Genomic DNA, 57,671 nt, shown 5'->3' on the forward strand with positions numbered 1-57,671 from the left:
TTTCCATTTTTATCACTCTTTATCTAATTTTATCTTTAACCAAAGTTTACCATGCAAAGACAAAATAAAAAAACCAATTTCATATCTATCGCAATTTCCTACATATTAAAGTATTATAAAGTTGTACTGTAACTGAAGTTATATAGGAGGACTTTATATGAGTACCAAAAAAATGATTTTGGACCTTGATACTGGAATCGATGACTCAATGGCACTAACCTACGCGGTTGGCAATTCTGAGATTGATTTAATCGGGGTCATTGCTTCGTTTGGCAACATCGAAGCCGAACGGGCAGCCGTTAATACCCTTAAAATTTTAGATTTACTTGGTGCTTCAGACGTTCCGGTCTTTATTGGTGAAACTCATCCATTAAGCGAAGATTATGTCAGAATGCAAGTCAGCGCTGACATTCACGGTGAAAATGGGATTGGCGACGTTGACCTTCCCGAACCAAGCGGGGCGGTCCAAAGTAAAAACGGGGTCGACTTCATGATTGAATCCGCTAAAAAGTACGGTAACGATCTAACGATTGTGCCAACTGGTCCTCTTACTAACTTAGCCCAAGCAATCAAACAAGCTCCAAAAGCCATGGAGCAGGTTGGCAATGTGACTTTAATGGGTGGTGCTTTAACCGTTCCGGGTAATGTCACCCCCGTCGCCGAGGCCAACATCAACCAAGATGCCATTTCAGCAAACGAAGTTTTTACCAGTAACCTCCATATCAACATGGTCGGCCTTGACGTTACATTACGAACCCTTTTGACCAAGCAAGAAACCCAAAAGTGGCGTGAATCTGGGACAATGGCTGGAAAGAAAATGGCTGACATCGTGGACTTCTACATCAACATCTACGCTGATATGTATCCTGAACTTGGCGGCTGTTCCTTACACGACCCACTCGCCGTTGGTGTAGCGGTCGACCCCAGTTTCGTAAAATTCATTGATATGAATATGATCGTTACCACCAAACCCGACGCATACTATGCTAGAACAATCGGTGATAAGAATCGATTAGATGATCCTAACACCAACGTTAAGGTGGCTGTAGCGGTTGACTCCAAACGCTACTTAAAAGAATTTATGAAAAATATGAATAATGCGTTTGAGACCATGTAAAAACCAAATAAAAATGAGCTAAACAATTATGTTTAGCTCATTTTTATTTGGTTGTGTTTATATTTATTGATCCGCTTTAAAATACCGCTTTAAAAAAACTGCCACGCCATCATCGTCATTCGATTTGGTCACATCCGTCGCAATTTTCTTGATTGGTTCCTGCGCATTCGCCATCGCAACTCCAACCTTGGCCTTCTTAATCATTCCGGCATCGTTTTCAGCATCACCAAATGCCATTAGATTAGAAAAATCATCACCATAGTGACTAAGCAATGCTCCTAATCCATAAGCTTTATCAACACTGGGTGCCAAGAATTCTAGGATTTTGGGTTGAGAACGAACAATGTGATACTGCTTTTTCACATCTTCGGGCATGTCACTAACAGCTTTATCAAGAACGTCTGGTTCGGCTGCAATAACCGCCTTAGAGTAGCTTTCGTCTGGCATCTCAGAAAATTTAGTTGGTACAAACTGCATGTCAGCATTCAACATTTGTTGATAAATCGATGATTTTAAATCGGAGATTGGATAGACCTGGGTAAAATCAAGAATATCTAACGGGAGGCCGTTTCTTTGAGCGTATTCATAGAGTAATTTGAACGCATCTCGATTCATCCCACGCTTAAATAATTCATACTTATCGGCATTTCGAACCACGAGCCCACCATTAAATGTGATGGTATAATCATCTGGCTCATCAAGGTCTAGTTGCTTAATGTACTTCCAAATGGCATTGATTGGTCGTCCAGTACAGAGCACCACTTTGATACCCTGTCGGTGTAACTTTTTTAACTCGTCTTCGTTTACTTTACTGATCTTCTTATCACCTGTAAGCAGTGTGTTGTCAAGATCGAGTGCGATCATTTTAATCATATTAATTCCTCATCATTTAAATTATTCATAAAAAAACGCCCATACCGGGCGTTTTCATATCTTAAGAAGTTAACTTCGACTCTAATTGTCTCAATTCTGCTTCACGAACATCTCGCGGTAAGAACCGTCTAATTTCTTCTTCGTTGTAGCCAACTTCAAGACGTTTGTCATCAAAAATGATCGGACGCTTGATTAGGTCAGGGTACTTTACTAATAGGTCAACTAACTCTGTTAAAGATAAGTCATCTAAGTTCAAGTGCAGTTTCTTAAAAACATTTGATCTTGTTGAAATAATATCCTCACTGCCATTTTCGGTTAAACGAAGAATTTGTTTTACTTCGTCAGCGTTAAGTGGATTTGAATTGATGTTTCGTTCCTTAAATGGAATATTATGGTCTTTCAACCAAGCACGGGCTTTACGACTTGATGCGCTGCTTGGTGCAACATATAAATTCAACATGTAATAACCTCCTCATGTCTAACATTTAACATGACTTGTTTAAATTAGTACGAATGTACTTATTAAACAACTAAATTGTATCATATATTATTACTTCGTCAACGTTATTTTAAACTTAAATAAAGCCTGATTTCTAGCTTTTATTTACACTTTCCTTAATAAATATTATAATTTGTACTATATAAGAGGGAGAGGCCAAACTATGAAACTCAAAATACTATGTACGAGCGATATTCACGGTTATTTAGCGCCAACAAATTACGTTAAACCAAATGAAAACATGCCCTTTGGTTTAGAAAAGGCAGCAACCACAATTAAGCACGAACAGGAAGGCTTCGACCACACCTTAATTTTAGATAATGGTGATTTTTTAGAGGGGTCTCCTCTTGCCTACTACACGGCCGAAGTTTTAAAACTTCCGAGTGCTAAGGCGATTAATAAAGCATACGATACGATTGACTATGACTTTGGATCACTCGGTAATCACGAATTTAACTACGGACAAAGCTACTTAAAAAATACCATCAAAAACACCAAGCGCCAGTTTATCTGCGCCAACATCCTAAACGAAAAAGATGAGCCAGCCTTTGGGTCGGCCTATGCCATTAAAGACTTTGGGGATCTAAAGGTGGGAGTATTAGGTCTTACCACTCAGGCCATTAACCAGTGGGAGAATAAGGCCAACGTTAAAGGGCTTAAGTTTAAATCTGGCTTAGAAACGGCCAAAAAATATGTCCCAATTCTTCGCCAAAAAGCTGACGTGGTGGTTATTTTGTATCACGGGGGGTTTGAAAGAGACAAAGTAGGTAAACTTAGTGAAAAATTCACTGGTGAAAACGAAAGTTATCAAATTTTAAAAGAAGTTCCCGGAATTGACGCTTTAGTGACGGGTCACCAGCACCGAAAGCTCGCTAACCATCTCTTTGGCGTTCCGTACGTTCAACCCGGACATCGTGGTGATTACGTAGGCCAAATTACCCTTGATATTAATGATAACGATAAAACGGTGGTCAACAGTAACGCCAAACTAATCTCAACGGCTCAAAATAGGCCATTTCAACCGACCAAAAACGTCGTTGATCCAGTCGACCAAGATGTTGAAAAATGGCTCTCAAAACCACTCTCAAAGATTAAAGGTAATCTCAAATATAAAGATCCCTTCGAAGTTCGAACCCATGGATCGGCCTTTATCAATTTTATTCAAAGGGTCCAAATGGAAACAATGGGAGTTGATATTTCGGCAACCGCGCTCTTTACCGACGAAGCCCATGGATTCGAAAATCCAATCACCATGAGAAACATCATCACCAACTACGTCTATCCAAACACGTTAGCAGTCTTAAACATTACTGGAGCGGACTTAAAAGCTGCCCTTGAAAAAACTGCTGATTATTTTGCCTTAAAGGATAATAAAATCATCGTCAATCCAGTATATACTTATCCGAAACACCGGGACTATAACTATGACATGTACGCGGGCATTGATTACACTATTGACGTCTCCCGGCCGATTGGTTCCAGAATCGTTAACTTAACCTATCACGGTCGCCCAGTTCTGGACCATCAACCCTTGAAGATCGTCTTAAACGCGTACCGTGCCGTTGGTGGTGGCCACTACCCCATGTACGACGAAAGTAAAATTATTTCCTATAACACCATTACCATGAGTAATTTGATTGCGAAGTACCTTCAAGATCATCCCGTAGTTGACGCTAACAACCAACAAAACTTCAAAGTCATTAAATAAAAAAGTTCCTCACCACGTAAATGCCAATGGTGAAGAACTTTTTTTATCCAGCTTTTTTCTTTTTATTGTTTTTCGGTTTACCGCCCACGTACTGAACGGCTTGCAACTGTCGAATTGTAGTAACCTTAATTTTACCAGGATAGGTCAATTCGTTTTCAATTTGGTCCTTTACTTCATTGGTTAACTCACTACTTTGCGTATCGTTAACCTTCTTTGGATCAACCATGATTCGAATCTCACGACCTGCCTGAATGGCGTAACTATCCTTAACACCGGGATGTTCATTCGCAATTTTTTCCAAACCCTTTAATCGATTGATGTACTCTTCGACCGATTCGCTTCTGGCACCTGGTCGAGCTCCTGACATTCCGTCTGCCACTGCGACCAAAATAGCGTATGGGTTATCTGGTTCAACGTCCCCATGATGAGACGCAATTGAGTTTATGACAATTGGATCTTCACCATAAGCCTCAGCTAACTTCACTCCCAGTTCAACGTGTGTTCCGGAAACTTCTCTGTCAATCGCCTTCCCGATATCATGGAATAATCCAGTCCGTTTAGCCATCCGAACATCTAAACCAAGTTCAGCAGCCATCACAGCTGATAGTTCGGCAACTTCAATGGAATGCTCTAAGACGTTTTGACCATACGACGTTCGAAACTTTAAGCGTCCCACCGTCTTCATTAGGTCCGGATGAACCCAACCAAGGTGCAAGTGACTAACGGTCATCTCACCAGTCTTTCTTAATTCATCCAAAACTTCCTGTTGGGTTTGATTGATTTCATTTTCAATTACACCATTATTAACCTGCTTAATGGCCAACAGATCGTTAATGGAATTGCGCGCAATCTCTCTTCTAACCGGATCACTGGTACTAATGATTAACGTTTCCGGGTGTTCTGGATCAAAAATTAAATCAACTCCGGTAAGGGTCTCAATCAATCGTAATCGTTGGTCATCTTTGCCAGCAATCTTGGCGCGCATTCCAGCATCCGGAATAATCACTGAGCGCTCAATGTGGTCACGAGGAACATCAACTGGCCCATCTTGAACTGCCTCAATCATAAGATTACGGGCCTGTTTGGCAGCATTAAATGCCATTAAGTCATTATTTTCCTTAACGGTAGTATCAAAGTCACGTTTTAAATCAGCTTCAAGAGTGGCCAAAACGAGCTGTTTGGCTTGACCTTCAGTTAATTCACCCCGATCGTGGATGATTTGTTTTCTTTGCTTCTCAAGTTCTAAGACGTCATTACGAGCCTTTTTGAGGTTTTCAACTAGAAGGTGATTACTGTTCCTTTTAATTGTCAGAGCGGCCTCTGACTTGTCCAAGCGGGCAACGGAAGTCTCCAAGCTTTTTTCTCTATGATCAATTCGCAGTTTGCGGCTCTCGTTTTCTTGAACTTGGGCATCGAGTTCAATTTCTTCTTCTTTACGATAATTTTCAGCTGCTGTTTTACTTTTATCTTCAAGTTTTCTTTTAGTATCATTAATCTTAACTTGGTTATTATCTTTAATCTTACTAGCAGCAGTCCTGGCGGCTGTCAGTCCCTTGTCGACGTGGTTTTTTCGTAAGTAGTAGCCACATGCTGCTCCAAGTAAAAGTGCAATAATAATTGCAATGGAAGCTATCAATTTGACACTTCCTTTCTTTTCAATTCATTTTAATCTATTTAAATAATAACATTTAAATCTTTATTTTAAAATAAGTCACTCGTGCTTTTTGATGATATCATGAAGTATAATGGTATTAAGGAGTGATTCTATGTTTCCTGAAAGACTCAGAGCTTTACGAACCGGTCAGAAAATCACATTGACTGACCTTGCAAACGGATTAAACACAATGTTTCCCACTGACAAAGAGCATGAGAATACCGCCTCACAGATCGGCAATTGGGAACGTGGAATCCGTAATCCTTCTTACATTGAAGTCAAAAAATTAGCTGAATTTTTTGGGGTGTCAATGGACTATTTGAGTGGCCGAGTTGACCATGAAGAATCCGATCTTTCCAAGTTATTTATCTCTGGAAAGCAACTCTTCTTCAACGGCGAAGCCATTAATAACAACGATCGGTACGAGATTTTTCAACTTATCAACGGCTACCTTCACGGTAAACAAAACAGAGACGATGACCACAAAAATCACCAAGAATCGCTTGATTTACACTACTAAGGACACCAAATGGATAAACGTAAACTCAGAAAAAAACTCAAAAAACGTCATCAGTTGAAACGGGCAACTCCGCCTTACATTCATCAAATGAAACAATATCGTGACGAGTATCGGGAGTATCCTGAGATTAAATACTTAATTAACAACGTCTTAGCAGCCAATCAATTACTTACGGCTGGTAAACTTCCGCAGGATTTGCCCAAGCTGATTCTTCCTGATGACATTCAGGACCAGATTTATCAAAAAATCAATTCCAAGTACGCCATGAATGATCGTAGCGGTGATTCCGAATGGAACCGGCTTTCAGGCGATCTTTCTGACCTTGACAAGCACTTGCGTGACTTTCGTGATTATCTCGAAAATCAATACGGGATGTGGGCATACATCTCCTCATCGTTTACCTACCATCTTGCAAAATACTTAGATGGTAATGCTGCCCTTGAAGTAATGGCGGGTAACGGCTACATCTCAAAGGGACTCCGTGATAACCACGCAAACGTCATCGCAACTGACAGTTTAGATTGGCAAAACGAGAACGAAACTGGCAGACATCCCGTCACTAACGTGGAAAAGTTATCAGCTCTCGAAGCATTTCACAAGTATCAAGACCAGATTGACTACGTAATTATGTCGTGGTCTCCAGATGGCATTCCAATCGATAATGAACTTCTTGAAGCAATCAGAAAGTCAAATCGTGATATCAAATTAATCGTCATTGGTGAGAAAAACGGGGCCACCGACTCCAAAGAGTTCTGGCAAAACGCACAACTTTACGATGACAAAGGCATTAAGAACCTGAATCAACATTATTCAAACTTCGATTTAATCCAAGATCACGTTTATTTAGCAAAATAAAAGAGCTTCCAACAAAAGTTGGAAGCTCTTTTTGGCATCTGAACAAGTCAGACGGACTAACGAGGTGTTCACATCACCTGCTAATCAAACCATCTGCAATCCGGCAGATAAACATGGTTCCCACAATCAGACTAAAAAGTCTGCTCGGCTCGTCGCATATTATTATTGTATCATAATTAGCAATTAAAAGCTATTTGGAACTTGCATCATCCTGTTCATTAGCCGCAATCTGATCTAATTTATCCTGAGTCCAGTCAACGAACTGCGCCAAATAAGTTCCATCGGGCTCCTTTTCAAAACTAGTTGAATCCGCCAACTCATCAATTCGCATTTTAGAACGGTTGACGTTGGGAGAAGCAATGATCATGTACACATTGACTGATTTTATCCCGTCTCCCACCGTTATTTTAGCAATGTTTTTAGCGTAGTCTAGCGGTAAATTAATGACCGAGGTCTGCAGTTTCAGCTGAATGTCATGATCAGAAACGGTGATTTCCGCGCTGGCAATCCTGTCTTCTTTCAGATTACTTGCGATAAAATCAGTCATCTTCTTCAAGTTTCCCTTTAAGTCAGATTGCAACTTTTTAAGGGACATTTCCGACACCTGTTTCTGAAAATCATCATTTCCAGCTGCTTCAACAAACTCTTTTTCATCAATTTTCATTTCATTCACCTAACTTTATTTTCTAAACTTCATATAATGAGCCACACGTTCTTTCGTCGTTGCCTTTCGGACCTGATAATCAATCGTGAACCAGTAAATATTTACACCAATGGAACCAATTACCAGCACAATGACGGCAATTCGAAGTGGCCATGTTGTATGACTAATGGTGATCATCGCAATAATCGCTGCGATTAACCCAATCGTGTAAATAACCTGAACGGCTGCCAACAAATAATATCCTAAACGACTTTTAAACGCAACCAGAATCATCGGAATCAAATACATAATGGCTGCAATGGCTGACGTGCGAACTAGGCCACTGACACTCGACTTGACCGTTAATTTCATGATTGGCATCGTCATAACAATGTTTACAATCCAGAACAATATCAGTGAAATAAACGCCCACGTTAACGTCTGTTTTCTTTTCATTTTACTCATCCTTTTAGCTTCAGTATAACGAACTTCTCAATTTGATACCAACAATTTTTGTTTTAGCTAAATTCGTTACGTAAATTCTTAAAACATGGTATAGTTAGTGTATAAGAAAACAAATGAGGTGAGCTAAATGGCCAAGAATTACAAGAGGATTTTAGCACCGGTGGATGGTGCTGAAGATACAATGCCTGTTATGAGTCGTGCAATCACAATGGCTAAACAAAATGACAGTCACTTAGATATTTTAAATGTAATTGAAGTTAACCAATTCAACCGTAGTTACGGGGATGCAATTACCGCCGACGCTGTTTACCAGTTAACTGACAAGACAAAGAAGATTCTTGAAACTTTGAAACAACAAGCAATTGACGCTGGGGTAACCGACGTATCAATTCATATGCGTTTTGGTAATCCCAAGAAAGTCATTGCCAAGGAATTTCCAAGCGATCACCATGATGACCTGATCATCATCGGTGCTACTGGTCTTTCAGCCGTTGAACGTTTGATGGTTGGCTCGGTCACTAGCTACGTCACACGTGCTGCTACTCAAGACGTCTTAGTAGTCAAATAGTCACAAAATCTCTACCCACTTATTGAGTGGGTTTTTTATTTTGAGGAATTTTATGAAGAAATGGAAATATGAATTAACCGTCCCCAAATCATTTGATCAACAAACCGTTCGGGAGTATCTGCACGAATATCTTTTAATTCCCAAGCATTTGATTTTCTCACTAAGAAAAAATCATCGCGTGTTAATTAACGGTCAGTACCTGCCCATGAACTTTCTGGTTAAGCAAAATGATCGAGTCACACTCGAGTTTATTGCTACCGATTTTAAAGTCCCGTTCCCACACGTTCCATCAGATTCATCGAAACCACTAAACGTTGTCTACGAAAACTCTGACTTTTTAATTGTTAACAAGAATCGCGGCGACAAGACTCATGCCAATCAACCTCACGAAATGGGATCCACCCTTAATTTTGCTGCCAACTACCTTCAACCCCAAAACGACGCTTACATGGTTCATCGCTTAGATCAGCAAACCAGTGGTGCACTTATCATCGGCAAGAATCCAGCCGTGGTCCCCATCTTAGTCAAAATGATTGAAGCTAAAGCGGTCAAGCGAACCTACTTGGCCTGGGTTCATGGTTATTTTAAAAATCAATTGGGAGTAATCAATCAACCAATTGGTTTTGATCCTTACGACCAGCGCAAACGCAAAATTAACGGACCAAATTCTAAATCAGCGATCACAAATTACAAGGTCATAAAAACGGATCCAGACAAAACCCTCGTGGCCCTTCAACTTCAGACCGGTCGAACCCATCAAATCAGGGTGCACTTGGCTTCCATTGGTCATCCGATTATTGACGATCCCTTGTACGACCCGAACGGTTATCCTAATCATCCCATGCTGCTTCATTCTTGGCGGGTCCAAATGATGACACCGTTCTACCATCAACCACTTGAAGTTATTGCCCCACTACCGCCTGAATTCAATATGTAAACAAAAAGAGTGAACTCATATGAGTTCACTCTTTTCTAATTAATTAGTTACATTAATTATTTCTTAGCTGGTTTTTTAAGTGGTTCCCATTTCCAATTTTCAACTTCTGGCAAGTCAGTACCATACTCTCTAATGTAGTGGTCGTGCTTGTCGAGCATGTTGTTCATTTCTTGGATAAATCCAGTACCCTTAAGGGCGTATTCTGGAATATCAGAAACAACTTCCTTAGACAAATTGAATCGGTCTAATTGGTTCAAGACACGCATGTCAAATGGTGTAGTAATGTCACCATTTTCACGATATCCATGAACGTGAACGTTCTTATTGTGACGATCAAAGAAGATGGTTCTGATAATATCTTCGAAACCGTGGAATGCGAATACAACCGGTTTGTCCTTAGTAAAGAGTTGATCGAATTCCTTGTCACTAATACCACGAGGGTCTAGTTCTGGGTTACGTAACTTAAGCAAATCAACAACGTTGATGTATCTAATCTTCATTTCAGGGAAACGCTTGTGCAAGATTGAAATTGCGGCAAGGGTTTCAAGAGTTGATTCAACACCAGCAGATGCCATAACAACGTCAGGTTCTTCACCATTGTCAGTTGAAGCCCAGTCAATGTAGCCGAGACCGTTCTTAACAAGGTTTGAAGCTTCGTCAATGTTAAACCATTGTGGACGTGGGTGCTTTGAAGTAGTAATCAAGTTAATTCTTTCGTAACTATCAAATGCTTCGTTACCTACAGCCAATAATGTGTTTGCATCAGCTGGGAAGTATTCACGGATAAACTCAGGTTTCTTTTCAGACAAGTGGGTAATCATACCTGGATCTTGGTGAGTGTAACCATTGTGATCTTGTTGGAATACAGTTGATGAATCGATGAAGTTCAATGCAGGATACTTGTTTCTCCATTCGAGTTCAGAAGCTTTTCTCAACCACTTGAAGTATTGAGTAAGCATTGAATCTACAACTCGACCGAAGGCTTCGTAAGTTGCGAAGAATCCATGACGACCAGTAAGGGTGTATCCTTCAAGCCAACCTTCGTCTTGGTGTTCTGATAGTTGTGAATCAATCAAACGACCATAGTGAGCCATGTACTCATCATATGGTGGGTTGATATTTGGCAACCATTGACGACGAGTAACATCGAATAAGTGCCATAATCTGTTAGACCATGTTTCATCAGGGCCGAATCCACGGAAGTTATTAGGATTTCTCTTAGTAACGTCACGTAGCCATTCGGACCAAACAACCATGTCTTCGTTTTCAGTAGCACCTGGAGTCTTGATATCAAGAGCGTAATCACGGTAGTCAGGTAAGTCTAATGGCTTAGGATCGATACCACCGTTAGTGATTGGGTTCGTTGACATCCGTTTGTCACCCTTAGGAGCTAATTCTCTAAGGTATGGCTTTAAAGTACCATTTTCATCAAATGATTCTTCAGGTTTGTAACTCTTCATCCATTCTACGAATTCATCAGCAGTACCCATGTCATCTGCTGATAGTGGAATTGGAACTTGGTGAGCTCTAAATGATCCTTCAATTGGAAGACCTTCAGCGTTCTTCTTAGGGCCAGTCCAACCCTTAGGTGAACGGAAGATGATCATTGGCCATTTTGGTTCTGTAGCAGTTTCTGCAGTTTGGTTCTCACGAGCGTTCTTTTGAATGGCTTTAATTTCTTCAATTGAAGCATCCATAACTTTAGCAAGCTTTTCGTGAGTTTCCATTTGGTCGGTACCGTAAGGCATGTTGGTTTCAACGAAACGAGGCTTCCAGCCCATACCTTCAAAGTACTTAGTAATGTCTTCGTCAGTCATACGAGCTAAGACAGTTGGGTTAGCAATTTTGTATCCGTTTAAGTTAATGATTGGTAAAACAGCACCATCAGTAACAGGGTTGATGAACTTACTTGACATCCATGAACCAGCCAAAGGACCAGTTTCTGATTCACCGTCACCGATTTCAACGGCAGCAATAACGTCAGGATTATCAAAGATTGCACCAACACCATGTGAAAGTGAATAACCTAATTCTCCACCTTCATGAATTGAACCTGGAGTTTCAGGTGCAGCATGTGATGCAATTCCACCAGGGAATGAAAATTGCTTGAACAGGCGAGCCATTCCGGCTTCATCTTGAGAAATCTTAGGATAGATTTCTGAGTAGCTTCCATCCATGTAAGAATTTGAAACCATAACTTGGCCACCGTGACCTGAACCTTCAATATAGAACATATTAAGGTCATACTTGTTGATGACACGGTTCAAATGGGTGTAAACAAAGTTTTGTGAGGCAATTGTTCCCCAATGTCCAATTGGCTTAACCTTTACATCTTCAGAAGTCAAAGGCTTCTTAAGCAAAGGATTAGCACGTAAAAATAGCTGACCTACTGACAAGTAATTCGCAGTATTCCAGTATTGTTGCATTTTTTCAAAATATGATTTGGAATCATAATCTACTGCCATGCTATAACACTCCTTTTAAATAATCGGCAGCTCGTTTTCGAGCTGGATCTAATCTGTTTTTGAAAGCGCCAAACTTATTGGCTTACCTACAACAACTATGATAAAGATTTTTGGTGAAATGTCAACCATTTCGACAATTGATACGAACCAATTTTAAGCCCTTAAAAACCCTAATTTCAAGCAATTTTAAGCACTAAAAAAGTCTCCAATTTTTCAATTGGAGACTTAAAATATTTTATTCAATTCCACGAAGTGCTTTATTAATTAATGCACTGATAACTGACGGTGAAAATAGTCCCATAATCTGCGCAACTTGGGGAGCAGATGTGTCACCAGTAAAGATGACGTTTAGTGGGAAATAAAGCTGTTTACCTTTCATCCCCGTCTCTTTGCCAACCTCATTAACAATTGGACCATAATCAAGTCCTTTATTTTGACCGTTTTCACTGGCCTCATGAATCTTGTCTTCTAAAGCATTGAATAACTTTTCCAAATCATCGTGTGAAAAGTCGCTGAGTTTTGAGTAATCAATGTTTTGACCCAAAATATTGTAATAGAAATCCATGTATTCCATGATTTCAGTCAACTTAAACACACTGTGTTTGTAAATATCAATCACCTGTTCAGCGTAATCGTGCAGGTTGGGAATGTCATCTTCTTGAATCTTCTTGGCAATGTCAGTCTGCCCTTCGTCAACGAGTTCGACCACCCGATCGGCAAGTTCACTTGATGGCATGCTTTTTACGTATTGCGAGTTAATCCAGTCTAATTTGTGTTGGTCAAAGAAAGCTGGCGATTTTGACATTCGCTTTGGATCATACGCCTTAATCAGTTCGTCCTTTGAAAAGATTTCCTTTTCACCAACCGGTGACCACCCAAGAAAGGCAATGAAGTTAAAGATTGCTTCACGTAAGTATCCTTCACGCTTGTACTCACTGATGAACTGCAAAGTATCCTTGTCACGTTTACTTAACTTCTTACCAGTCTTCGGATTATAAATCAATGAGATGTGACCAAAGTTAGGGTGCTGCCATCCTAATGCATCATAAACGGCCATTTGCTTAGGGGTGTTAGCGATGTGATCGTCCCCCCTTAAAACATCAGTAATGTCCATTAAATGGTCATCGACCACCACAGCAAAGTTATAGGTTGGTAATCCATCACTCTTTTGAATGATAAAATCGCCACCTAAATTGTCAGAATTAAATTCAACCTTACCTCTCACAATGTCGTCCCATTCGTAGGTATGATCCTTTGGTAAATGTAAACGAATTGTGTAATGTAATCCCTTATCTTCAGCGGCTTGAATATCAGCTTCAGAAGCACCATACCAACGTCCATCGTAATGTGGAGCCTCTTTATTTGCCCGTTGCTTTTCCCGCATCTCTTTTAGTTCGTCTTCAGTGGCAAAGTCCTTGTATGCCAGACCCTTGTCCATTAATTCACTGATGTATTTATCATACAAAGCTCTTCGCTCCGTTTGATGATAGGGAGCATACTTCGGATTAGGCTTATCAGGGCCTTCATCCCAGTCAATCCCTAACCAGCGTAAGTTGTCCATCTGGCTTTTTTCACCACTGTCAACGTTACGCTTTAAATCAGTATCTTCGATTCGAAGAACCATCGTTCCGCCGAAATGTTTTGCAAACAGATAATTAAATAAAGCAGACTGTGCATTTCCGATGTGTAAAAAACCAGTTGGGCTTGGTGCATATCTAACTCTAACGTTCTTTTTCGCCATCTTAATACTTCCTTTTTTGCCAGCATTGGCACTCTTTTAAATCTCTTCGTACATTCTTACATTACGTTAATTCCGAACCAATGTACGTGCTTACAACAATTCCATTATATCACTTTTAAACTAACTCAAAAAATTGAGTAAAAGTCGATTCTAGTTATTCAAATCAACAAACGTGTTGTAATTAAAGTACTTATAATGAATGCGCATGTTGGAAATTTCAAACGGGGTTCCATCGTCTAAAAAGAAAATCCCACCCATGACCACGACTGGTTCATCAGGCTTTAAGTTCAATAGTCTTTGATCATCAATCGTGGACGGTTGGGCTTCAATCGACATGTAGGATTTGGTTCCCGTCTTGTTTAGCTTTTCCTCTAAGTAGTTAAAAATCGAACCCTTAACCACTCGCTTACTCATCTTGGGCGCCACTTTAACCGGAATATAACCAGACTCGATAATAATAGGTGTCGAATCAACCGAGCGGAGCCGTTTAATTTCATACACTTCATCACCTTGATTTAGAAACAGATCTTCTAAAATCTCAGGGGTGGGGGCAACAACTTTAAATTCCAGTAAATCAATCTTTGGATCGTACCCCTCAACCTTCAGATTATTGGTAATTCCAAGGTTAGATCCCTCGTAACTAAAAATAGATTTATTCTTCAAATAAAGTGGATTAATAAAGGTCCCAGAGCCACGTTTCTTGAAAATAATTCCCTGTTCCGCTAGGATACCTAAAGCTTGCTTAACCGAGCTCCGACTGACGTGATACTTTGAACTTAAAGTCCGTTCATCCGGTAAACGATTATTATTGAAATAGTTGGAATCAATCTTCTTTTTTAAATCATCCATTACCCGTTTATAAACTAGATCAGCCATTCAATACTCCTTATTAGACGTTTCTTACCCATTATTTTAACATATTAAAAATAATAAATTTTGGCTAAAAAAATAGAGCTCCGATCAAATCGAAGTTCTATTTTTCTAATTAATTATTCGTACTGATCGACTTCTTTTTTCGCGTTCTTATGTTCCTCCATGAATCGTTTATTACTCTTGTACAAGTCCCAAACGACCCAAGTCAAGAGGGCCAGAACTAAAACAATCAAGATGTAGGCAATCCAGTTCCCCATATCGGTTTGAGCTGGAGTTGGATTATCACCAAAGAAGCTGACAATCTGACTTGGCAAACCATACAGATTCAAGAAAGTCAAAGCAATCACAGATACCCAACCAGCAATTTTAACCCAAAGGGCATTAACGAACCGTTTTCCACGCATTTCAAATTTACTATCGGTAAAGATCAGAAGCGGCAACATGGAGAATGGTAAAGCAAACGCCAAGAAGACCTGTGAGTTGTTCATCAGAGTATTAAGCGCTTCATGCTCTTCAATGGCCGGTTTTCCACTACTCAAAAGTACACAAATAACAACTGGGATGATTGAAATGACACGGGTTACCAAACGACGAGCCCACAAAGGCATTCTCATATGGATGAAACCTTCCATAACAACCTGACCAGTCAAAGTACCAGTGATAGTGGAGTTTTGACCAGAAGCAAGCAAAGCCACGGCAAACAGGATTGAAAGGACTCCGGTTTTAGCAACACTTGCTAGTAATGGGTTGGTCATAAAATCAGGATTCTTTAAGGCAGCAAACAAACCAAAGAATGATGGGTCTTTAACGGCACCAGACTTGAAGACCGCAACCCCCATAATCAATAACAATGCGTTAACAAAGAACGCCATTGTCAATTGGATGTTGGAATCCCAAGCTGAAAATTTAACTGAGCGTGCCACTGAATCCTCGTCGTTATTATCAGTCTTACGGGTTTGCGAAATGGCAGAATGTAAGTATAGATTATGCGGCATAACGGTGGCTCCGATGATACCTAAGGCACCACTTAATGGAGTTTGACCACCTACAAATGGATGGGTTTGAACGGTTTTGATGTTTGGAACTAAGTTTAAGAAAACCTTTGACCACTGTGGGTTTGAAAGAGTTACTTCGTAGGCAAATACCAAGAAAATAACACAAATCAAACAAACAACAATGGCTTCAATCTTTCTAAATCCAATACTTGTAAGTAGTAACAGTACCAAAACATCAAGAACCGTAATTAAAACGGCAATCAACAATGGAATATGGAATAGCAAGTACAACGCAATCGCTGCCCCGATAACTTCCGCGATATCGGTCGCCATAATTGCTAACTCAGTTGTTATCCAAAGGATAACCCCTAATGTCTTACTACTTCTTGCACGAATCGCCTGCGCTAAATCCATTTGTGTCACGATACCAAGTTTAGCCGCCATGTATTGAAGTAACATCGCGATCAAACTTGAAATCAAGATAATTGACATCAGCAAGTATCCAAAGTTCTGACCACCGGTAATTGAAGTTGACCAATTTCCGGGATCCATGTACCCCACCGCAACTAACGCTCCTGGTCCTGAATACATGAATAATGTTTTCCAAAATCCTAATCCTTCAGGGACATCAACGCTTCCGTTAATTTCTTGGAGGGATTTACCATTCGCATACTCAATTAGGGCATGCTTTTTCTTTGGTGCTTTTTTTTCATCTTTCTCACTCATTTTCCTTTGCATCTCCTTCCACGTTGATTCTACATAAATAAGAATTAAAAGTAAATGAAATTTTTACTTATATTTTATTAATATGATAAAATACCTTCGAGAGGTGAGCCATTTGTCAAAGAAAAAAAAGAATCAAGTCCACAAAACCTTAGTCGAACAAATCCTTGAAAAACACAATATTCCTTTTCAACAGATGATTTTTGCCACCCATCAAGAGGGAGACGTTCAACAGATTACCACTGACGAAGCTGACGTTGATCAACATTTAATCTACAAAACGTTAGCGCTGACTGGAAAAACAACTGGTCCCGTCATTGGAGTGGTTCCTTTAGATGAACGCTTAAGTTACAAAAAGTTAGCCAAAGCTTCTGGCAACAAAAAAGTGGGCATGGTTCCCCTAAAAGATCTAGTTAATACGACCGGATACGAGCACGGCGCAAATACGCCTATCGGAATTTATGAACAAAAGGGTTATCCCATCTACATCGATGAAGAAGCCCAAAAGCAGGGCAACATCATCGTATCGTCAGGCCAGATTGGTCGTTCCGTCAAAGTCAACGCCAAGGACGTCAAAAAATTAGTCAACGGAACTTTTGCTGATATCACTGAATAAACTAAAAACGTCGATCCGTTTGGATCGGCGTTTTTATTACTAAGATAATAACTAAATTCAAAGTTATTTTCTAACTTAAAAGCAAAAAGTCAGTATACATCTCTAAATAGAGAAATATATACTAACTAAAGTTTGCTCAATCATTTAGCACTTATGTAAATGCTGAGCTAGTTATTTGCTAACTATAAATTGTATAGCAGTAAACGTACCAACCCCACTTTTTCTTGCACACACTATGAAAATACTTCTTATGTTTCTTTTTTGCATTAATTAAGTATGAACTTAAATTATTACTAGAATTAGTAGGTTGTAAAGAATTACTTGTACTTGTCGTTGAATATTGACTATTAACTCCCGCAGCATTAACTGATGTAACTCCAGTTAAACTTAAAGAAATAACAGTAACAACAATTAAAGCAAAAGAAAAAATCATTTTTAATACACTTTTACTTAAAGTCATGAAATCACCTCCTTTCAATTTTATATAATCAGTAATCAATCAAAAAGATGAAAAGCTTTTCTAAAAATTTGTTTGACGATGTTTGGTCTTAAAATGAAAAGTATAGTCACATATATAAAAATGCCACTTATTATTTCAATACATAACATTAACCAAGTATCTACTAAGTGATGATCCATTTCCAAAATGATAATAAACATCAATAAACCAGCAAATATGTATTTCCAACTATCTTTAAATAATCTTTTAAAATTCACTTGATCCCTAATTGAATACATTTGAACAAATGTTACCGAAAATTCAGATATAACGGTAGCAATAGCTGTCCCAATTGCTCCCCACATCATTATAAAAGGTATATTAACAACTATATTTATAAGTGCCCCAACAATAACAGAAGTGTTATAAGAACGGGTTTGATTAGTTGGAACTAAATATTGGACCCCAATCACATTACTCCATCCAATTATAAGAATAACAACAGATTCAATCATTATTAATGGTATAACTGGCATAAACTTAGGAGAAAAAAACAATGGAACAAATGAAGAGGCTATTGCAGCTACTCCAAAAGTCAGCGGAACAGCTAAAGCCGTTACGAATTCAAAACTTTCGTACAAAAAATATTTAACCTTTTTATATTGACCATTAGCATGCGCATTAGCCACATGTGGTAACATAACTGCTCCTAAAGCAGTTACAATAGCAAGTGAGAGTTTTATTATCTTGTCAGATTGACCAAAGAAGCCTGCCACTGTCACATTCTTCATATATCCAAGCATAGTCTTGTTTACGTACAAATAAACTTGAGTTGCAATCTCTGGAATAAACAAAACACAAGAAGGTCTTATATGACGCATCCAATGAATACTTTTCCAATTTGGCGGGCCAATATATTTCTTAAGACTTGGAAATAATGTTAAATTTCCAAATAGTAACGATAAAGATAAAATAACAATATAAATACCTAAATCGTTATAGGAATGAACAAAGGCAAAAATACTAAATAAAGTTATTAACTTTACAACAAAATTTCTAACAACTGTTACTGCAAAATCCTCTACTCCTTGAAAAAACCATGAAATATCAAAAGCCGCTGCCAATAATGATAATGACTGGGCTAAATAATAAATCCGATACTTATGATCAAATGCAAGAAATATAAAGAAAGCAACAAAAGATAATGAAATTGTTATCATTCTCATAAAAAATATTTCATAGAAGGTATTAGTTAATTTTTGTTTATTGCTTCTTACGTAGGCAATTTGCCTATTCCCATATAACGCCACTCCAATACTACCAAAAATAATAAAATATTGAATGTTAGCATTAGTAAAATCATTTATTCCAATTCCCTCTGGACCCAAGACTCTTGCTAAATATGGAGAGGTGATTAAGGGAACTATTAAGACAAAAATCTGATAAGCTACGTTATATAAATAATTCTTTATAACTTTCATAAATTATAATTCCACCGAGCTATTTATTTATATTAATTAATCAATTCACATATTATATCATATAATAACTTATATTAATGAGCACATATTCATGTCTTATCGCTGGAAAGTCACATAATTACTTAGAAATTATATTGAAATCATAAGTATAAAAGTTTTAATGTTTTATTATTACTCTCTTAGTTGATCACTTTTTGTAAATATTTTTAATACTTCATTTTTTGTTTGTGTACCCTTATAAACATAATGTTTATTTTTATAAATAATCACAGTATCAGGTATTTCATCAAGATGTAATTTATCCGCAAATTTACTTCCAACTTTTGTATCTACATCAACAAAATATACTTTTTTATTTTGCTGTTTGCTAACCTTCTTTAATAAAGGTTTGTATTCTTTACATGCACTACATTTTTCAGAACCTACATATACTATTGTTGGTTTATTATTTGAACTAGTTTTTGCTTTATTAATTTCATTATTAGTATATGTATTACGCTTAGATACACTGTATAAAAATGTTCCTCCTGTTACCAATATTAATAAGCAAATTATCACTAAAATAGAAATGGTAACCTTTGTCTTCTTCACAGCACTATACCTCCTTTATAGTAATAAAAGTAGCTCTCCAAAGGAAAACCACTTTTATTACTCATGATTAAGAACAAATACGGAACCAGTGCTTGGTCCATAACGCAGGGATCCAACGACAAGTTTTTTTCTTTCTCCTAAAATTTATCATTTAGATTAACCTCCTAACATTTATTTACAAATAATTATATAAAATGTTTCACAATGAGTCAATGTTATTTTTAATATCTATTAACTAATTAATTTGATAATTTACAAATTGCCTATATTTCAGTACCAATTTAATTAATTCATTATGATTGCCATTCCCAATCATTTTCCCCTTATCTATAAAATAAATATTATTTGCATTTTTTATTGTACTAATCCTATGAGCTATTGCAATCGTTGTTCTATTCTTCATTTGTTTATTAATAGCATCTTGAATAACAATTTCTGAATATGCATCTAAACTAGAAGTAGCTTCATCCAGCATTAAAATTTTAGGATCTTTTAAAAATGCTCTTGCTATAGTGATTCTCTGAATTTGTTCTCTACTTAAATTTGATCCATTTTCTCCTACTTGACTATTTAATTTATCATCCAAATTCATTACAAAACTATAAGCGTTCGATAATTTTAATGCATTAAATAATTCTTCATCAGAAAGTTTTCTTTGAATCCCATAGGTCAAATTGTATCTTATTGTTCCTGACATTATAGATGCATTTTGATTTACATAGCCTATAGAATTTCTCCATTCATCGAGATTAATACCATCTATATTCATATCATCTATTTGTATACTTCCATTATTTGATTAACATTTCACTATTAAAGCTGAAATATAGTAGCTTTGATTTTTTTATTATTAAAACAATATAATTAAAAATACAAAATTTACTTAATTTTATAGAACCTCATAACTGAATAAACTAAAAACGTCGATCCGTTTGGATCGGCGTTTTTTTATCCATCCCATTCGTTTTTAAATTCAGCAACAAATTCACGCATGTACTGAGTTCTCTTCTTTCCAATTTGTTTAGCAGCCTCGGTATTTAAATCGGAAGCAATCTTAAACAACTTTTCGTAAAAATGATTAATGGTGGTATCGTCAGTTGCGTTGCGATAATCTGCTTTAGTAGTTAAAGTCCGCGGCTTAATTGTCGGATCATAAATGGTCCGATGATGTGCCCCACCATACTGAAAGGCCCGCGCAATTCCAATTGCACCCAGAGCATCTAATCGATCAGCATCTTGAACGATTTGACCCTCTTTTGATAACGGTTGTTTGTGTTCAATGTTGTCACTAAAAGACATGTGGTTGATGATGTCCATCACCTGCAAAATCTCATCAGGACTAAAGCCAAATTCTGCTAACCGCTCTTTGACTTCCTCCCTTTTAGCGTCCGGATCATCCACCAATTTATCGTCAAAAACGTCGTGTAAATAAGCAGCTGCAAGGGCAATCTCACCGTTAGCTGGTTCGGTCCCCATCAATTGTAAGACCATGTTTGCGACCCGTTGGATGTGGTCAAATCCGTGTCCACTCTTATCCTTACTCATGTTCTCTTTGGCGTATTCTTTTACCCTTGCAATTTTATCGTTCAAGTCTCTCACTCCTACTAAAATAATTTCCCACATTATAAATATATAACTAAAAAAGAAGCCATCCAATAGCTTCTTTTACTTACATAATAAAATTAATAATTTCCATCAGGATCGGAACCACGATAACAAACAACACGGTGCTGGTTACCACTAAATTAGTGGCGTAGTCCACGTCCCCGTGGGATTGACTAACTAAAATCGGCAAAACCGCTAGTTCGGGTGTTGCCGACTGAATTACCAACGTCCCAAACTCTGGAAGGGCCATGTTCACGCCAAAATGCATAAACGCTAAGAGGGTTCCAATCATGATTGCTGGCGCAACCACAAATCTTCCTACCAGTCCGGCAATGGTATCCTTATCAAAATGAATTGAAGATAAGCCGGCATCGGCTAAAATGATTCCAATGTAGATCAATGCTAACGGTGTCACTAATCCACCAATCATGTTGCAGGTCTTATCAATCCAAGCTGGCAATTTGACGTTCACGATCAAAATCCACGCCAAACCTAAGATAAATCCAACCAGTGGCGGCGGTAAAATCTGTTTGAGGGTAACCTTCTTTTTCTTTTTTCCCCTTTGTTTCGTTGGGTCATCTCCTGAAATGAAGAAGATTCCGATCGCCCAGGTTGAGACGGTGTTCATCACATAGTAGACCAAGAAATACGTCATCCCGGCGTTTCCAAACAACGCAATGTTTAAGGGTAATCCCATAAAAATCGTGTTGGCGTTGACCGACATGTTGATAAAGGCCCCTCTTCGACCCCTTCTGATCCTTAAAACAAAAACCAATGCGATTGCGATTACATAACCCAGGGTAAAACTAATCAACGTGTATAGTAGTCCGCCAACTAGTCCAACTAATTTTCCCCGATTCAAATTATCCAAAACGGAAATAAAAATCGAAACTGGTAAGGCAATGTTCATAATTAAGAACGAAACATTTCCCTTAAAACCATCCGTCATTTTGTTGGAACGACGAAGAAAATACCCTAAAGCAATAATAATAACAATCTCAGCGACACTCTCTAGTGAGGCAATAAATGCGGTCACTGTTTAATCCCTCCAATTAATTAATAAATGAAATTGTGCATACTTCTACGTTACCACTTTCAAACCGTGTTAGTGACCTGTGCAAACAAAAAGAAGCCAGATTGAACGTCTGACTTCTTTATTAATTACTTATCTATACGATAAAGTTGATAATGGCCATCAAGATTGGAACCACGATCACGAACAGAATCGTGCTGGTTACGACCAAGTTAGTAGCGTAATCAACGTCACCATGGGACTGACTAACCAGAATTGGAAGCACAGCCAAACCAGGGGTGGCAGATTGAATTACTAAGGTGCCAAATTCGATGTTTGGAATCCCAGCGCCGGTGTGCATGAAGACCAGTAAGGTTCCGATCATAATTGCCGGAGCAATCACGAAACGAGCAAGTAGTGCGGCAATGGAATCTTTATCAAAGTGAATTGATGAAAGACCAGCATCGGCCAAAATAATCCCAATGTAGATTAAGGATAATGGTGTTACAAGACCACCAATCATGTTACAGGTCTTGTCGATCCACATTGGCAACTTAACGTTAACAATCAGAATCCAAACTAACGCAACCAAGAAACCAATCAGTGGAGCTGGAAGCAACTTCTTCCAGTTAAAGTTCCCCTTGCTTTCACCCTTCTTCTTGGTGGGATCGTCTCCTGAGATGAAGAAGATTCCGATGGCCCAAGTTGAGATGGTGTTCATTACATAGTAAATCAGGAAGTAAGTCATCCCAGAAGTTCCAAACAGTGCCAAGTTCAAAGGCAGCCCAATGAAGATGGTGTTGGCGTTCACCGCCATGTTAATGAAAGTTCCCCTACGACCCTTTCTAATTTTTAGGATGTAGACTAGGGCAATTGCGACAATGTAACCTAACGCAAAACTAATTACGGTGTATAACAGTCCGCCAGCTAGCCCAACTAACTTTCCGCGGGTCAAATTATCTAATACTGATACGAAGATTGAAATAGGCAAAGCCACATTCATGATTAAGAATGAGATGTTTCCCTTAAAACTGTCGGCAAACTTGCCTGACTTTCTCAAGAAATATCCCAGTGCAATGACAATGACAATCTCAGCGACACTTTCTAGTGAAGTAATAAACGCTGCCAATGTAACATTCCTCCAATTATTTGTTTAAATTAGTTAAATCTGGGTATTTTGGATACCATTTTTCGTCATCAACGGCTGACTTAACGTCCGTAATCTTTTCTCTAGTAATGTTTTGATCAACTGCGCTTTGAGCAACAGCAATCGCAACGGTCTCAGAGAATTCAGTTAACTGGTCAACTGGTGGCAAAATGGCAGCCCCAGGAACCGTTGAATCCACAATGCCACCAAGGGAATGAGCAGCAGCACTAATCATGTCGTCGTTAAGTTTAGTGGCGGTGGCAGCAATGGCACCTAACCCAATTCCTGGGTAGACTAAGGCGTTGTTAGCCTGTCCAATCTCATACTTAACTCCGTTGTATTCAACGGGTGCACTTGGAACACCGGTAGCGACTAAGGCACGACCATCAGTCCATTTGATCAAATCGGAAGCAGTTGCTTCAGCCAACTTAGTTGGGTTTGAGATTGGCATGATGATTGGACGGTCAGTATGAGCGGCCATTTCCTTAATAACGTCTTCAGTAAATGCGCCGTGTTGAGTAGAAGTTCCAACCATGATTGATGGATGAACAGCCTTCACAATTGAGAGTAAGTCGGTCAGGTTTTCTGAGTCAGAGAATTCAGAACGACTTCTCGCAAACTCTTTTTGTCCAGGAGTTAGGTCGGACATGTCGTCAAACAAGAGGCCTTGCTTATCAACCATGTAGAAATGCTTCTTAGCTTCTTCCTCGGATAAGCCAGCTTGCACCATCTCTTCACAAACCCGTTCGGCAATTCCGACGCCCGCAGTTCCGGCACCAAAGCACAGGTACTTCTGATCGGTCATCTTTTCACCAGAAATCTTAAGGCCACCTAAGACACCAGCAAGGACGATAATTCCAGTTCCCTGGATGTCATCGTTAAAGACCAAGTAGTCATCCTTGTACTTATCAAGGATGTTTGAAGCGTTGGCACGCCCAAAGTCTTCAAAGTGCAAGTATAAATTAGGAAACAAGTCTTCTGCTTCTTTTACAAACTTGTCAACGAAGTCGTAGTACTTTTGACCGTAGTCGCGGTCCTGGTGATTACCAAGGTAGAGTGGATTGTCGAGTAAACTCTTGTTAGTAGTTCCAACGTCTAAGACCACTGGTAGGACTTCCGATGGGTCAATGCCGGCAGCGGCACTGTAAACCATTAATTTACCAACTGGGATGTCAATTCCTTGAGTTCCCCAGTCACCAATTCCAAGGATTCCTTCGCCATCGGTTACAACGATCAACTTGATGTTGCGTCCAGAAGCAGTGTTCTTCAAACTTTCACGGATCGTTTCAGGGTCATCGTGATTGATTGATAAAAACGCCGCATTTTGTGGGTTAACGTACAGTCTGGAGTAATTTTCAATTGAGTCAGCGATCGTTGGGTCGTAAACGACTGGCATGAATTCAGTGACATGTTTAGCGAAGGTTGCATAGAATAGAACCCGGTTTTCGTTAAAAATACTCATCAAGTAGATGCGTTTTTCAAGGTCACTACCCTTGTGTTGGTATTCGTCATAAACGTTTTCAACCTGTTCGTCCAAAGTTTGAACGTTCGGTGGAAGCATCCCCACCAGTCCTAATGTTTTTCTTTCATCATCAGTAAATGCAGTCCCCTTATTGATAAAGGGATTGTTCAATATTTCTTCACCTTTAGCCATATTTTAAGACTCCTTTTTGTAGTAAAATAGTCTGTAATTGATTCTTTTAAATACTAATTCACTATCAAAAAGATAGTCAAACACGAGTTATTCATAAATTTAATTTATATGAGGTCATCATGAAGCTAAAAGATTTAATGTACTTCAACAAGTTAACCGAGCTTAAAAATTACACCGACGTTTCTAAGTATTATCACGTTAAACAGCCCACGATTACCATGGCCATTAAGCGTTTAGAGGATAACTTCAGCGTCGAATTAATTAATCGAAATCAGGCCCACCACCAAATTAAACTCACTAAGGCCGGCGCCGACCTTGAAAAACACGTCCAGGTAATTATGAAGGAAGTAGACAAAATTAACAACGAAATGGGCAGCATCAGTGACCATGTCATTCGCTTTGGTCTTCCACCAATCATTGGCAACTATTATTTTCCCAAGCTGGCGTCCGAGCTATTTTCACTTGGGATCCTAAATGATCTTGATAACTCAGAGAGTGGTTCCAAAAAGCTTTTAGGGGAATTAAAAGACGGTCGAATCGACTTAGCACTTTTAGGATCATCCAAACCGCTTGAAAGTAGTGAGATTGACGCAACGGTTTTAACCAAAGACCACTTCATGCTAGTCGTGAATCGACAGTCACCACTGGCAGACGCTCACTCCGTTAAATTTGCCGACCTCAAAAACGAAGAGTTTGTGGGCCTCTCCAGTGACTTCGTTCACACTCAGGTCTTTTCGGATCTGTCTAAACTTCACGCCATTCACCCTAAGATTAAGTATCAAACGTCTGATATTGAGCTAGCCAAACAATTAGTCTCTGAAGACGTGGGGATCACCTTTTTGGTTAGTAAGGCCATTAAACCTTCCGACAACCTTGTCCCCATCCCCATTGACGATGAAGATTTACCCCCGTTTTACGTTTCGGTGGCCTTTCGTAAAAGTCACGTTCTTTCACCCGAAGAGCAAGAATTAATCAACGTTTTAACCAAATCAATTGCACAAAAAAAGTAGGAATTCCGTTTGGAATTCCTACTTTTTAGTTCTTAATAACTTAGAAACTAAACTTCTTTATCAGTTTGCGTTTCAACCCCAACACCTTCGTATTCGTCAAGAATCATCTTCTTGAGATCTGCGATCAGTGGTTCTTTCGGGTTAGCAGTTGTACATTGATCAGCATATGCCAGTTCGGCAAGATGATCGGCAGCTGCTTCTAACTCTTGTTTGCTTACACCTTGTGACTTCAGATCAAGTTCAACTCCAACCGAGTGAGCTAATTCGATGAAGCGGTGAACCAAGGCTTCCTTTAATTCTTCATTGGAGTTTCCAGGAAGACCAAGGTAGCGAGCGATGTTAGCGTAATCGTCGTCGGCTCTAAATGATTCGTACTTAGGCCATGTGGCAATCTTCTTTGGTTTCTTGAAGTTATATCTGATAACGTGTGGCAAAGTAATGGCGATGGCAAGCCCATGGGTGATCCCGAATTGTCCACCAATCTTATGGGCAATTGAGTGGGTAATTCCAAGGAAAGCGTTCGCAAATGCCATTCCGGCGATCGTTGAGGCGGTATGCATCTTGTCTCGAGCTTCCATGTTACCGTTGTACGAGTCAGTCAGGTTATCAAAAATCATCTTGATGGCCTGAAGTGACATTGGACGAGTGTAATCTGAAGCCATGGTTGAGACGTATGACTCAATCGCGTGAGTTAAGGCATCAAGTCCTGAGGCAGCAATGGTGCCCTTTGGTACCGTCTTAACAAACTGTGGATCAACAATGGCAACGTCAGGTGTCAAAGCGTAGTCAGCTAATGGATACTTAACGTGAAGCTTTGAATCAGTAATAACTGAGAATGGCGTTACTTCTGAACCAGTTCCAGAAGTACTTGGAATGGCAACCATTTGTGATTTTTCTGGTTTGTTGTATCTGTAAGCACGTTTTCTGATATCCAAGAACTTCTGTTTTGCACCAAAGAAGTCAGTCTCAGGGTTTTCGTAAATCAACCACATCATCTTAGCGGCATCAAGTGGTGATCCTCCACCAAGGGCGATGATGGTATCTGGCTTAAAGGCGTTCATTTGGGTAACCCCAGCGTTAACCATGTCAGTTGTTGGTTCACCATGAATGTCATCGAAGATGTAGTACTGAACGTCATCTTCTCTTCGGTTCAATTCATCTAAGACTTTGTCAACGTAGTGATACTTAACCATGGAAGGACTAGTAACAATAAAGGCCTTCTTAATACCAGGCATGTCGTGGAGGTAGCGAACTGAGTTCTTTTCGAAGTAGATTCGAGGTAGTTTAATCCATTGCATATTATTTCTTCTCTTTGCGATAGTTTTAATGTTCAACAAGTCATAATCAGTAACGTTATGGGAGATTGAGTTTTTACCCCATGATCCAGTTCCAAGCGTAAGTGATGGGGTCATGTTGTTGTACAAATTACCAACTCCAGCAAGACCAGATGGTGAGTTAACGATCACTCTCGAAGCCTTAACGGCTACCCCAAAGTCAACGGCCAATTGATCATCTGAGGTTTGAATTGCTGCGGTATGGCCTAATCCACCGTAGTTTAGAAGTTCAGCACAAATTCTGAAAGCATCCTTGTGGTCTTTTGACTTGTAGACCGAAAGAACTGGTGATAATTTTTCCCCTGACATTGGGTACTTAGGACCAATTCCGGTCATCTCAACGGCAAGCACTTGGGTGTCTTCTGGGATCTTGATCTTAGCCATGTCAGCAATTTGTTGCGCAGTGGCACCAGCAATTGGACCCTTAACACTAAGACGCTTGCTGTCAAACATGGCGTCAGTTAATTTTTGTTTTTCTTTTTCTGGAACAAAGTAAACCCGGTTTAATTCGAGTTGTTCCTTTACATCCTTGTAAATGTCAGCATCGATTACGGCACTGTTTTCAGTGGCACAGATCATCCCGTTATCAAAGGTCTTTGATAAAACGATATCGTTAACGGCACGTGGGATGTTGGCGGTTTTTTCAACGTAAACGGGACCATTACCAGGACCAACTCCTAAAGCTGGTTTCCCAGCGGAGTAAGCAGCCTTAACTAATCCAGGACCACCAGTTGCAAGGGTAATGTCAACGCCAGGGTTCTGAATCAAAGCGTTCGTAGCTTCTCGACTAGGCTTTTCAATCCATTGAATGGCGTCCTTAGGTGCACCAGCTTTAACCGCAGCATCACGCACGATTCGAGCAGCTTCAATTGACGATTGAAGGGCTTGTGGGTGCAAACTAAAGATGATGGCGTTTCTAGTCTTCATTGAAATAATTGCCTTGAATAAAGTAGTTGAGGTTGGGTTAGTAACTGGAGTGATTCCAGCAATAACACCGAGTGGTTCAGCAACTTTAATCAGGTCATTTTCAGAGTCTTCTGAGATGATCCCAACGGTTTTATCATTACGAATATCGTGCCAAATTTCTTCGGTGGCAAACAAGTTCTTAATGGCCTTGTCTTCTTCAACACCACGTCCGGTTTCTTCATAAGCCATTTTAGCTAATTTTTGGTGGGCGTTAACCCCAGCAAGTACCATGGCGTGGGTAATCTTATCAACCTTATCCTGGTCGAAATTACTCATCTCATCTACGGCAATGCGTGCTTTTTGAACTTTGGCATCAATATTCTTATCGATCTCTTCAACATTGGGTTGTTGCTTTGCATCTGTCATACTTCCAGCCTCCAATATTTTCTTGTTATTTTCTTCACAACTAATATCATATCATCATCTTTTTCAAAAAGCAATGGTTCATTGTTATTTTTATCACTTATTATTCTGACGGTTATTAAACTCTTAAAAAATAATTAATTAATTTGACGAATACTATTGTTAAATGATGCACTAACTGTTAATTAAAAAGACAAATAACGCCCTCATGACGCTATCTGTCTAAATCCTTATTTGTTAAAAAGTTTATGTCTAACTAATCTGACACACTTTTGCACCCCAACAAATGTGAAATCAGTTGTAAGAGCTAATAATAATCCAATTCCTCCGACTGACCACGTAAAGATCGTGACCAACGAGAAAATTTTACCAAGAAAGATGAACACCGCCAAAAAGAGTGTGATACTCAAAACGACGATGGTTAGTTTGTAGCGGTTAAATGGTCGACAAACCATTGTCAAAGCCAACCAACAGATGACCCCAGTAATCAAAACACTCAGTGATGAAGTAATTGAGGTGAATAGTCCAAAAATATCGCCAATCACACCAATCACTAAAATGTAGAAAACGACACTTAGTGCGGCTGGAAGTGAAATTTCATAAATGTTAGAAGCAAAGCGGTCCTTTAAAGCTCGATAATTTGGTTCAAGCGCCAAGAGAAACGATGGGATTCCGACCATTAAGTCATTAATCGGCGTGAGTTGAATTGGTTGAAACGGATAGTTTCTGGCAAAAAACAGAAAGAGCACGCTGAGCATGACCGAGAACATGGTCTTAATCAGGTACAGGCAGGCGATGCTATCAATGTTGTTGATCACCCTCCGACCTTCGTTTAACACCTTAATGAGGGCGTCGAAGTTGGAATCAATAATCACGAAGTCGGCAATACTCTTGACACTCTCAGATCCTGATGCCATTGCGATTCCACAGTCTGACTGCTTTAAGGCCAGTAAGTCGTTGACCCCATCACCAGTCATGGCAACCGTCCGACCGTTTTCTTGTAGCGCCTTAATTAGCCGTTGTTTCTGGTCGGGTTTGACCCTTCCAAACACCACGTACTGCTTGACCAAATCACGGTAGTCGGCGTCGTCTTCAATCGTCGTCATGTCAACGTAATCATCGGAATTATGAATGCCGACCCGGTTGGCAATGCTTGAAACGGTGACCGGATCATCGCCAGAAATGACCTTTAAGTCGACCCCCTGGTTATAGAAAAACTGCAGGGTTTCAGAAGCATTTGGTCGAATGACATCCGTAATCAAGATTAAGGCAATCAGTTCACTACCCGCGATACTATCCTCGTTTAGTTGGTCCACTTTTGCGAGCGCAATGACCCGAAAACCCTGTTCGGCGTAATGCTTAACTTCTTGTTGTTGCTTGTCAGTTAGATCCAAAATGAACTGAGGTGCTCCGAAGACGTATTTGCCTTTGTCGTCTAACTCGGCCCCACTCCACTTTCTCGCTGAAGAGAACGGCACGATCATACTAGCAGCGTATGGGTGCTGCTTGAACTCATTTTTAAGCGCTGAAGCGGTCTCGTTATTGTCATCAATTTCATGGACCAAAGAGCCCATGATTTCGGCAATTTGTTGATCAGTGTAATTAGGAGCTTCTTTCACCATCTGTTTAAATTTCAATTCGCCACTGGTAATCGTCCCGGTTTTATCCAGGCAGATCGTGTTCACCCGTGCCAGAGTTTCAATGGAAGAAAGGTCTCTGACTAAGACCCGTTTTTTGGCCAGGTGATAGGCAGAAATTGCGAGGGTCACTGACGTCAAAAGAACCAGCCCTTCCGGAATCATCCCAATCATGGCCGCCACGGTTCCCAGAATGGCATTATTAACGCTCACCCCGTGCATCAAACGGGAAACAAAAAGTGCTACTCCAAGCGGAATGATAATAAACGTCAGAATTTTGATGATTTTTTTAATCAGCGAGATTAAGACACTGTTCTTACTCTTGTCGGTCTTAGCCTGGTTTGTAATCGTGTTAACAAAGGTCTTATCGCCAACTTTAGTTGCAAGCATGAAAGCTTTTCCACTAACTAGAAAACTACCAGACGTCAGTTCATCGCCGGTGGTTTTCTCAATTGGATTGGATTCACCGGTGATTTGAGACTCATCAACCTCAATCCCCTTGGTTTGTTTTACGACTCCGTCAACTGGTACCTGGTCTCCACGATCCAGTTCAACGATGTCTCCTAAAACAATCTGGTCCGGTTGAATAAGTTCAATTTTTCCGTTCCGTCTAACTTTGATCTTGCTCTGAGACAACAACGCCATTTTGTCAACCTGGCGCTTAGAACGAATCTCCTGAAAGATTCCGATGGTAGTGTTCGCTATGGCAATCACCAAGAACAACATGTTGATATAGCTACCGGTATAGAATACTAGCGCACCAAGAACTACGTTGATTACGTTAAACAGCGTAAAGATGTTTTCCATCAAGATCTGTTTCACAGACTTCGTTAGTGGTTTAGGCGCCGTATTCTTATAACCGTCTGCCACCTGTTGTTTAACTTCCGTACTTGTTAGTCCCTCATTTGGATTCACGTTATTAATATCGATCTGGTCACTTGCCACAGTTACACCTCCTTATGTAATTAATTCATTTCTAATTAATATTGTATAAGAAGGAATTAAATTTTGCACCACTAATGAAAGAAAAGCGCAAAGCTTTAAAAATAGTTAAAAAAAGAGATGGTCCAACCGGATCATCTCTTAACACTTATTCTAAATTAAATTAGTCGATTTCAACGTGATGGTTTTGGGTTTCATCATCTTGTGATTTTGGTAAAGTAATGGTTAAAACACCGCCATCGTAATCAGCTGAAATCTTGGTCTCATCAACATCAGGGATGTAAAACGAACGGTTAACGTCACTTGATGAACGTTCTCTACTTAAGATCCGACCATTGTCACCCTTATTTTCCTTGTCAATGTCATGAACAGCATGAATTGATAGGGTATCGTTATCATAACTAATGTCAATATCATTTTTTCTAAAGCCAGGTAATTCTGCCTTTACGACGTAGTCATCGCCTTGGTCTAAAACATCAGTTTTCATTCTGTTGCTTCCAGCAACTGAGTTTAATAAACTCTTGCCAAAGTCGCCAAAAAAGTCATCCATTGGATCATAACTAGCTTTTCTTAAATCGTTTGCCATAACTAAAACCCCTTTTTATTATTTTATTTGCTAATCTCTTAGCACTCTCTATACTAGGATGGATCGTCCCTTTCACACAAGAAATTAGCTCATAATTGGGGTAAAAAGTGCTACTTACAAAATAACTTTCGTATTAACCGTTAATTTTTCCTCGAAACCGTAAAATCAAAAATTTTTCGTAACATAATAAGGAATTTATTTTAATAAATTGCTTCCATTCAAACGGCTTTATGATAAAATCAATTAATTATGCCACTCATCTTAAATACTTAAAAAAATGGATAAGTACGTTATAATATATTTATTGTTTAAAATTTTGAAATGAGGAATGAAATTTGAATACCGGTCAGATAATACTTGATCTAATAATTATTTTAATAACGTTCTTCTTTGCTGCATTCTTTGTCGCGTGTGAGTTCTCACTGGTCCAATCAAGGCCAAGTGCCCTCCAAGAAAAACTGGATGATGAAGATATCAGTGACAAAAAGAAGAAAAAAGTTAATCGTGAAATGAAAATGGTAACCAACCTTAACGAGTATCTTTCGACAACCCAAGTAGGTGTTTCACTTGCGGGAATCATTCTTGGTTGGATTGGTGAATCATTCGTGATTGAAATCCTGGTTTCCATCATGGAATTAAAGGATTTCAGTGTTAATCCCGCTACCGCTCACAGTGTTGGTGCGATTGTTGGGGTGCTGTTACTTACCTATTTAGAAGTGGTCTTTACCGAAATTGTGCCTAAAAATATTAGTATTGACATGCCACTGAAGGTTTTGAGCGTGATTGCTGGTCCGCTTCACTTCTTTCACATTTTATTCTATCCATTTGTGTGGTTACTAAATGTGTCAGCAACTGGCGTAGTTAAGTTACTGGGAATCCCCGTGGCAAACGAAAACGATGAGGCCTTCTCACAATCAGAAATTTTGAGTCTTTCAAAGGATGCCGTTAAAAATGGTGATCTAGAGCGAAACGACTACTTGTACATGCAGCGTTCGTTTGAATTAAACGACAAAGTGGCCAGGGACATCATGATTGACCGGACCCAATTGGTAACGATCGACATCAACGATACGGTCCAAGATGCTATCAACGTTTACATTCAAAAGAAATTCAGTCGAATTCCCGTTGTTAAGGACAACGATAAGGATAACATCCTTGGCTATGTCTACAGTTACGATTTGGTCAGACAATCGCAGGTCGATTCAAACGTCAAGGTCGGAAAGTTAATCCGAAAGATTAGTACCACCCCCGAAACTACACCCATTACGATGGTACTTCAACAAATGATTAAGATGCATCAACCGATCGTCGTTGTAATCGATGAATACGGTGGAACGTCTGGTTTAATTACCGATAAGGATATCTACGAAGAGTTGTTTGGGACCGTTCGAGATGAGATTGACCCACAGGTTAACGAATACATCTTTAAACAGCCAAATGGCACCTTCCAGGTGAACGGAAAATTAAACACGTATGACTTTGAAAAGTACTTCGACGTTGAGATGCCTGCTTTTGACGACTCTGACATCGTTACGATTGCTGGTTTCATCATCGAACAGAACCCTCACATTAAAGTGGGTGACGTTGTTACAATTGATGGCTTTCAGTTTAAGGTTCTTGACTACAAGAACTCGTTCATTAACTGGCTAGAGGTCAATAAACTGGAACCAACTGATGATGAATCAGACGCAGATGACGATCAAAAAGACAAATAACTAATATCAATAAAGCCGAGGCTGTCCCTCGGCTTTACTAATACATAGGGGTAATAGAAACAATGAAAACAGTTTTAAAAAAATGTCCGGATTGGCTTTTTTACAGTCTAATTTTTCTGATTATTATCATGGCCTACATCTGGACGTTTTACTTAACCGGTAACTCACTAATTTGGGGCATGGACGGAATTGCCCAACACTATCCCATTCTCGTAAACTTTAAACACATGCTAACTGAATTTCTTGCCCATCCCAGTCACGGCTTCACCAACTGGTCGTTTAACATTGGCCTCGGTGCTGATCAGTTAACCAGTTTTTCGTACTACGTAGTCGGTGATCTCTTCAACTACCTGATCGTTTTATTCCCAGACCACTTACTGGAACTGGGTTACGGACTCTTGGTAATCCTACGCCTGTACGTTGCCGGATTGGCCTTTTTACTATTCATCAAACAATTCCATTTTAAAAAATACAGTGTCGTACTCGGAACTTTGACCTACACGTTTGCGGGTTACGCCCTTTATTCGGGGATGCACCATCCCTTTTTTATTCTACCGATGATTTTCTTCCCACTGATTTGCTACGGCGTCGAACGCATCATTTCTAACCATTCCTTCATTCCACTGATGCTAGCCGTTTCCTTAACTTTTTTAAGTAACTTTTACTTTGCCTACATCATTGGACTTGGCAGTATTATCTACGTCGTCATTAGGTATTTCAGCCTTCGTAAAAACCCTGACTTTCATTTTGTGAGCTCACTGGTCAAAATGGTTGCGGCCATTCTAGCGGGAATCTTGATTAGTGCCGTCATTTTCGTTCCAACCCTCTTATTTGCCCTGAGTTCCACGAGGACCACATCGACCTTTGCGAACGGCTATCTTTTCTATCCTCTCTACTATTACCTCTCCATTCCAAGTAAAATTCTCGGAAATGGCTACCTGACCATTAGCTTCTGGCTCATTGTTGGGATTAGTGGACTCGGATTTTTGGGCATTGTTTACACGATGACTCACTTCAAAAAATACCTTTACCTAAACATCGGCCTGTTGGTAGTTTTCATTGGTGCCTTGATTCCGGCTTTTGGAGCCGTCTTTAACGCCATATCGACCCCATCAAACCGTTGGATGTGTTTAGGCTTACTTCCAATTGGGATGGCTGCCACAATTCTTTCAGATCATCTCACTACGTTAACTAAGCGTAACGTGGAAGTCATGATTTTCGCAATTATCACCCTAATTGTGCTTATTTGGGCTTCTCGCGGATTCATCATGAAGCTAAGCGCGCATGACTACGGTGAAATCGTTCTCCTGTTGATTTTAATGGGAGTCATCCTATGTAGTCAGCTCTTCCATTTAAAGCCAGTGACAACCATCGGAAGTGTGACCGCGGTTTTCATCGTTAACCTCATCTCACTTGGAATTGGCTACTACAGTCCCAACGTTGCCGGCTTTTCAAAGGGCATGCTTAATAAACACGTTGCCACTAACTTCATCAATAATTTCTACGACGGAGCCGATCAGTACGTTGAACCACGGTTAGGTGGATATCGGACCTCACTTGGTAACCGATACCACTATGCTGGGAAAAATGACGTCAACTTGTCGAACTACTCTAACATCAATACCAACATCCCAATGTTATTTTCGACCCGTGACATTTCATCATATCTGACGGTGGAAAATGGGGCCATTGGCCAACTTGAAAATTCCGTTCAAAATAACCAACGGACCTTTAACGCTCCGGTCGCTCAAAATGACTACCGCACCACCCTCGATAATCTAATGGGCGTCAAGTACCTCTTTATTCGCACGGCCCAACAAAACAAATCACAACCCTTTGGCTTCAAGATGGTCAAGGGTAAGGACAAAAAGCCACTCCTGTTTGCGTCTGATAATCCGCTCGTGAACCAAAAAAACCCCGACGGAACCTACATTTTAAAAAACAAGAACGCGCTCCCAATTGCTTACACTCAGGATCAAACGATCTCAAACCGGCAGTACCAAAAACTATCCCCAACCGAGCGTGAACAAGCAATGATCAGTGGGGTCCACGTTGATTCGCCAATTAAGGGCATCAAATCAACCAAGTTGAAACAGAATCAGAAACAACTTAATTATGAGGTGAAACCGGACTACGAAAAAACCCTCGATAACTACGATAAATTAACGGCATTCACTAACAATTCTAAGAGTATTAAGTACAACGAACCAACAATTAATCACACGTCTCAGAAGACCGCCTTAAAGATCCTTTCCGAAAACGTCCAATTAGAAAATGACACCAAGAAGCAAAATCAAGACGGTCTCCACGTGGTAACTAAGGATGCGCTTGGTAAATCAGTCCCATATTTCCTTAAGATTAAGCAACCTAACCGCACCAAAAATGCCGAAATTTACTTACAATTAGAGGGTATTCAGAGTCACGATTACTCGTCGGCTTCAAAGGAAAGCATGACCAAAAGACAGCACGCCATCAAAAATCAACCGTACACGAAGATGATGAAACTAAACGAGAAACGAAAGAACCTTCACACTCCGTTTGTCGGTCAGTACTCCCTTAATGCTGCAACGAAAGGAATGAAGAACGGTTACTCACAGTATGGACGCGACAATCTCTCAAACTACACGCAAAAGAAAAACGCTTTGATTAACCTAGGGTATTCCACCAAACGCCGCAATCAAATTAAATTGACGTTTGATGGTGTCCACCAGATTAATTTTAAACACGCCAAGATTATTGCCGTTCCGTTTGGCAATTCGTATGAACAACGGATTCAAAAACTTCAACGTAACCGTCTCCAAAACCTTCAGGTTAAAAAGAACGAAGTCAAAGGAATCAGTAATAACCCGAAGAAGTCCGTCTTAACCACTTCCATTCCCTATTCAACGGGATGGAAACTCTTCGTCGACGGCAAACAGGTGCCCACTAGTCGGGTCAACACTGGCTTTGTCGGAGCACCCATTCAAGCTGGTAAACACCAGATTGAACTGAAATACCAAACTCCGGGACTGCTATTAGGAGCAATTGCGAGCGCCTTCGGAATTTTAATCCTCGCTATCAGTGGGATCGTCATCTGGATCGTAAAGAAACGAAATTAAATTAAAAACGTACGGATAACTAATTCCGTGCGTTTTTTGGCTGCTTTGACTTCTAAGATTCTGTGCATTTAAACTTGTTAGAGGTTACACTAATAGTGACTATTTTTCATATTTAAGGAGGTAGTAATCATCAAACCCATTCGCATTTTATACATCTCAATTGCCGGTAACACCCGCAACTTCGTGCAAAATTTAGAGGACTACGCGGAAACCGAGCACCAAAAAGATGCTAGTAACCCACTAATTGAACCAACCGAAATCTCAGATCAAAGTGACTTTGCTGACGAAACATCACCGTACTTTGTTTTCGTGCCGACCTACCTTGACGGTGGAAATGGAATCGATAACGGGGTCAAAGAACTCATGACCAACACCATGGGCGAATATGTTGCTTACAACCATAACGCCGACTACTGCATGGGAATCGTCGGCAGTGGTAATCGCAATTTTAACGTCCAATTTTGTCTCACAGCCAGAAGATATGCGGAACGTTTTAACGTCCCTGAAATTGCAGAATACGAATTAAGGGGCACCGATCGTGATGTCGTTCGCATTTATCAAACCATGTGTGAAAGAGCCAGAGAATATAGTAATGAAGTCGCTTTCAAAAAATAATAAATAAGAACCATTTTATGAGTGTATTGATTAGCATTTCACAATTTTATCTGGTAGGATAACCTATAATTCATGAATATTGTTTCACACTAGGAGGTAAGTTGCATCATGAAAATTATTGTTGTTGGTTGTACCCACGCGGGAACTTTTGCGGTTAAACAAATCTTAAAAGAGCATCCCGATTATGACTTAACTGTCTATGAAAAAAATGACAATATCTCATTTCTATCATGTGGAATCGCCCTTTATTTAGGTGGCGAAGTTAAAGATCCAAAGGGCCTGTTTTATTCCGATCCAAAGGAATTAAAGGAACTAGGCGCCGACGTGCAAATGAAGCACGAAGTCACTAACATCGACTCAAATAACAAAGAAATCACCGTTAAGGATTTAGAATCCAGTGAAAGCAAGACCGAACATTACGACAAGCTCGTAATGACCAGTGGTTCCCTTCCGGTTGTTCCTCCAATCGAGGGCGTTCATAGCGATCACGTCAAGCTTTGTAAGAACTGGACCGACGCTCAGGTACTTTTCGATGACGCCAAGGACGCTAAACGGATCGCTGTCATTGGAGCTGGATACATCGGGGCCGAACTAGCCGAAGCCTATTCCAAGACTGGTCATGAGGTCACTTTGATTGATGGAGTTGACCGGGTTTTAAGTAAATACTATGACCCTAAGTTTACTGACATCGTTGAAAAAGACTACAAGGACCATGGGGTTAAATTCGAAGGAAACCAAATGGTGCAAAAGTTCATTGATAACGGTGATACAGTCTCAATTAAGACCAGCAGTGACGAATTTACTGCTGACCTAGCTATTTTGTGCATTGGTTTCAAACCCAACACGAGTCTACTCAAGGGTCAAGTTGACATGCTTGAAAACGGTGCAATCATCACCGATGATTACATGCATGCTTCTAACAAGGACATCTTCGCCGCTGGTGACAGTGCCGCCGTTCACTACAACCCAACTCACAAAAACGCCTACATTCCGCTTGCAACCAATGCGGTTCGTCAAGGAATCTTGGTTGGAAAGAACATCGAAAACGACACCGAAAAATACATGGGAACGCAATCCTCCTCCGGTTTGAAGTTGTACGACCGAAACCTTGCCTCAACCGGCTTAACCATGAGTGCCGCTAAGGCTCAGGGCATTAACGCTCACCAAGTAATTGTCGAAGACAACTATCGTCCTGAATTCATGCCCACCACGACTCCTGTGCTAATGTCACTGGTTTACAGTCCTGACACCCGTAAAATCTTGGGTGGCGCATTGACCAGTCTCTACGACATTTCACAATCCGCTAACGTGCTTTCGGTTGCCATTCAAAACGAAAACACCATTGACGACCTGGCTATGGTTGACATGCTGTTTCAACCAAACTTTGACCGTCCGTTTAACTACCTCAACATCTTGGGTCAATCGGCTCAGGAAAAAGAAGCCCAAAACAAGTAATTGTAAATAAAATAAAATACACCGCAAAAGAGCCCTTAACTATCGTAAGTAGTTAAGGGCTTTGGCGTCACCACTATTTTTCTCTTTCTTTTTCAACATATTCAGTAATTCGGTCCATGGCTTCTTTTAAGTTTTCCATTGAAGTAGCATAACTAATGCGAACGTATCCCTCGCCGCCTGGGCCAAACGAACTTCCGGGAATGACGGCCACCTTAGCTTTACGGGCTAAGTCATAACTAAAGTCCATACTATTTTGAATTAAGCCAGCTGGGATTTTAGCGAAAATGTAAAAAGCGCCATCGGGATTGGCCATCTTAAAGCCCATCGCACTCAATTTTTCGTAAACAAAATCACGTCGCTTTCGGTACTCCTTTTTCATGGCATCAGTATCATTCATTCCGTTTCCAAGTGCTTCGGCGGCCGCAGCTTGTGCGTTTGTGGTGGTTGAAGTGATCGTAAATTGATCGATTTTTTCAAGTTGACTAGTGATGTCTTTAGGCGCCGCCATGATCCCAATTCTCCATCCGGTCATCGCGTGTGACTTTGAAACCCCATTCAATAAAATGGTTTGTTCGGGAAGATATTTAGCGATTGAGGCGTGTTTGCCATCATAAGTCAGTTCGCTGTAAATTTCGTCAGAAATCACAAAAATATCATGCTTTTTAATCACATCGGCCAGTTTTTGAAGTTCGTCAGGATGATAAGTTTTGCCAGTGGGATTAGTGGGAAAATTCAAGACAATCGCCTTGGTTTTGGGGTGATCCTTTAAATTTTGTTCTAACTGTTCTGGAGTGAGGACAAAGTCAGTTTTAGCGGTGTCCATAAAAATCGGGGTGGCTCCCCGCAGTTTAATAATCGGAAAGTAGAGTGGAAAAATCGGCGTTGGAATTAAAACCTCATCCCCGGGATTTAAAACCGATGTTAACGCCGTATAAATTCCGCCGGTAGCTCCAGCGGTCATAATGATATCCGTCTCCGGGTCGTAGTTTAAATCGTATTTACTTTGTAAAAAGTGCGCAGCTGCATCCCGCAGTTGTTTAGTTCCCTTCGTGGGAGCGTAGTGACTCTCATTTTGTTGAATGCTTTTAATTGCGGCATCCTTAACGTGTTCAGGGGTGTTAAAGTCTGGTTCACCTAACGTTAACGGAATAATATCAGGAATCTGACTCACCTCATCATTAAATTTTAAAATCGACGATGGTGATAGCTGCAGCATTTCTTGATTCATTTTACTTATTAATGCTTTTGACATTCTAATTCTCCTTTCGATAGACAAAAAAATCCCAGTTAACATTCGATGCTAACTGGGATTAAAAACACATTCGTTATTAGGAATATCCAACGATAATCTGTAATTAGCCTAGTTAGTATCCTTACGGTATCTAATTAGGCCCTCAAAACAACCTTACTTAGATACGCACTTGTACCAAGTAAAGTAAGTATAAAGGTCGTTTTGATGATCAATATGATTATTCATGGAATATTCCTCCTCTTCTTTAATTGCCACTAATTAAACAACTCAAATCACTTTCTGTCAATCATTTTTAAAATATTTATTTCAAAAACGCCATAAAAAAGAGAGCTAACACCGAGGTGTCAACTCTCTTTACACTTAATCTTATTGTTCGTTAAATTGTAAGTCCAAGCTAATGTGCTTACCATCTTTACTATCAATAACACGTGAATCAACAAAGACACTGTTCTTCTTAGTCTTAGTGATGTTGTCCGTTGGGTCAACGTCAACTAAAGTTTGAAAAGCGGCATCAGTTAATTTTGATAGTGGAACGTAAGGGATGAATGGAACACCCAAGTATGAGTGTAATGTTTCATCGTATTGGTCACGCAAAACGTTCATTTGGTCCAAAACGTCTTGAAGGTCTTTCCCAAAATCAGTTACATCCAAGAAGTAAACGTTTCGAACTTCATCAGTTTGTTCCCAAGGTTGGTCAGTCAAGATTGCTGATACTAAATCAGCCATTTTGTCTTCGTAATCTTTAATGTCATCGAGTTTTTCAATAATCTTTTTTTCGCTCATGTCATTCTTCCTCTCAATATTCAGTCTGATAGTTAATGACTATCACTTACAGTAATCATGATATCACATTTGAAGCGACTAATCGACACCTGATCCCCCATTAAGGTGCGGGAAATTGGATTGGATTCTTTTTGTGAGATTGAGAAATAATGGTAAGATAATGCATATAAACTGATTAAAGGAGCACTCAATCAATGAACAATGAAACAGTTGGTAGTCGAATGGACCGCAATGTCGGAAACGTAGTTATTAACGTTGTTGATAAAAACGGTCAAAATTTGACTAACCCATTAAAATATTCGCAAACTCCCGGGGAAGCATTTTCAATCGAAGTCCCTGACCTAAAGGGATACGTCGTTCAGGGACTTAGTGGTGATCAGAATGCCGTCAGTTACCTCACTAACGTCACCTTTAAACGAAACGTTGATTATCCGGCAAACATGGGTCGGGTTGTGGCCGTCAATCCGAACGAGAATATCAACGGAACTTTTGCAAGAGGAACGCTCACTTACAACTTGGTGTACGCACCAAGTGCGCAGGTGGTTTCCCCTGGTGTTGATAGAACAGCACCCAATCAAACGCAGTACCAAAGTGCTCTAAAAAAGAAGAAACACCACTGGTTCCGCTGGATCGTAATTATTTTCCTGATTATCATTTTGTTGGGAATCTTTGGCTTATACCGTTCAGGAAAGAGTGCCCAGCAACAGGTTAAACAAAATCCGCCCGTGGTGGTTAAAAATTATAACAATAAACCTGAGAATAATGCTGATAATGGTGGCAACAATGGCAGTAATGCAGCTAACCAAAAAACTCAAGATGTTATTGAAAAAGCCAAACAAGAAATCGAACAAAATGCTAGTGAACGGGATAATAATGCTCTTCAACAAATTATCATGACCATCCAAGATGGTATCAATATGATAAAAGCCAACATTGAGTCTTTCATCGGATTCTAATTCAAAAAGAGATCATCACTGATATCAGTGATGATCTCTTTTTGTTTATCTTTCTTTATAAGGCAACATGTACTTTTTAAGGGCTTTTCCAGTAAATGATTGGGGAACTTTTTCCGATCCCTCGGGAATTCCACTGTACAGGACGTTTCCACCGTACGTTCCGGCTCCAGGTCCCATGTCAATCAACCAGTCAGCCTGACTGATTACATCAAGGTTGTGTTCAACGATAATAAGAGAATCGCCATCAGCAACCATTCGTTTAAATAGCTTCAGCAATCGTTGCGTATCATTCATGTGCAGACCAGCCGTGGGTTCATCAAGAAAGTAAATCTTGCCCTTCTCTTCTAGCATCTGGGCTAATCGTAGTCGTTGCAGTTCACCACCAGATAGCGTGGTCAAAGCCTGATTTAACGCTAAATAATCCAATCCGACTTCGCTCATCTGTTTCAACGGATTAGCGATTTCAGGAACATCCTTGAAGAATTCAGCCGCGTAAGCAACTGACATCGACAAAACGTCGGCGATGTCTTGACCGTGATACTTATATCCCAAGGCTTCCTGACTGTAGCGTTTTCCGTGACACAACTCACAGGTCTGAACGACCGGATCCATGAAAGCCATGTTGGTAATTGTGACCCCTTTCCCCTTACAACGCGGACAAGCACCCTTGCCGTTGTAACTAAAGAGCTGGGTTGAAACGTTGTTGGCCTTCGCAAAAAGCCTTCGAATTGGGTTTAAAATGTTGAGATAGGTCACGGGAGTGGAACGAATACTGATGCCGGCTTGCTTTTGCGTTAGATCAACGTAATCGCCATTTAAATGGTCCTTCATGGCTTCAGCCAGTGAACTCTTACCAGATCCAGCCACTCCTGACAAAACGGTCATAATCCCGGTTGGTACCTTGACACTCACATCATCAATATTATGCATGTGAACATGCTCCAAGTCTACAAATCCCTTAGGTTGAAGTGGTTTGGCGAAGTGATGAGGTGCCCTTAACCATTTTCCGGTCAGAGTGTCAGAATCCAACACTTCTGGATAGCTCCCGGTAAAGGTAATCTTTCCACCATCAGCCCCAGATTTCGGGCCAACTTCGACCACGTGATCGGCAATCGACATGATCTCAGGATTGTGGTCAACGATAAAGATGGTGTTACCCTTCTTCTTTAGATTAATCATAGCTTTTTTAATCAAAGCGATGTCGTGAGGATGAAGACCCACACTTGGTTCGTCAAAAACGTACAGAATATCTGATAATGAATTGGTTAGGTGTTTAGCAATCTTAATTCGTTGAACCTCACCACCTGATAACGTGCTGGTGGTTCGATCGAGAGTCAAGTACCCTAATCCAATGTCAATTAACGGCTTAATCTTGGACTCTAAGCCCCGGATGATTTCATCTCCAAGGTTATCTTTAATGGACTCCAAAAAGTCTAAGAACTGCACCAAATCCATCCCAGAGACGTCGTTAATGTTATATCCGTTAATCTTAACGCTCAATGATCTGGGGTTAAGTCGAGCTCCCTTACATACCGGGCAAACTTCACGGGTCACAATCTCACTAATGGCTTCTTTGTGGTGCTTACCCTCACGACTGTTGATGATTGAACGTTTGATTCTAGGAACCACACCCTCGTACTGGCTCGTTTTGTAGTAAGCGGGCGCATTGGACAGTTTTTGTTGTGGCGCGTGCATCAACAAGTCATACTCTTCGGGAGTATAATCTTTAATTGGTTTGTCATTATCAAATAAACCACTGTAACCGTATCCCCGCCAACGCCAGGTTCCGGGTCCAAAACTAACGAAGGTAATCGCTCCGTCATTAAGTGACTTTTCTGGATCAATTAACTTTGACTCATCAACTTCATCGACATAACCTAATCCCTGACAGTACGGACACATCCCCTGCGGCAGGTTAAACGAAAAGACCTCCGAGTATCCCACAAACGGCTTTCCAACCCGTGAGAACAGGAGCCGTAATAACGAGTAGATTCCCGTATAGGTGGCAAGCGTCGACCGGGCGTTGCCGGTTAGTTGTTTCTGTTCAATTGCAATGGCAACTGGCAAATTTTTGATGTCACCAACGTGCGGCTGCCCGTACTTTGGGAGATACTGTTGTGAAAAACTAGGAAACGTTTCGTTTAGTTCACGACGTGACATGGCCGCAATCGTGTCGAATACTAACGACGATTTCCCCGATCCGGACTCACCGACAAAAACGGTGATTTCATGTTTAGGGAGCTTGACGTTAACGTGCTTTAAATTATTTTGGTGTGCGTCAGACACATCAATTGAATCCTTATAATAAGTGTCGACCATGGTTTACCTCACTAATCTTGACGTGTTTTACTTAACTTTCTTGATTCGCTCATCACACAGAACAATGCAAATAAAATCAGTCCGCCGGATACGATAAATAAAGCTGGATAGTTGAAAAATTCAACCATTAATCCACCAAAGAGTGGGCCCACAGCTCTTCCAAGGGACATAAAGATGTTAAATAGTCCCTGAAACTTCCCCTTTTGTCTGGGGTCCGCTAACGTATCAATCCACGCCGGAATTCCCGGCAGTCCGTTCATTTCACCAAAGGTCAAAATGACCATGATAATTACGAAAACGGCGTACTGTCTAGCAAATATTAACATAAAGAAGCTTAGCGCGAAAATGATTACCCCAAAGGCAATCTGACGACTCATCTTAAACCGAGCCCCGATTTTATTAATAATCGGTTGAATGAAAACAATCAATAACCCATTAATCGTCCACAAGAAACTGTAATTTTCAAATGAGATCCCTAGTTGAGTCATGTGGACCGACATGACACTTTCCCAGAGCGTATAACTCATATAAATACAAAAAACCATGATGCAGATTAGCCAAATCAGTTTTAAACCGCGACTCTTTTTCTCAGAAACATCGTCGTCATCTTGTGAACGCTTAACGGCCGTCGGTTCTGGTCGATGTAATTTAATGTTAAATTCAAAAATCGTCATCAACAACAACACAATGTAAAAACCCGTTGCCACGATGAAAACAATCGAAATCCCGTACTTCATCAAGAAACCAACCAACGCGGTTCCGACAACGACCCCAAGGTTAAGTCCAACGTACAACGAATTAAAAACGTATCGCGTACTTTTAGAGGTGATCATCGATGCGTACGAATTTAAGAGCGTCATGCTGGAGCCGTTACCCAGTCCGTACAGCAGTAACATAATTCCAAAAATGGGCCAGCCGTGAAAGAAGATCAAAGTCACAATCGAAGTCATCGTAATTAGGACACTGATGATGGCGGTCTTATATGGTGACCAGCGATCGAAAAGATAACCACCCAGATAGTTCCCAATAATCATGAACATTGACATGGCAAACAGCACGATGCCGGCTGTTGTCAGAGATTCATGAAGGTAATTATGCATGTAGACCGTGGTTAGCGGCCACATAAAGGATGACCCGGTATTTAATAGTAACGAATAGATTAAAACGGTACTCAACCTTAATTCTTTTTTTCTTCCTTTTACCATTTGCTTGCCTCACTTCATTATTCATTTTAATTTTTTCTTTAATTTCAACGCTTACACGATCGACCATAATAAAAGGGGAAACTCAACCGTAGTTGAAATCCCCCTAATAATCAGCAATGCTTACTTTTTTGTCGCATGCTTCTTTTCGTTATCACGCTTTTTGGCAACCAATCCGGCTACCATCGAACCCGCTACCAGCACCGAAACAACACTGGTTAACAGGATTTTCATTTTATTTTTCATGATGAAACTCCCTGCTTTTCTCCCTAATATAGTTATATCTTGTTTGCAACAAAAAAGCTACTTCTTTCTCTAATTTATAATTTTTATAATGTGATTGCCAACCGGTTACACCATTCAAACTATGTAACCGCACTTTCAAAGATGAAGTTACCTGTCCCACGCTTAACCAAACTCTCTACTAAAATTAAATCCAATTTTAACTGGGAAAAAAACGATCCTTCTACTATAATTAAAGTCCATAAGGCAAATTAACGAAACGTTAATTGGAGGGAGAAACACATGATTCATATTGTTACTGATTCAACTGCTCAATTAACCCCAGATGAAATTCAAAAAAATAATCTCACGGTCGTACCACTTCAGGTTACCATTGATGGTAAAACTTATGAAGATGGTGTTGACATTACCAGAAAAGAATTCTCCGATCATCTTGCAAACGACAAAGAATTTCCGAAGACCAGTCAACCTTCTCTGGGTCAATTCATTCAAGCCTACGAAAAAATTCAAAAAGAAGATCCAGACGCTTCAATCATCTCCATTCATTTAACCAAGGTTTTAAGCGGAACGGTTGAGACGGCTAGAACCGCTGCCAAACAAGTGGGCGGAGACATCTCAGTCTTAGACAGTGATTCCACTGATAGTGGTCTTACTTTTGCTGTCATACGTGCCAAAAAGTTGGCCGATCAAGGCAAGTCTGTTAACGAAATTATGGACAATTTAAAGGCTTTTGTACCAACCATCATGACCTACGTTTTCATCAACAGTTTTGATTACATGGTCAAGGGTGGGCGTGCTAGCCGGGCGGTTGGCTTTATTTCCTCACTAATTCAACTAAAGCCCGTAATTCAACTGACTGAGGGAACTTTAAAACTGAAATACAAGTGCCGTGGCATCAAGAAAATGACCAAGATTGCCAATCAGGTCACCGATGAAATCATTAATAATAAGGACATTTCTGAAGTTGGTCTTTCATACGTTGATGACGGAACGGCCCCAAAGAAAATTGCTGCTAAGATCAAGAAAGCACGACCTGACATCAACGTGACTTGCCGTCTGACGAGTCCCATCGTTATGACCCACGTTGGTCCCGGTGGATTTGGCTACATCTTCGCATAACTTAATCCTAACAATTAAGATCGGACATTTATGTTCGGTCTTTTATTATGAAAAGGGGAAATCATGGAATCATCGCCTGTTTATTCGGACTTCTAATGAATCAATTATGGTAAATTAGCGGTTAACACCGTGTCAACATGTGGGTATAATTAAATTATTACATAGAAGGAAGGATTTTTTATGCCATCGTCAACTTTTGTAAATCTCCCCCAGGCAAAAAAGGATCGCATCAACAGTGCCCTTTTAAATGAATTTTCCGCTCATCCCTTCGCTGACGCCCAAGTTGCCAGGATCATCAAGGATGCCAAAATCTCACGTGGAGCCTACTACAAATACTTCATTACCTTAAAGGGCGGCTATGATTACACACGCAGACTGGTTTTATCAACCATTCATCGACCTTTCACAAATAAAAAGCTTGATGAACTAAAACCGAGCGACTACGTTGATGCTGCCCGTTCCTTTCTAGAAGATAGTGCTGAAAGTGAATACTTTGAATTTATTCAGATGGACATCCTGCATAATCAGAAAAACATTGATGATTCGGCAATCATTAAGCTGCCAGCCAAACGGTGGGCCATCACCGTTCTGTGCCACCAGACGATTAAAGAAGCCATGGAATCTCCCAGTGATTCCGAAAAATTACTCCATCGGCTTCAAAGAGTCCTTGAAATTATTTATTAATTAATCCGTACAAAAAGGAGACCCAGAAGTGGGCCTCCTTTATTAATTGATTTCAAGCATTAATTAATCTAAAATTCTTCGTAAGTGGCTGGATCTTGATTATGAGTTCGACCATCTGGCTTGGTTAACGAATCAATCGTTTCCATATCTTCAGGAGTAATCTCAAAGTCAAAGACGTTCAGGTTACCACTCTGTCTACCAGGATGAGCTGACTTAGGAATTGGCAGCGTTCCCAACTGAATCTCCCAGCGTAAAATCAACTGACCAACGTTTTTATGGTACTTAGCGGCCATGTCAACCAGAACTGGGTTCTTTAACATCTCACTGGCACGACCAAGTGGGCTCCAGTCTTCGGTTAAAATCCCGTGTTCTTCATCATAGTGACGCATATCAGCCTGATTAAAGTAGGGATGAAGTTCAATCTGGTTGATTGACGGCATGACACCAGTTTCATCAACTAACTTGTCCAGGTAGTCTGGTAGAAAGTTGCAGACTCCGATCGTCCGAATCAAACCGTACTGTTGAGCATCAATCAGTGCTTGCCATGCTTCAACGTAGTTACCCTCTTTAGGATTAGGCCAGTGCAACAAGTAGATATCAAAGTAGTCTAGGCCAGCCCGATAAAGTGACTCCTGAATGGCATTAATGGCGCTCTTTCGGTCGTAGTAACGGCCTGGCAACTTTGAAGTTACCAGCAAATCAGAACGGCGCACGTTCGAATTTTCAATTCCACGACCAACGGCCCCTTCGTTTTCGTAGTTATAGGCAGTGTCGATTAACCGGTAACCCTTATGAATGGCAGAAGTGATCGCCATTGCACCTTCAAAGCCCTTTAAAAGATAGGTCCCAAATCCAATCTTTGGAACCTGCATTCCGCTATTTAACGTATAATACTCATATTCCATGATGAGAACTCCTCTCAATGTGTTTCTACGATTAGGATAAGCGGAATGAATATTCGTTTCAAGCAAGTCGATTTGTGATAGGATAGTAGTTACGATTTAAGGAGTGATAACGTGAAAAAGAAAAACCAAAAAAATAACGGATCCTTCAACTTTCGGGGATTCTTTCATTTAATTCGACAAACTAAACCACACTACTGGCAACTAATGGTTGGACTAATCCTGGGTCTAGTCGCTACTGGAGCCCAACTAACGGTCCCAAAGATTGCCCAGGTCATGGTAAACGATTTTGCCAAGGGCGTGAGTCTAGTCCTGATTTTTGCTATGGTTATTTTATTTGTCTTGAGTGCCCTAATTAACGCGGGCTCAGGAACGCTCCTGGGGTTCTTCGGTGAAGACGTAGTGGCTAACCTTCGAGAACTACTATGGGAGAAAATGGTGAAGTTAAACGTTCACTATTTTGATAGCGTGAAGACCGGAAAAATGACCTCGCGGCTCGTGAGTGACACAGATCAGATTAAAGACTTACTGTCAGTTTCATTTCCCAACACGATTACGTCGATCTTTCAACTAATCGGGGCTTTAATCATCATGCTCATCATGGATTGGCGAATGGCCTTAATCATGTTTATTGCCATTCCCATCGTCATGACCGTGATGCGACCGATCATTCACAAGTCGAGTCAGATTGGGAAATCGCGTCAGGACCAAATGGCTGATTTCAGCGGAAAGGCGCAGGAAACTTTAAACGAAATTCGCTTAGTTAAATCATCAAATGCCGAACCGTACGAAACCAACGCTGGTTCTAACTTGATTCACAATCTGTATCGAATCGGCCTCAAAGAGTCGGTCTATGACTCCATTGCGGGACCAATTCTGAACACGGTCATGATGGCTATGATTGTTGGAATCTTGGCATATGGCGCTCATCGGGTTGCCATTGGAGCTATGACCATCGGAACCATGTTTGCCTTTCTAATGTACCTGTTTCAAATCATTGGTCCCGTTAGCATGCTGGGTCGTTTTGTCACTGACCTCTCTAAAGCCAATGGTTCTACTGAACACGTCCGAGAACTCCTCATTGAACCCGAAGAAGACTTTGCGTCAGGCTTCTCGGATGATATTGGCGGTAAAACGTTGCGCCTCAATGACGTTAGTTTTGCCTACGACCCCGATGAACCGGTCTTAAAAAAAGTCAACGTCGCCGCCAAGCCCAATCAAACTACGGCCTTCGTTGGACCTTCTGGAAGTGGAAAATCAACCATCTTCAGTTTGATTGAACGTTACTACCAACCAACGTCTGGCACCCTTACAATTGGCAAGGAAAACATCGAGGACATTAACCTCTCCAACTGGCGGCATCAAATCGGACTGGTTAGTCAGGATTCAGCCATCATGGCGGGGACGATTCGCCATAATTTGACCTATGGACTAGACGAGCAGTTTACCGATGACCAACTCTGGCACGTCCTAAGCCTGGCGTACGCGGAGGGCTTTGTGAAAGAGATGCCCGACGGACTTTCCACTCAAGTTGGTGAACGAGGAATCAAGGTCAGTGGTGGCCAAAGGCAACGACTCGCGATCGCTCGGGCCTTTTTGCGAGATCCAAAAATCTTGATGCTTGACGAAGCCACGGCCAGTCTTGATTCACAATCAGAGGCCATGGTTCAAAAGGCGCTTCATCAACTCATGAAGGGTCGTACTACCCTCATTATTGCTCACCGATTGAGTACCATCGTTGATTCAGACGACATTTACTTTGTTGACCACGGTGAAATCAGTGGACACGGGACTCACGAAGAGTTAATCAAGACTTTGCCCAAGTATCGCGAATACGTTAAAATTCAATTCAAAAAATAAGGAATTCAGCAATGAATTCTTTTTTTGTGTCACAAATCGGGATTTTCCTGTTATACTTTAAGAATTATTTAAGAAATTGGAGGTTACATTTGATGGACAATAAAAAGTTATCATTATTTGCGTTAGTCTTAATGATCTTTACATCCGTCTTCGGATCAGCGAACATTTCCAGAGCGTTCTATCTAATGGGGTATGCCTCAATCATCTGGTACATCCTGGCAGCGCTCTGCTTCTTCATCCCGTTCGCGTTCATGATTGCGGAGTTTGGTGCGGCTTTTTCAGAAAAGCACGGTGGCATCTACACTTGGATGAGCGAATCAGTTAATCCTAAATTCGCCTTCACGGGAATCTCCATGTGGTATGCTTCCGCCATCATCTGGATGGTCAACACCAGTTCCGCCATCTGGGTCCCACTTTCAAATGCAATCTTCGGCGTTGATAAAACGTCAGATGCTCATCTCTTTGGACTTTCAAGCGTTGAAACCATCGGCCTTTTAGCCGTCCTTTTGATGATCGTGATTACGTTCATTGCTACCCGTGGGATCAGTCAAATTCAGAAGGTCACTTCCATCGGCGGGTTTGCGGCAATGCTAACCAATGTAATCCTCATTGTTGGTGGGGCCATCATCCTTTTAATTAACGGACATACCTTTCAGCCGCTCTCCTGGAAAGCCGTCTTAGTATCACCCAATCCGCAATACGATTCATTAATTAATGTCCTCGGATTTATCGTATACGCAATCTTTGCCTACGGTGGACTAGAAACCATTGGGGGCCTCGTCGATCAAACCAAGACTCCCGAAAAGACTTTTCCTAAGGGAATCACCATCTCGGCCATCACCATTTCCGTCGTCTATTCGATTGGGATTTTCATGGTTGGAGCTTTTACGAACTGGAACCAGGTCTTGGGTTCAAAACACAACATTAACCTAGTCAACATCCCCTTCGTTATCATGAATAACTTTGGTTATCAACTGGGGACCGCCCTGAACTTTCCTCATAGCGTCTCCGTTCAAATCGGGATGTGGGTCAGCCGTTACGTTGGGGTTTCCATTTTTCTAGCACTGAGTGGGGCCTTCATCACACTCGTCATTTCGCCAATCAAGACGATCGTGGAGGGCACTCCCAAGGAAATTTGGCCGAGGTTCTTTACCAAAATCAACAGACACAACGTACCAGGCAATGCCATGGTGATTCAGGGACTCTTAGTCATCTTATTCATCCTCGTAATCTCATTTGGAGGACAAAGTGCCAAAGCTTTCTTCAACATCCTGGTTCAGATGACCAACGTGGCCATGGTAATTCCGTACCTGTTCATTGCCTTCTCGTTCATTGGTTTTAAAGCCAACCAGAAAATCAAGAAGCCCTTTGTCTTCTACAAGAATTCACTGGTCGCCAAATTAGCGGTCTGTGTCGTAATGCTAACGGTCGGTTTTGCCATTATTTTTACGATTATCGCTCCCGCTTTGAGTGGCAACTACGTAAGCAGTATCTGGATGGTCGTTGGACCTGTCTTGTTTGGTATTGTGGGTTATCTTTTGTACCACCACTACGAAAAGAAATATCTAAGTAAATAAGCAAAAATGAGACGTCCCTTTGGTGAGGGCGTCTCATTTTTTATTAGTAAATAATACTTTAATTTAAATTCATTACATTCAATAAGAACACAAAGTTATCCAAAGATATAGCGTATACTAGGTGTGTAGACAACTTCAATGATATTTTGATCAAAATAAAGAGAGAAGTAAAAGTCATGAGCAATAGACATTTATATAATTGTCAAGAAGGCTGCCCAGTTGAAAGTACATTACAAATAATCTCTGGCAAATGGAAAAGTGTTATTTTGTATCACTTATTTAAAAGTAAAGTAGTTAGATTTAATTATTTAAATAAGCAGATCAACGGCTGCTCAAAACGTATGCTGGCGCTACAATTAAAGGAACTAGAAAACGATAATATCATTGAAAAGAAGGTCTATCCTGTCGTTCCACCAAAAACAGAATACAAAATCACTAAATTTGGTGAATCACTAAAACCGGTTATTGATGAAATGGAAAAATGGGGAAAACTGTATAATTCAATCAACGACGATCAGAGATAAAAGCTTCAACCACAGTAATCTAATTATCTAGTGAAAATCTTGTAACCTAGTAACAAAAATTACATTATTGTAAAGCATCATTTTCTCCTTAAAATTAACAGTAACTTAAATAAGGAGATTAGATAGATGATGAAAAAGAACATGAAGGCAATTGGCTTTACTAAATATTTATCAATTAAAAATCCAGACAGTCTATTTGAATTTAGTACAGAAGTCCCTACCCCTAAACCTCACGATTTATTGGTTAAGGTAGAGGCTGTATCGGTGAATCCTGTTGATGTTTATACTAGACGCGCCCAACGAAAGCAACTTGCTCATCCTAAGATAATGGGATGGGACGCTTACGGAACTGTCGTTACAACTGGAGCAGAGACGAGCATTTTTAAAACTGGTGATAAAGTTTTTTATGCTGGATCGTATAAACGACCTGGAAGTGACAGTGAGTATCAATTAGTCGACGAAAGAATAGTGGGTCATGCACCCAAAAAACTAAGTATTGAAGAAATTGCTGCGATGCCACTAACCAGTATAACGGCATGGGAAGCAATGTTTGAACAAATGGATATCGATATTAATGATACAGAGGGCAACTCGTCAAAATCTATTTTAGTCATTAATGGATCTGGTGGCGTTGGTTCGGTAGCAACACAATTAGCGCATCTGGCAAATTTGAACGTCATTGCAACTGCAGGAAACGAAACGACTAAGCAATGGGAATTACAGCATGGAACTGATCATGTTGTTGACTATCACGATAACATTGTTGACCAGGTTCATGATTTAGGGTTTAAGCACGTTGATTATATTTTGGAATTAGCAAATCTTGATGCTTATTGGTCAACCATCACAAAATTAATTGGTCCAACCGGAAACATTGCATCCACCACTGGATCAGGTAGAAATTTAAACTTTAGTCCATTAAAATCACGGATGGTAAGATTTGGTTGGGAATGGATGTATGAAAAATCATGGTACCAAACTCCCAACATGATTACACAACACATAATCCTGGATAAAATTGGAAAACTACTTGATGAGGGAAAAATTAAAAGTACCCTCACTAAAACAATTAGTCCCATTTCTGCCAAAAATCTTCGTAAAGCAACCAGTATGGTGGAGTTCCATCAAATGATGGGGAAGGTTGTTGTAAAACGATAATCAAATAATTGATTTGTGCCATAAAAGGCTAATCACTAAAGATTAGCTTTTTTTATTTCCAAAACTCCTTGAAAATAACCCGCTTCGCTTGAAGCTTCTAACTAATGTATAATAGTTATAAGACATCTTTACCGCAAAACACTAAGAGGAGAAAACATTATATGGAATTATTAGTTTCAATGTTTCCGATACTAGTCCCAATAATTCTGCTGGGCTTTTTAAACATGCCAGCTTTAAAGGGAATGAGTGTAACGGCAATACTTGTTATTTTAGCTAGTTTATTGGTCTGGAAAATGCCAATGAAAGCTCTGGCAGCTTCAGCCATTCAGGGAGTCCACAAAAGTCTGACGATTGCTTGGATCCTCCTTGGGGCACTGTTATTACTAAGAGCACTGGAATACACCGGATCAGTGGATCGAATCAACGCTGGCTTTACCAATTTAACCACCGACATGCGCCTACAAGCCATCCTGATTGTCTTTCTGTTTGGTTCTCTAATCGAAGGCGTTTCTGGTTTTGGAGCTCCCGCCATGGTCACCGCACCACTGCTAATCGCTCTGGGATTTAAGCCCCTATCTTCAATCGTTTTGGCCCTTGTCGCCGACTCAACGGCCGCCTCGTTTGGAGCCGTCGGGACCCCGCTAACGGTTGGTCTAAGTAACACCGTTAGTACGGCTGAGATGGGAAAAGTCGGGTTAAAGATTGCTAACCTCGAGTTAATCAGTGGGACCCTGGTTCCGCTGATCCTAATCGTGATGCTGGTTTTCCTACTTCCCAACCAATACACCAAGCACCGCTTCAAATCAGTTTTACAGGTTACTCCATGGTGTCTTGCCATTGGTTTAATCTACTCGACTTCAACCATTATCAGTCAATTATTACTGGGATACGAATTAACATCCGTTATCAGCCCAATCATTGCGCTGATTTTTGCCATCTTAAGTATTAAGTTCAACATCTTACTACCAAGGGATGTTAAGAAAAATCCATGGCAGCAGTCCGAAAAAGTAACCATCAAAGAGCCCCGAACCGATATTTCACTAATTAGAGCATGGTTACCATACGTCCTCGTAGTCGTTCTATTAGTAATCCCTAAACTCGTCAAACCGGTCCATAACTGGTTAAACAGCCACGTCAACCTATCATTAACCAACATTCTTGGCTTTAAGGCAATTGACTCGAGCTGGCTCCTTTTAGCTTCACCGGGAACCGTCCTCTTGATTGTTGCCCTACTAACGGTTCTGCTTCGTGAAGAATCATTTCGTTCGTTTTCACACGAAGCGTGGGACGTGGTGAAATCAATGAAGACCACGCTTCTGACCTTAATTGTGACTTTAATCATGGTCCAAGTCTTTACTAACACCAATTTTAACGGCGCCAAATTAGACAGCATGCCCGGTTACTTGGCATCGTTTATGGCTACTCACCTGCATGGCGTCTGGTTAGCAATCGCACCAATCCTAGGTGCGGTTGGATCATTTGTCACCGGAAGCACGACCGTCTCCACCTTGACTTTCTCATCAATTCAGGCTGATGTCGCCATGGACGCTGGCTTAGATAAATTTCTCATCCTCGCCGGTCAGGTCATCGGCGCCGCGGTTGGAAACATGATTTGTGTCTACAACATTGTTTCCGTGAGTGGCGTAGTTGGACTGAAGGGACAAGAGGGGACGGTAATGCGGAAGACTGCCATTCCAGCAGCCGCTTATCTCTTTTTTCTCATTATCTCCATCTTCATATTCAAATAATTATAGGTAAACAAAAATCCATCCCAACTAATTTTGGAATGGATTTTTTTCAGATTTAATTATCAAAATTTTTAATCTTTAAACGTCCATACTTCGTTAAGTAAAAAGCCAATAAACCCTAGAATCAGGATTAAATCAGTCCACATGACGGAAAGATGAGAAATTCCAATTATTACCAAAAGAAACACCAGCAGGGTCACAATCCCACCCCAAATACGTTGCTTTGGAGTAATTTCACCCGCAATCTCCATTGCTGGATTCTTAATAAATAAAGTGACAGCCCAAATAATGATACAGAGGGCACTTAAAATAATTAAAATCCAGTCAATGAAACCAATGGGAAAACCATAGATAATCTCTTGGATGCCTTCAACCACACTAGTGCCAAATAAAATCATAGCCATGGCCGTCCACAGTAAACTGATACGACTAGTAAATGCGTTTTTCTTCATATTTAACACCTACCTTTAGATAAATTTTAACATATATTTAACTTTGAAAGAAAAATGTTAAAGAAAAAGGGACTGACATCGTTTGTTCATTAACATCAATCCCTAAAAATATTTTATAGCAATGCTTTAAGTTTTACCTCTGATCAGCGGCCCACTTGGCAAACTGGGTCCAAATCTCATGCTTTTCTTTCTCATCATCAGTACCCTTTGACGCCTTAATCGTCGAAGCTAACTTGGCTTTTAAGGATTTTTTCTGATCAGCTGTCAAATTTTTAACCGACTCAGTTAAATTAACCTGGCCCTCTTCCATTCCTTGATTAGCCAAGTTCAAGGTCCCGTGCTCGTGGCTGTTTTCAATAAACGACCAAATTGGGATAATGATAAATAAAGTCAAAGCAATTCTAGGAAAGAAAAACGCCAAAATAATCAAAATGACGTACGCCGCAATTGAATAGTTAAAGTTTCTGGCAAAAATATAGTTGAAAACTTCATGTTGCTTGGAGTGCTTTCGATACTTGACTTCCGCAATTTGCGACACAATAATGCGAAAGACCACCAATAAAATTAGTGAAAGAGTGCCATAAAGCATCACCGTGATTTGCGATGTATCGTCGGTCATAAGCTTTGTAAAAGTTGGAATTAACGACATGAAAAAGAGGAACACCAGGTCCATGACAACCGTCTTGTTGGCGACTTTTTCGGTATCGTTGAATACTTGAGCATGCTGGTACCACAAGTTCCCAACAAAACAAAAACTAACGGCATAGATTCCAATGGCACGAAATAGAACCAGATACTCAACGTTTCCACCCATTTTCTCAATCGGCAGTTCCAACACCATCACGGTAATAATGATGGCAATAATGGCGTCACTGAAGGCATCAAGTCGATCTTTCATTTTTTTCTTGATTTCACCCATAACGTTTCCTCACTTTGATAGATTTACGCTAATTATAGCACGCCATTATGGAGATTTTAAACACATCAAAAAAGCGTTTCACAATTACCAACTTCATGATTAAATTTATCTACAACCAAAAAGGCTATCAAGTACTTGATAGCCTTTCATTTGGCAAAACATATCATAACCGCGATCACTGATTAACCGTCTTTATGGTGTTCCACTATCTTTTGAACCATACTTGATGCTCCAGTTAAGCGTAGCGTCATATCCCCCGGTACTACCGACGGCACTTCCACTCTGGTTCATCCTTAAATCAAGTCCTTGATTAGCATTCCATTTAATTGGAGTCGTAATCTTACCATCTTCCTTTTTTCCAGGATAGTTGTAAACCTGGACGTTGCCAGTTCCTGGATTCAAAATGGTTGGTTGCTTGCTGTTTAAGGCAAAGTAAGCCAGTGAAAATGGTGACCCGGGCCTCCCAATCTCATGTGGATTTTCAGGAGTATTCTCCTGAGAGAGCCAGACACTGTACGGACTCTTAACACGACGATCATCGGTTAAACTAGCAACCTCGTACCCTTTGTTGATGTCAATCGGGGTCTTTTTCTTGCCAAGGTTTCTTGGTTGCATGTACTGATCCTTAAAGAAGTAGTCATTTTGAAAGCCGTAGTCTAAATCCTGCGGTTGATTCAAAACAACCGATCCATTGTAGAAATTATAGGTCTCTTTTCGTCCTTGAAACTTAAGTGAATCCTGGTTGCGATCGGTTCCCGTCAATTCAGGGATTGAACTCATATTATCAGGATTATTGTCCCCAAGCTGAAGGTCAGCGGTAATATTAGTTACCTCTCGACCATTCATGTCTGGAAGATTCTTAATCGTAATCTTCTTAGCGTTCTTAAAGTTAGAGTTGGAGTCTTTCCCACTAATCTCATAATCGGTGGTGTCACTTACCGTATAATCACTATTACTAATTGGTTCTCCGTTAACATCAATGTTCTTGATGTCTTTAATACTTGGAACCACAAATGAATACGAACCATCTTTAAACTGCGTGCCTTCAATCATGTTATGAAGGGAAATCTT

General features: G+C 40.4%; 50 protein-coding genes (2 of these 50 running past the window's edge). 20 read left to right on the forward strand and 30 right to left on the reverse strand.

What is annotated here, in order from left to right; all coding sequences use genetic code 11:
* Window positions 1–7 carry the beginning of an NAD(P)/FAD-dependent oxidoreductase gene (locus AC6UDB_RS04465; RefSeq protein ID WP_500709248.1) on the reverse strand. Its footprint begins 983 nt before the window's first position, so only the first 7 of its 990 coding nucleotides appear in the window; the start codon lies at window positions 5–7; its stop codon lies beyond the left edge, outside the window.
* Between the two features lie 150 nt (window positions 8–157).
* Here AC6UDB_RS04465 and AC6UDB_RS04470 point away from each other — a divergent pair, with 150 nt between their 5' ends.
* Entirely contained in the window at window positions 158–1,117 is a 960-nt protein-coding gene (locus AC6UDB_RS04470; protein ID WP_500709249.1) for a nucleoside hydrolase, read from the forward strand.
* Window positions 1,118–1,180: 63 nt separating this feature from the next.
* On the opposite strand, the gene AC6UDB_RS04475 is transcribed toward AC6UDB_RS04470, so the two are convergent.
* A complete protein-coding gene (locus AC6UDB_RS04475; RefSeq protein WP_500709250.1) occupies window positions 1,181–1,990 on the reverse strand; it encodes a Cof-type HAD-IIB family hydrolase in 810 nt (269 codons plus the stop codon).
* Between the two features lie 61 nt (window positions 1,991–2,051).
* Window positions 2,052–2,450: a transcriptional regulator Spx gene (spx, locus tag AC6UDB_RS04480; RefSeq protein ID WP_010022968.1), complete on the reverse strand. Its 399-nt coding sequence runs from the start codon at window positions 2,448–2,450 to the stop codon at window positions 2,052–2,054.
* A gap of 202 nt (window positions 2,451–2,652) precedes the next feature.
* Between spx and AC6UDB_RS04485 the strand changes: the two genes are divergently transcribed.
* Entirely contained in the window at window positions 2,653–4,197 is a 1,545-nt protein-coding gene (locus AC6UDB_RS04485; protein ID WP_500709251.1) for a bifunctional metallophosphatase/5'-nucleotidase, read from the forward strand.
* 43 nt (window positions 4,198–4,240) lie between these two features.
* Here AC6UDB_RS04485 and rny read toward each other — a convergent pair whose 3' ends face one another.
* The gene (gene rny, locus AC6UDB_RS04490; protein WP_500709252.1) at window positions 4,241–5,833 is read right to left on the reverse strand and encodes a ribonuclease Y; all 1,593 of its coding nucleotides are present in this window, start codon (window positions 5,831–5,833) and stop codon (window positions 4,241–4,243) included.
* 130 nt (window positions 5,834–5,963) lie between these two features.
* Here rny and AC6UDB_RS04495 point away from each other — a divergent pair, with 130 nt between their 5' ends.
* Together AC6UDB_RS04495 and AC6UDB_RS04500 are read left to right on the forward strand one after the other, a co-directional pair.
* On the forward strand, window positions 5,964–6,371 hold the full coding sequence (locus AC6UDB_RS04495) for a helix-turn-helix domain-containing protein (protein WP_500694080.1): 408 nt from the start codon (window positions 5,964–5,966) through the stop codon (window positions 6,369–6,371).
* 9 nt (window positions 6,372–6,380) lie between these two features.
* Window positions 6,381–7,226 (forward strand): SAM-dependent methyltransferase, encoded by an 846-nt coding sequence (locus tag AC6UDB_RS04500; RefSeq protein ID WP_500709253.1) that lies wholly within the window; start codon window positions 6,381–6,383, stop codon window positions 7,224–7,226.
* Window positions 7,227–7,416: 190 nt separating this feature from the next.
* Here the strand turns inward: AC6UDB_RS04500 and AC6UDB_RS04505 are convergent, their stop codons facing one another.
* Complete coding sequence (locus AC6UDB_RS04505; protein WP_500694082.1) at window positions 7,417–7,890, reverse strand: hypothetical protein; 474 nt, start codon at window positions 7,888–7,890, stop codon at window positions 7,417–7,419.
* 15 nt (window positions 7,891–7,905) lie between these two features.
* On the reverse strand, window positions 7,906–8,325 hold the full coding sequence (locus tag AC6UDB_RS04510) for a hypothetical protein (protein WP_500709254.1): 420 nt from the start codon (window positions 8,323–8,325) through the stop codon (window positions 7,906–7,908).
* Between the two features lie 136 nt (window positions 8,326–8,461).
* On the opposite strand from AC6UDB_RS04510, the gene AC6UDB_RS04515 reads away from it, so the two are divergent.
* Window positions 8,462–8,902 carry a universal stress protein gene (locus AC6UDB_RS04515; protein WP_500694084.1) on the forward strand — a complete coding sequence of 147 codons (441 nt, stop codon included), beginning with the start codon at window positions 8,462–8,464 and terminating at the stop codon, window positions 8,900–8,902.
* A gap of 52 nt (window positions 8,903–8,954) precedes the next feature.
* Window positions 8,955–9,839: an RluA family pseudouridine synthase gene (locus AC6UDB_RS04520; protein WP_500709255.1), complete on the forward strand. Its 885-nt coding sequence runs from the start codon at window positions 8,955–8,957 to the stop codon at window positions 9,837–9,839.
* 56 nt (window positions 9,840–9,895) lie between these two features.
* Here AC6UDB_RS04520 and AC6UDB_RS04525 read toward each other — a convergent pair whose 3' ends face one another.
* The 4 genes from AC6UDB_RS04525 to AC6UDB_RS04540 form a co-directional block, all read right to left on the reverse strand.
* Window positions 9,896–12,304 (reverse strand): phosphoketolase family protein, encoded by a 2,409-nt coding sequence (locus tag AC6UDB_RS04525; protein ID WP_500695833.1) that lies wholly within the window; start codon window positions 12,302–12,304, stop codon window positions 9,896–9,898.
* A gap of 235 nt (window positions 12,305–12,539) precedes the next feature.
* On the reverse strand, window positions 12,540–14,045 hold the full coding sequence (gene gltX, locus AC6UDB_RS04530) for a glutamate--tRNA ligase (RefSeq protein ID WP_500709256.1): 1,506 nt from the start codon (window positions 14,043–14,045) through the stop codon (window positions 12,540–12,542).
* Between the two features lie 150 nt (window positions 14,046–14,195).
* Window positions 14,196–14,921, reverse strand: a complete 726-nt coding sequence (locus tag AC6UDB_RS04535) for a GntR family transcriptional regulator (RefSeq protein WP_500694088.1) — start codon at window positions 14,919–14,921, stop codon at window positions 14,196–14,198.
* 113 nt (window positions 14,922–15,034) lie between these two features.
* Window positions 15,035–16,639, reverse strand: coding sequence for an Nramp family divalent metal transporter (locus AC6UDB_RS04540; protein ID WP_500694089.1), 1,605 nt, complete (start codon window positions 16,637–16,639; stop codon window positions 15,035–15,037).
* 112 nt (window positions 16,640–16,751) lie between these two features.
* On the opposite strand from AC6UDB_RS04540, the gene AC6UDB_RS04545 reads away from it, so the two are divergent.
* The gene (locus tag AC6UDB_RS04545; protein ID WP_500709257.1) at window positions 16,752–17,252 is read left to right on the forward strand and encodes an aminoacyl-tRNA deacylase; all 501 of its coding nucleotides are present in this window, start codon (window positions 16,752–16,754) and stop codon (window positions 17,250–17,252) included.
* A gap of 178 nt (window positions 17,253–17,430) precedes the next feature.
* Here AC6UDB_RS04545 and AC6UDB_RS04550 read toward each other — a convergent pair whose 3' ends face one another.
* The 8 genes from AC6UDB_RS04550 to AC6UDB_RS04585 form a co-directional block, all read right to left on the reverse strand.
* Entirely contained in the window at window positions 17,431–17,712 is a 282-nt protein-coding gene (locus tag AC6UDB_RS04550) for a hypothetical protein (protein WP_500709259.1), read from the reverse strand.
* 35 nt (window positions 17,713–17,747) lie between these two features.
* Window positions 17,748–19,172, reverse strand: coding sequence for a flippase (locus tag AC6UDB_RS04555; protein ID WP_500709260.1), 1,425 nt, complete (start codon window positions 19,170–19,172; stop codon window positions 17,748–17,750).
* A 171-nt stretch (window positions 19,173–19,343) separates the two neighbouring features.
* Entirely contained in the window at window positions 19,344–19,763 is a 420-nt protein-coding gene (locus AC6UDB_RS04560; protein ID WP_500709261.1) for a thioredoxin family protein, read from the reverse strand.
* A 235-nt stretch (window positions 19,764–19,998) separates the two neighbouring features.
* The gene (locus AC6UDB_RS04565) at window positions 19,999–20,547 is read right to left on the reverse strand and encodes an ATP-binding cassette domain-containing protein (protein ID WP_500709290.1); all 549 of its coding nucleotides are present in this window, start codon (window positions 20,545–20,547) and stop codon (window positions 19,999–20,001) included.
* Between the two features lie 164 nt (window positions 20,548–20,711).
* Entirely contained in the window at window positions 20,712–21,353 is a 642-nt protein-coding gene (locus AC6UDB_RS04570; RefSeq protein WP_500709262.1) for an HD domain-containing protein, read from the reverse strand.
* Between the two features lie 79 nt (window positions 21,354–21,432).
* The gene (locus AC6UDB_RS04575; RefSeq protein ID WP_500701275.1) at window positions 21,433–22,404 is read right to left on the reverse strand and encodes an AEC family transporter; all 972 of its coding nucleotides are present in this window, start codon (window positions 22,402–22,404) and stop codon (window positions 21,433–21,435) included.
* Between the two features lie 133 nt (window positions 22,405–22,537).
* On the reverse strand, window positions 22,538–23,509 hold the full coding sequence (locus tag AC6UDB_RS04580; RefSeq protein WP_500696983.1) for an AEC family transporter: 972 nt from the start codon (window positions 23,507–23,509) through the stop codon (window positions 22,538–22,540).
* Between the two features lie 16 nt (window positions 23,510–23,525).
* The gene (locus AC6UDB_RS04585; protein ID WP_500695837.1) at window positions 23,526–25,181 is read right to left on the reverse strand and encodes a malolactic enzyme; all 1,656 of its coding nucleotides are present in this window, start codon (window positions 25,179–25,181) and stop codon (window positions 23,526–23,528) included.
* Window positions 25,182–25,300: 119 nt separating this feature from the next.
* Here AC6UDB_RS04585 and AC6UDB_RS04590 point away from each other — a divergent pair, with 119 nt between their 5' ends.
* Window positions 25,301–26,191 carry a LysR family transcriptional regulator gene (locus AC6UDB_RS04590; RefSeq protein ID WP_500709263.1) on the forward strand — a complete coding sequence of 297 codons (891 nt, stop codon included), beginning with the start codon at window positions 25,301–25,303 and terminating at the stop codon, window positions 26,189–26,191.
* 47 nt (window positions 26,192–26,238) lie between these two features.
* Here AC6UDB_RS04590 and adhE read toward each other — a convergent pair whose 3' ends face one another.
* The 3 genes from adhE to AC6UDB_RS04605 form a co-directional block, all read right to left on the reverse strand.
* Entirely contained in the window at window positions 26,239–28,857 is a 2,619-nt protein-coding gene (gene adhE, locus AC6UDB_RS04595; protein WP_500694096.1) for a bifunctional acetaldehyde-CoA/alcohol dehydrogenase, read from the reverse strand.
* Between the two features lie 227 nt (window positions 28,858–29,084).
* Window positions 29,085–31,436, reverse strand: a complete 2,352-nt coding sequence (locus tag AC6UDB_RS04600) for an HAD-IC family P-type ATPase (RefSeq protein WP_500709264.1) — start codon at window positions 31,434–31,436, stop codon at window positions 29,085–29,087.
* Between the two features lie 160 nt (window positions 31,437–31,596).
* The gene (locus AC6UDB_RS04605) at window positions 31,597–32,019 is read right to left on the reverse strand and encodes an Hsp20/alpha crystallin family protein (protein WP_500694098.1); all 423 of its coding nucleotides are present in this window, start codon (window positions 32,017–32,019) and stop codon (window positions 31,597–31,599) included.
* Window positions 32,020–32,354: 335 nt separating this feature from the next.
* Here AC6UDB_RS04605 and AC6UDB_RS04610 point away from each other — a divergent pair, with 335 nt between their 5' ends.
* From AC6UDB_RS04610 to AC6UDB_RS04625, 4 genes are all read left to right on the forward strand, one after another.
* The gene (locus tag AC6UDB_RS04610; protein ID WP_500694099.1) at window positions 32,355–33,734 is read left to right on the forward strand and encodes a hemolysin family protein; all 1,380 of its coding nucleotides are present in this window, start codon (window positions 32,355–32,357) and stop codon (window positions 33,732–33,734) included.
* A 62-nt stretch (window positions 33,735–33,796) separates the two neighbouring features.
* On the forward strand, window positions 33,797–36,832 hold the full coding sequence (locus AC6UDB_RS04615) for a YfhO family protein (protein WP_500709265.1): 3,036 nt from the start codon (window positions 33,797–33,799) through the stop codon (window positions 36,830–36,832).
* A 129-nt stretch (window positions 36,833–36,961) separates the two neighbouring features.
* Window positions 36,962–37,447 carry a class Ib ribonucleoside-diphosphate reductase assembly flavoprotein NrdI gene (nrdI, locus tag AC6UDB_RS04620; RefSeq protein ID WP_500701307.1) on the forward strand — a complete coding sequence of 162 codons (486 nt, stop codon included), beginning with the start codon at window positions 36,962–36,964 and terminating at the stop codon, window positions 37,445–37,447.
* A 108-nt stretch (window positions 37,448–37,555) separates the two neighbouring features.
* A complete protein-coding gene (locus AC6UDB_RS04625) occupies window positions 37,556–38,902 on the forward strand; it encodes an FAD-dependent oxidoreductase (RefSeq protein ID WP_500709266.1) in 1,347 nt (448 codons plus the stop codon).
* A 73-nt stretch (window positions 38,903–38,975) separates the two neighbouring features.
* Here the strand turns inward: AC6UDB_RS04625 and AC6UDB_RS04630 are convergent, their stop codons facing one another.
* Together AC6UDB_RS04630 and AC6UDB_RS04635 are read right to left on the reverse strand one after the other, a co-directional pair.
* Window positions 38,976–40,154, reverse strand: coding sequence for an aminotransferase class I/II-fold pyridoxal phosphate-dependent enzyme (locus AC6UDB_RS04630; protein WP_500709267.1), 1,179 nt, complete (start codon window positions 40,152–40,154; stop codon window positions 38,976–38,978).
* Between the two features lie 366 nt (window positions 40,155–40,520).
* Window positions 40,521–40,937 (reverse strand): hypothetical protein, encoded by a 417-nt coding sequence (locus AC6UDB_RS04635; RefSeq protein WP_500694103.1) that lies wholly within the window; start codon window positions 40,935–40,937, stop codon window positions 40,521–40,523.
* Between the two features lie 194 nt (window positions 40,938–41,131).
* Between AC6UDB_RS04635 and AC6UDB_RS04640 the strand changes: the two genes are divergently transcribed.
* Window positions 41,132–41,893, forward strand: a complete 762-nt coding sequence (locus tag AC6UDB_RS04640; RefSeq protein WP_500696995.1) for a hypothetical protein — start codon at window positions 41,132–41,134, stop codon at window positions 41,891–41,893.
* A 45-nt stretch (window positions 41,894–41,938) separates the two neighbouring features.
* On the opposite strand, the gene AC6UDB_RS04645 is transcribed toward AC6UDB_RS04640, so the two are convergent.
* From AC6UDB_RS04645 to AC6UDB_RS04655, 3 genes are all read right to left on the reverse strand, one after another.
* The gene (locus AC6UDB_RS04645) at window positions 41,939–44,212 is read right to left on the reverse strand and encodes an ATP-binding cassette domain-containing protein (protein ID WP_500709268.1); all 2,274 of its coding nucleotides are present in this window, start codon (window positions 44,210–44,212) and stop codon (window positions 41,939–41,941) included.
* Between the two features lie 11 nt (window positions 44,213–44,223).
* Window positions 44,224–45,417: an MDR family MFS transporter gene (locus AC6UDB_RS04650; RefSeq protein ID WP_500696997.1), complete on the reverse strand. Its 1,194-nt coding sequence runs from the start codon at window positions 45,415–45,417 to the stop codon at window positions 44,224–44,226.
* Between the two features lie 120 nt (window positions 45,418–45,537).
* Complete coding sequence (locus tag AC6UDB_RS04655; protein WP_500694107.1) at window positions 45,538–45,660, reverse strand: hypothetical protein; 123 nt, start codon at window positions 45,658–45,660, stop codon at window positions 45,538–45,540.
* 279 nt (window positions 45,661–45,939) lie between these two features.
* On the opposite strand from AC6UDB_RS04655, the gene AC6UDB_RS04660 reads away from it, so the two are divergent.
* Both AC6UDB_RS04660 and AC6UDB_RS04665 read left to right on the forward strand, forming a co-directional pair.
* Complete coding sequence (locus AC6UDB_RS04660) at window positions 45,940–46,776, forward strand: DegV family protein (RefSeq protein WP_500709269.1); 837 nt, start codon at window positions 45,940–45,942, stop codon at window positions 46,774–46,776.
* 180 nt (window positions 46,777–46,956) lie between these two features.
* Entirely contained in the window at window positions 46,957–47,460 is a 504-nt protein-coding gene (locus tag AC6UDB_RS04665) for a TetR/AcrR family transcriptional regulator (protein WP_500697001.1), read from the forward strand.
* Window positions 47,461–47,528: 68 nt separating this feature from the next.
* On the opposite strand, the gene AC6UDB_RS04670 is transcribed toward AC6UDB_RS04665, so the two are convergent.
* Window positions 47,529–48,365 carry an aldo/keto reductase gene (locus AC6UDB_RS04670; protein WP_500709270.1) on the reverse strand — a complete coding sequence of 279 codons (837 nt, stop codon included), beginning with the start codon at window positions 48,363–48,365 and terminating at the stop codon, window positions 47,529–47,531.
* Between the two features lie 111 nt (window positions 48,366–48,476).
* Here AC6UDB_RS04670 and AC6UDB_RS04675 point away from each other — a divergent pair, with 111 nt between their 5' ends.
* The 5 genes from AC6UDB_RS04675 (at window position 48,477) to AC6UDB_RS04695 (ending at window position 55,229) form a co-directional block, all read left to right on the forward strand.
* On the forward strand, window positions 48,477–50,222 hold the full coding sequence (locus AC6UDB_RS04675; protein WP_500695848.1) for an ABC transporter ATP-binding protein: 1,746 nt from the start codon (window positions 48,477–48,479) through the stop codon (window positions 50,220–50,222).
* 92 nt (window positions 50,223–50,314) lie between these two features.
* A complete protein-coding gene (gene yjeM, locus AC6UDB_RS04680; RefSeq protein WP_500695849.1) occupies window positions 50,315–51,799 on the forward strand; it encodes a glutamate/gamma-aminobutyrate family transporter YjeM in 1,485 nt (494 codons plus the stop codon).
* 176 nt (window positions 51,800–51,975) lie between these two features.
* Window positions 51,976–52,323, forward strand: a complete 348-nt coding sequence (locus tag AC6UDB_RS04685; RefSeq protein WP_500695850.1) for a winged helix-turn-helix transcriptional regulator — start codon at window positions 51,976–51,978, stop codon at window positions 52,321–52,323.
* Window positions 52,324–52,452: 129 nt separating this feature from the next.
* Window positions 52,453–53,481: a zinc-binding alcohol dehydrogenase family protein gene (locus tag AC6UDB_RS04690; protein WP_500709291.1), complete on the forward strand. Its 1,029-nt coding sequence runs from the start codon at window positions 52,453–52,455 to the stop codon at window positions 53,479–53,481.
* 161 nt (window positions 53,482–53,642) lie between these two features.
* Window positions 53,643–55,229 (forward strand): L-lactate permease, encoded by a 1,587-nt coding sequence (locus AC6UDB_RS04695; protein WP_500709271.1) that lies wholly within the window; start codon window positions 53,643–53,645, stop codon window positions 55,227–55,229.
* Between the two features lie 71 nt (window positions 55,230–55,300).
* On the opposite strand, the gene AC6UDB_RS04700 is transcribed toward AC6UDB_RS04695, so the two are convergent.
* From AC6UDB_RS04700 to AC6UDB_RS04710, 3 genes are all read right to left on the reverse strand, one after another.
* Window positions 55,301–55,681, reverse strand: a complete 381-nt coding sequence (locus tag AC6UDB_RS04700; RefSeq protein ID WP_500697005.1) for a hypothetical protein — start codon at window positions 55,679–55,681, stop codon at window positions 55,301–55,303.
* A 133-nt stretch (window positions 55,682–55,814) separates the two neighbouring features.
* A complete protein-coding gene (locus AC6UDB_RS04705; protein WP_500694117.1) occupies window positions 55,815–56,600 on the reverse strand; it encodes a TMEM175 family protein in 786 nt (261 codons plus the stop codon).
* Window positions 56,601–56,792: 192 nt separating this feature from the next.
* Window positions 56,793–57,671: the 3' portion of a hypothetical protein gene (locus AC6UDB_RS04710; RefSeq protein WP_500709272.1), read on the reverse strand. The gene runs 1,491 nt beyond the window's last position; only the last 879 of its 2,370 coding nucleotides appear in the window; its start codon lies beyond the right edge, outside the window — the gene reads right to left on this strand; it ends in the stop codon at window positions 56,793–56,795.

Source organism: Fructilactobacillus sp. X3R2C1 (assembly GCF_059901235.1).

What these genes read in the sequence shown, in the direction of transcription:
- AC6UDB_RS04470 (WP_500709249.1), top strand. Translation starts at nt 158, where the DNA reads ATGAGTACCAAAAAAATGATTTTGGACCTTGATACTGGAATCGATGAC.
- AC6UDB_RS04475 (WP_500709250.1), bottom strand. Translation starts at nt 1,990, where the DNA reads ATGATTAAAATGATCGCACTCGATCTTGACAACACACTGCTTACAGGT.
- spx (WP_010022968.1), bottom strand. Translation starts at nt 2,450, where the DNA reads ATGTTGAATTTATATGTTGCACCAAGCAGCGCATCAAGTCGTAAAGCC.
- AC6UDB_RS04485 (WP_500709251.1), top strand. Translation starts at nt 2,653, where the DNA reads ATGAAACTCAAAATACTATGTACGAGCGATATTCACGGTTATTTAGCG.
- AC6UDB_RS04495 (WP_500694080.1), top strand. Translation starts at nt 5,964, where the DNA reads ATGTTTCCTGAAAGACTCAGAGCTTTACGAACCGGTCAGAAAATCACA.
- AC6UDB_RS04500 (WP_500709253.1), top strand. Translation starts at nt 6,381, where the DNA reads ATGGATAAACGTAAACTCAGAAAAAAACTCAAAAAACGTCATCAGTTG.
- AC6UDB_RS04505 (WP_500694082.1), bottom strand. Translation starts at nt 7,890, where the DNA reads ATGAAAATTGATGAAAAAGAGTTTGTTGAAGCAGCTGGAAATGATGAT.
- AC6UDB_RS04510 (WP_500709254.1), bottom strand. Translation starts at nt 8,325, where the DNA reads ATGAAAAGAAAACAGACGTTAACGTGGGCGTTTATTTCACTGATATTG.
- AC6UDB_RS04515 (WP_500694084.1), top strand. Translation starts at nt 8,462, where the DNA reads ATGGCCAAGAATTACAAGAGGATTTTAGCACCGGTGGATGGTGCTGAA.
- AC6UDB_RS04520 (WP_500709255.1), top strand. Translation starts at nt 8,955, where the DNA reads ATGAAGAAATGGAAATATGAATTAACCGTCCCCAAATCATTTGATCAA.
- AC6UDB_RS04525 (WP_500695833.1), bottom strand. Translation starts at nt 12,304, where the DNA reads ATGGCAGTAGATTATGATTCCAAATCATATTTTGAAAAAATGCAACAA.
- gltX (WP_500709256.1), bottom strand. Translation starts at nt 14,045, where the DNA reads ATGGCGAAAAAGAACGTTAGAGTTAGATATGCACCAAGCCCAACTGGT.
- AC6UDB_RS04535 (WP_500694088.1), bottom strand. Translation starts at nt 14,921, where the DNA reads ATGGCTGATCTAGTTTATAAACGGGTAATGGATGATTTAAAAAAGAAG.
- AC6UDB_RS04540 (WP_500694089.1), bottom strand. Translation starts at nt 16,639, where the DNA reads ATGAGTGAGAAAGATGAAAAAAAAGCACCAAAGAAAAAGCATGCCCTA.
- AC6UDB_RS04550 (WP_500709259.1), bottom strand. Translation starts at nt 17,712, where the DNA reads ATGACTTTAAGTAAAAGTGTATTAAAAATGATTTTTTCTTTTGCTTTA.
- AC6UDB_RS04555 (WP_500709260.1), bottom strand. Translation starts at nt 19,172, where the DNA reads ATGAAAGTTATAAAGAATTATTTATATAACGTAGCTTATCAGATTTTT.
- AC6UDB_RS04585 (WP_500695837.1), bottom strand. Translation starts at nt 25,181, where the DNA reads ATGGCTAAAGGTGAAGAAATATTGAACAATCCCTTTATCAATAAGGGG.
- AC6UDB_RS04590 (WP_500709263.1), top strand. Translation starts at nt 25,301, where the DNA reads ATGAAGCTAAAAGATTTAATGTACTTCAACAAGTTAACCGAGCTTAAA.
- adhE (WP_500694096.1), bottom strand. Translation starts at nt 28,857, where the DNA reads ATGACAGATGCAAAGCAACAACCCAATGTTGAAGAGATCGATAAGAAT.
- AC6UDB_RS04605 (WP_500694098.1), bottom strand. Translation starts at nt 32,019, where the DNA reads ATGGCAAACGATTTAAGAAAAGCTAGTTATGATCCAATGGATGACTTT.
- AC6UDB_RS04615 (WP_500709265.1), top strand. Translation starts at nt 33,797, where the DNA reads ATGAAAACAGTTTTAAAAAAATGTCCGGATTGGCTTTTTTACAGTCTA.
- AC6UDB_RS04625 (WP_500709266.1), top strand. Translation starts at nt 37,556, where the DNA reads ATGAAAATTATTGTTGTTGGTTGTACCCACGCGGGAACTTTTGCGGTT.
- AC6UDB_RS04630 (WP_500709267.1), bottom strand. Translation starts at nt 40,154, where the DNA reads ATGTCAAAAGCATTAATAAGTAAAATGAATCAAGAAATGCTGCAGCTA.
- AC6UDB_RS04635 (WP_500694103.1), bottom strand. Translation starts at nt 40,937, where the DNA reads ATGAGCGAAAAAAAGATTATTGAAAAACTCGATGACATTAAAGATTAC.
- AC6UDB_RS04640 (WP_500696995.1), top strand. Translation starts at nt 41,132, where the DNA reads ATGAACAATGAAACAGTTGGTAGTCGAATGGACCGCAATGTCGGAAAC.
- AC6UDB_RS04645 (WP_500709268.1), bottom strand. Translation starts at nt 44,212, where the DNA reads ATGGTCGACACTTATTATAAGGATTCAATTGATGTGTCTGACGCACAC.
- AC6UDB_RS04650 (WP_500696997.1), bottom strand. Translation starts at nt 45,417, where the DNA reads ATGGTAAAAGGAAGAAAAAAAGAATTAAGGTTGAGTACCGTTTTAATC.
- AC6UDB_RS04655 (WP_500694107.1), bottom strand. Translation starts at nt 45,660, where the DNA reads ATGAAAAATAAAATGAAAATCCTGTTAACCAGTGTTGTTTCGGTGCTG.
- AC6UDB_RS04660 (WP_500709269.1), top strand. Translation starts at nt 45,940, where the DNA reads ATGATTCATATTGTTACTGATTCAACTGCTCAATTAACCCCAGATGAA.
- AC6UDB_RS04665 (WP_500697001.1), top strand. Translation starts at nt 46,957, where the DNA reads ATGCCATCGTCAACTTTTGTAAATCTCCCCCAGGCAAAAAAGGATCGC.
- AC6UDB_RS04670 (WP_500709270.1), bottom strand. Translation starts at nt 48,365, where the DNA reads ATGGAATATGAGTATTATACGTTAAATAGCGGAATGCAGGTTCCAAAG.
- yjeM (WP_500695849.1), top strand. Translation starts at nt 50,315, where the DNA reads ATGGACAATAAAAAGTTATCATTATTTGCGTTAGTCTTAATGATCTTT.
- AC6UDB_RS04685 (WP_500695850.1), top strand. Translation starts at nt 51,976, where the DNA reads ATGAGCAATAGACATTTATATAATTGTCAAGAAGGCTGCCCAGTTGAA.
- AC6UDB_RS04690 (WP_500709291.1), top strand. Translation starts at nt 52,453, where the DNA reads ATGAAAAAGAACATGAAGGCAATTGGCTTTACTAAATATTTATCAATT.
- AC6UDB_RS04695 (WP_500709271.1), top strand. Translation starts at nt 53,643, where the DNA reads ATGGAATTATTAGTTTCAATGTTTCCGATACTAGTCCCAATAATTCTG.
- AC6UDB_RS04700 (WP_500697005.1), bottom strand. Translation starts at nt 55,681, where the DNA reads ATGAAGAAAAACGCATTTACTAGTCGTATCAGTTTACTGTGGACGGCC.
- AC6UDB_RS04705 (WP_500694117.1), bottom strand. Translation starts at nt 56,600, where the DNA reads ATGGGTGAAATCAAGAAAAAAATGAAAGATCGACTTGATGCCTTCAGT.